We start from the raw sequence: 56,634 nt of genomic DNA on the forward strand, positions 1-56,634 counted from the left end.
ACGGATCAGCCTTTAGAGCGGACGCGCAAATTCGGCGCGCCCGCGCATCAGGTCCTCGATTTGCCGTGCCCTGAAACCAGCGCGCCCGCATCCGGTGCGAGCGTAAAGAGATCGGCGACGCCGATCAGCCCGATCAACCCGACGATCAGGAACGCCACGCTGAAATCCTCCGGGCCGATGCTATGGGCATCGTGCCCATGCAGCCATTCGCCGAAGCGCAGCGCAATGGCGCCGATCGCCACACCGATGCCCATCGTCATCTGGAACAGCGTGCTCGACAGCGCGGAGGCCGCGCTCATCTGCGCCTTGGGCACGTCCGCGAAACTGAGCGTGTTGAGCGCCGTGAACTGCAACGAGCGCGACAATCCGCTTGCGAACAGCACGGCGGCGATCACGAGCTTGGGTGTCGACGGCGCGAGCAGGCTCATCGCGGCGAGCGAGAGCGCGGCGAGCACGCCGTTCACGATCAACACCTGCCGAAAGCCGAAGCGGCGCATGACGGGCGTCGTGACGAGTTTCATCGAGAGGTTGCCCGCGAACACCGCGAGCGTCAGCAGGCCCGATTCGAACGCGTTCATGCCGAAGCCGACCTGGAACATCAGCGGCAGCAGGAACGGCGCGGCGCTGATCGCGATGCGAAACAGCGAACCGCCGCCCATCGCCACGGCGAAGGTCTTCACGCGCAACGCGGCGAGGTCCACGACCGGTTGCGCCGCGCGGCGCAGATGCAGCCACGACGCGATGCCCGCGATTCCCCCCACCAGCACGAGCACGCCGACCGAGGTCCAGTCGGCGTCGCTGCGGCCGCTCAGTTCCATCGCATACAGCAGCGTGGTGCAGGCGATGCCGCACAGCGCGAAGCCGGGCAGGTCGAAGCGGCGCCGCGCGTCCTCACGCGTGTTGTCGAGATAGCGCAGCGTGAGCAGGAGGCCGATCAGCCCGAGCGGCACGTTGAGATAGAAGATCCAGCGCCATGACGAGTACGTGGTGATGAAGCCGCCCAGCGGCGGCCCGATCACCGGCGCGACGAGCCCCGGCCACGTGATGATGGCGATGGCGCGCATCAAGCCTTCCTTGGGTGTTGCGCGCAGCACGGCGAGCCGTCCGACCGGCACCATCATCGCGCCGCCGATGCCCTGCAGCACGCGCGCCGCGGCGAACGCGGGCAGGGTCGAGGTGGTCGCGCACAGGACGGACGCCGCCGTGAACACGGCGATCGCGCTGCCGAACACGGTGCGCAGGCCGAAGCGGTCGGCGGCCCAGCCGGAGATCGGAATGAAGACGGCGAGCGTCAGCAGATACGCCGTGATGCCGAGACTCATGTCGGCGGGATGCACGTTGAAGGAGCGCGCCATCTGCGGCAGCGCCGTGGCGATGATCGTGCCGTCGAGGTTCTCCATGAAGAAGGTCGCAGCGACCAGCATGACGATGAGCGACGCGCTGCGCTGGCGGGCGCGCTCGCTTGCGGACGGCATCGGATCGGGCATTCCTGAACGGGCGGATGGACGGTGGGCGAGGCTGCCATTCTAGCCGCGACAGCAGAGCTTGCGCGCCTATGGTAGTTTTCGCGCTTGCCTGGAAGCCCGCCGCAGCCAAGGCTGGCCACGCGCTGACGAAGCGCTGACGGCATGCAGACATAACGCCAACAAGAGGGATTGGACAATGAAGTTTCGGAAACTGGGTGACTCGGGTATCGATGTGAGTCTGATCGGACTCGGCACCATGACCTGGGGCGAGCAGAACACCGAGCGCGACGCGCACGAACAGATCGACTACGCGCTGGCGCAGGGCGTCAATCTCGTCGATGCCGCCGAAATGTACCCGGTGCCGCCGCGTCCTGAAACACAGGGCCGCACCGAGCAATACATCGGCACGTGGCTCGCGCGGAACCCGTCGAAGCGCGCCGATATCGTGCTCGCCACCAAGATCGCCGGACCCGCGCGCCAGCCGCACAATCCGCGTCACATTCGCGGCGCGGGCAACCAGTTCGACCGCAAGAACCTGAACGAAGCCATCGACAGCAGCCTGAAGCGCCTGCACACCGACTATGTCGACCTGTATCAACTGCACTGGCCCGACCGCAGCACGATGACCTTCGGCCGTTCGGCGTATCCGTACGTCGACGACGAGTACACGGTGCCCATCGAGGAGACCCTCGCCGCGCTCGCCGAACTCGTGAAGGCAGGCAAGATCCGTCATGTCGGCGTGTCGAACGAAACGCCCTGGGGCGTCGCACAGTTCCTGCACGCGGCCGAGAAGGCCGGGCTGCCGAAGATCGTCAGCATTCAGAATCCCTACAGCCTCGTGAATCGCACCTATGAACTGGGGCTGTCGGAGTTCACGCACCGGGATGGCGTCGGGCTGCTCGCGTATTCGCCGCTGGCGTTCGGCTGGCTCTCCGGCAAGTACGAAGGCGGCGCACGTCCGGCCGGCGCGCGCATCACGCTGTATGAGCGCTTCCAGCGCTACAGCAAGCCGCAGTCGGTCGCGGCCATCACGTCCTATGTCGAACTTGCCGCGCGCCACGGCCTCACGCCCACGCAGCTCGCGCTCGCGTTCGTCAATCAGCGGCCTTTCACGACCAGCACACTGATCGGCGCGACGACGATGGAGCAGTTGAAGGAAAACATCGGCAGCGTGGAGATCGAACTGTCGGAAGAAATTCTGGCCGAAATCGACGCGCTGCACGAGCGTCAGCCGAATCCGGCGCCCTGAAGTTTTCCGGATGCGTCGGCCGGACGCGCCGCGGAATTTCCTGTGCGTTCAGGGATTTGCCACGCTTTTTGCGGGCAACGCCGTGAATGTGTCAGCATGGAGGTTCTCGCGGCGGCGGGCCTCGGCGCTTCATCGCCCGGCCTCCAGGAAAACCGCTTGAAGACATTACCCGCTGGAAGTGCCGCACGCCGCAAGGTAACAAGGCAGGACAGGAAGCACTTCGCGCCCGCATCCTGCATCAACAACGCCGTCTGAACGCCCGTAGCGCCGCATCGCCGCGCGCCACGGCGCGTCCTTCGCATCACTCGCGGTGCCGTGCCGGCTGCAAGGCACTACACTTGCTCGATGGTCCTGGTTGCCCGCTGCGGCGCCTCAAGCCACAGCGCGCTCTTCGCAAAGGAGTCGTCGCTCATGTCTCAAGCATCACCTCAAGCAAAAGACCTCGATCGCCTGTCGATCGACACCATCCGCACGCTGTCGATGGACGCCGTGCAGAAGGCCAACTCCGGCCACCCCGGCACGCCGATGGCGCTCGCGCCCGTGGCGTTCCACCTGTGGCAGAACCACCTGCGCTACGATCCCGACGCGCCGCTGTGGCCGAACCGCGACCGCTTCGTGCTCTCGGTCGGCCATGCGTCGATGCTGCTGTACTCGATGCTGCATCTCACCGGCGTCAAGGAAGTCGACGAACACGGCAAGCCGACCGGCAAGGCCGCGGTCTCGATCGACGACATCGAGCACTTCCGTCAGCTCGACAGCAAGACGCCCGGTCACCCGGAGTTCCGCATGACGACCGGCGTCGAGACGACCACCGGTCCGCTCGGGCAGGGTCTCGGCAACAGCGTGGGCATGGCGATGGCCGCGCGCTGGAAGGAAGCCCACTTCAACCAGGGCGGCGACACGCTGTTCGACTATCACGTCTGGACGCTGTGCGGCGACGGCGACATGATGGAAGGCATCTCGCACGAGGCGGCATCGCTGGCGGGGCACCTGAAGCTGTCAAACCTGACGTGGATCTACGACAGCAACACGATCACCATCGAAGGCCACACGGAACTCGCCTACAGCGACGACGTGGCCTCGCGCTTCCATGGCTACAACTGGAACGTGCTCCACGTCGATGACGCCAACGACGGCGCCGCGCTCGAAGCCGCGTTCAAGGAGGCGAAGGCGACCCAGGACAAGCCGACGCTGATCATCGTCAAGAGCATCATCGGCTGGGGCGCGCCGCACAAGCAGAACACGGCGGGCGCCCACGGCGAGGCGCTGGGCGAGGACGAAGTGAAGCTCGCCAAGAAGTTCTATGGCTGGCCCGAGGACAAGCAGTTCTACGTGCCCGACGGCGTGATGCAGCACTTCGCCGAAGGCATGGGCGCGCGCGGCAAGAAGCTGCATGCCGAATGGAAGCAGCGCTTCGACGCCTACGAGAACAGCCATCCCGAACTCGCGAAGGAAGCCCGGCAGATGCTGGATCACACGCTTCCCGAAGGTTGGGAAGACGCGATTCCGAACTTCGACGCAGATCCGAAGGGCCTCGCCACGCGCGACTCGTCGGGCAAGGTGCTGAACGCGATCGCGCAGCGCATTCCCTGGCTGATCGGCGGCGCGGCGGACCTGTCGCCGTCGACGAAGACGAACCTCAAGTTCGAGGGCGCCGGCAGCTTCGAACATGACGACTACTCGGGACGCAACCTGCACTTTGGCATCCGCGAGCACGGCATGGGCTCGGTCTGCAACGGCATGGCGCTGTCCGACATGCGTCCCTACGGTTCCACCTTCCTGATCTTCAGCGACTACATGAAGCCGCCGATCCGACTCTCGGCCATCATGGAAGTGCCGGTCATCTACGTCTTCACACATGACTCGATTGGCGTGGGCGAAGACGGTCCGACCCACCAGCCGATCGAACAGCTCGCGTCGCTGCGCGCGGTGCCGGGGCTCACGCTGCTGCGCCCCGCGGACGCGAACGAAGTGGGCGAGTCGTGGCGCGTCGCGCTGACGCACAACAAGGAACCGTCGTGCCTCGTGCTGACGCGCCAGCCGCTGCCTACGTTCGACCGCTCGAAGTACGGCTCGGCGGAAGGCGTGCGGCGCGGCGCGTATGTGCTCGCCGACGCCGACGGCGGCAAGCAGCCGGAGGTCATCCTGATGGCCAGCGGCAGCGAAGTGTCGCTGTGTGTGGAAGCCTTCGAGAAGCTCACGGCCGAAGGCGTTGCGGCGCGCGTCGTGTCGATGCCCTCGTGGGACCTCTTCGAAAAGCAGGATGAAGCCTACAAGGAGTCGGTGCTGCCGACAGACGTGCATGCGCGCGTGTGCGTCGAGCAGGCGGCGACGCTCGGCTGGGACCGCTATGTCGGCCGGCTCGGGGCGCAGATCGTCATGCATACGTTCGGCGCGTCGGCGCCGTTGAAGGCGCTCAAGACGAAGTTCGGCTTCACGCCGGAAGCGGTGGTCGACGCCGCGAAGAAACAGCTCGAACGTGTGAAATCCAACGGCAAGGAGTAACGGACATGCAGATCGGCATCGTGGGACTGGGGCGCATGGGCGGCAACATCGGGCGCCGCCTGATGCGCGACGGACACCAGTGCGTCGTGTACGACCACAACCCCGAAGTCACCGCCACGCTCGCGGGCGAGGGCGCGACCGGCGCGAAGGATCTCGGCGATCTCGTCGCGAAACTGGAGACGCCGCGCGTCATCTGGCTGATGCTGCCGGCGGGCAAGATCACCGAGGACACGCTCGGCGACCTGCGCAAGATCCTCACGGCGGACGACGTGATCATCGACGGCGGCAACAGCTTCTACAAGGACGACATCCGCCGCGCCGCGCAGTTGCGGGAGCAGGGCCTGCATTACGTCGACGTGGGCACGTCGGGCGGCGTGTGGGGCCTGACGCGCGGCTATTGCATGATGATCGGCGGCGAAGAGGCGATCGTGCGCCGCATCGATCCGATTCTCGCGACGCTCGCGCCCGGACGCGGCGACATCCCGGCGACGCCCGGCCGCGAAGGCCGCGATGCGCGCGTGGAGAACGGCTACATGCATTGCGGGCCGGTCGGTTCGGGGCACTTCGTCAAGATGGTCCACAACGGCATCGAGTACGGCCTGATGCAGGCGTATGCCGAAGGCTTCCACGTGCTCGAACGCAAGGACTCCACCGACCTGCCGGAGAACGAGCGCTATTCACTCGATCTCGCCGATGTCGCCGAGGTGTGGCGGCGCGGCAGCGTGGTGTCGTCGTGGCTGCTGGATCTCACGGCGGGCGCGCTCGCCGGCGACGGCTCGCTCGATCGCTATTCAGCCGAAGTCGCCGACAGCGGCGAAGGACGCTGGACCATCGAGGCGGCGATCGAAGAGGCGGTGCCTGCGCAGGTGTTATCGGCGGCGCTGTACACGCGCTTTCGCTCGCGCGACGCCGAGTCGTTCCCCGAGCGGATGCTGTCGGCCATGCGCTTCGGCTTTGGCGGCCATCACGAGTTTCCGGTGAAATAGCGGCCGTCACGCTGGCTGCTTGAAACAGCGGCGCCGGACCTTCGCGGTCCGGCGCCGTTTTCATTTCATCATGCGCCGCCTGAAAAGCCAGGCGCACAGGAAGAACGGCACCACGGCGTACGCGCACAACGAGAGCACATGCAGTGCCCAGCCATCGAGCGGACGGCCGAGCATGGCAGGACGGATCAGCTCCACCGCATGATAGAGCGGCAGCACCTGGGTGACGTGCTGCGCGAGCGCGGGCAGTTGCGCGATGGGGAAGAACACGCCGGAGAGCAGCAGCATCGGCGTGAGCGCGAGCGTCTGGTAGAACATGAAGAAGTCGTAGCTCGGCGCGAGCGCCGTCACGATCATCGCCGTGCTGGAGAAAGCCAGCCCGGTCAGCACGATGACCGGCACCGCGATCAGCATCGACGGAAAGCTCGCGTAGCCAAGCGCGCCCGCGACGATCATGATCGCGACGCCCGACAGCACCGACTTGCTGGCGGCCCAGACAATCTCGCCCAGCACGATGTCGCCGAGCGTGAGCGGCGTGTGCATGATGGCTTCCCAGGTGCGCTGCACGTGCATGCGCGAGAAGCCGGAGTACATCGCCTCGAAGCTCGACGACATCATCACGCTCGACGCCGCCGTGCCCGCCGCGAGAAACGCGATATACGACACGCCGTCGACATGCCCGACCATCAGGCCGAGACCCAGGCCCAGGCCAAACAGATAGATCATCGGGTCGGCGAGATTGCCGATCATCGAGGCGATCGCGAGCTTCTTCCACACCAGGTAATTGCGCCGCCACACGGACATCCAGTGGGTGGCGTTGGCGGGCAGCGCGCTCGAGAGGGGCGTGAGGTTGTCGGCCTGCGCTTGCGTTTGTTTCCGGCGCGCGGCTTTGGCCTTGGCGCTGGATTGATCGAAGGTATTCATGAGCGTGTGCGGTTCAGTCCACCATCTCGCGGCCCGTGAGGCGCAGGAACACATCTTCCAGATTCGCCGGACGATGCAGATAACGCACGCCGGCGCGGCCGCGGACGAGCGCATGCACGGGTTGCGGGTCATCGACGTAGCAGAACAGCGTCTCGCCGCTGACTTCCATGCGCGCAACGAGCGGTTCCAGTTCGGCGGCGAGGGCTTTCGGGTCCGGCCCGTAGATCTCGATCACGTCCGAGCCGATCACCGACTCGATCAGTTCGCCCGGCCTGCCTTCGGCGATCTTGCGTCCTTCCTCGATCACGCACAGGCGGTTGCACAGACGCTCCGCTTCTTCCATGAAATGCGTGGTCAGCAGGATGGTCTTGCCGCGCGCGAGCAGGGAACGAAGCCGTTCCCAGATCAGATGGCGCGCTTGCGGATCGAGACCGGTGGTCGGTTCGTCCATCACGAGCACGTCGGGGTCGTTGACGAGGGCGCGCGCCAGCGTGAGGCGCCGTTTCATGCCGCCCGACAGCTCGCCGACGCGCGCATCGGCCTTGCTCTCCAGCCGCGCGAATTCGAGCAGCGACGGCACCAGCGCGTCCATGCGCGCTCCCTTCAGGCCGAAGTAACGACCGAACACGACGAGGTTTTCGCGGACGGTGAAATCGGGATCGAGGTTGTCGAACTGCGGCACCACGCCCACGCGTTCGCGAGCGAAGCGGGCGCGCGCCGGAACGGGTTCGCCGACGAGCCGGATCGAGCCGCTGTCCGGCGACGTGATGCCGAGCAGCATCTTGAGTGTCGTGGTCTTGCCTGCGCCGTTGGGACCGAGCAGGCCGAAGCACTCGCCGGGGCGCACATCGAACGAAAGGCCGTCCACCACCGTGCGCGTGCCGTAGTGCTTCCTGACCTCGCTGAACTCGATGGCGGGTGCGCCGGCGCCGGCATCGTCGTGAAGGCCGGCACGCGATGGCTGCTGCAATGTTTGATCAGTCATGCAATCGTGTTGCGAGGAAAAAGCGATGGGAAATCCAGCGGGCTAGTGTAATCCAATGCACCAGCGTGGCGCTCGACGTGCTGTTGCAAGCGGCAAGCCCGTTTCGAATCCGTGCGGAAGCCGCGTGCTTTTTTCGGCCGTAGTGCGCGAGGCCTGCCTGGCAAGGATGTTGCACGGCTGGCACGACGCCAGCTAGCATGCACGGCGCACGCATCCGGTTAGCGTTTTCCACCGTTGTGACGCCCCGGGGGACACACGATCATGAAGATGCGACACCACGGGAAATCGCATTGCCATCACACGCCTCGTTCCGGTCCGGAGCGCAGGCGTCAAGGGCAAGTCTGGCCAGGGAGGTCAAGATGGATAGCTATCGAAAAATCCTGCTGTGCTATGACGGCTCCAGAGAGGGCCGCAAGGCGCTGCGTCAGGGCGCGAATCTCGCGCTCGACCTGAAGGCGGAAACGCACATTCTGGCCGTCGTCGACATGCGCTCGAGCATCGCACAGAGCGCCGGGCTGCTCACCGACATGGCCTGTGGCCGCTTCGAGGATGCCGCGCGCGACATCCTTCAGGAAGGCGTCGACTGGTTGCGCGAACGCGGTTTGCCGGCGCAGGGACACTTCGCGTTCGGCCATCCGATCGACGAGATTGCGGCGCTCGCCGAACAGCTGAACGTGGATCTGGTGGTCGTCGGGCACCGCTGCCGCAATGGACTCGCGCGCTGGTGGATGGGCGCGGGCAACACGCCGCTGCTCGATCGCGTGAAGTGCAGCATTCTGGTCGCAGTGTGTCAGGCGGGTGAGTCGACCGAGGCGGAAGAAGAGGCCGCCATGGCGGCCCGGCCTGTGAAGGCGGAAGCGGGCGCCTGAACGACGCTTCAGCGACGCTTCAGAAACGCCTCAGCCGTCCAGATTCACCGCGACGAGCTTCCATGACACGAGGCCATCGCGATGAAAGATGGCCGAGTAACGGGCGTCGCCGGCGCCGTGCTGATAGGTCACGGCGAAGGTATTCAAGTCGCGATAGCCCGCGGTGGTGGCAGGCGGTTTCGGCGCGGCTTCGGGTGTCGGGGCGGCGCTGCCCGATGCCGGTGCTGCGGATGAAACCGCCGCCTCGTTCGTTCCGGCCGGCGGCGGGCGTTCGCCGGGGGTGCCGCGCGGCGGGATGCCGTTGAGAATGGCCGCGACGCCGTCAGGCGTGGCATAGGTGTCCACCAGCGGACCGACGACCGCCGCGCCGATCATCGCGCCGATGATGGCGAGCGGATTTCCGTTTTTCTGGATATCCACACGCCGCGTGAGCAAGGCGGCGACTTGCTCCTTGAGGCTCGCGCGCAGCGCGGGGTAATCGACGTATTCATTGACCGTCTGCGCGTCGCGCGCATCGGCTGCGCGCTTGAGGCGATTCAACGCGATATAGGGCGATGCATAGATATAGCCCAGCAGTCCGATGACGATCAGGACGACGAGCGCGGTCAGGATGGAGCGGGTAGTGCGGGACATGCGGTGAAAGGGCCTCGCGCGGAACGTGAATCCCGATTGACCGCGCAAGGGCCCGATAAATCCCGCGAACCCGAAATCGGCGTCTGCCGGAACCCGCTTACGCGAGGATCCCGCCCGCCAGCCCGGCGCTTTCCTCCGCGATGCAGCGGTCGATCATGCGCGACACTTCATCGATCTTGCCGACCAGGATCACGCGCGATTGTCCGCGATACACGCGCACCGGCGCGCGTTCGGCTGCTTCCGCATGCACGCCGCTGTTCAGCGAAACCCGCGCAAACGCCGGCTGACGCGACGGCAGTGCGGGCATGTCCGTCTCGAAGAGATCCGGCGTGGTTTCGGCGCGCGGCATGCCGCACGAAATCAGCGTGCGCAGATGACGCAGACGGCCGAATTGGCGGAAGGGCAACAAGCGGGCGAAACGTTCCATGGTGACTCTCCAGACGATAGGGCGCACAGCGGCCCGCCGCGAACGGTGGCCGTCATGCTGGTTTTTTCGGTTGAACGCCCGGGTGAGCGTCGCTGCGGTTGGTGAGTTGATATTCCGCTATTACCAGGACATTTCTTGTCTCAGTGAGACAGGCGAAACATAAAAACTTCCAATCTTTTCTGAGGCTTGGTCTCACCACGCTCACCACCGCGTATGCCGGAATATCAGAACTCGCCGGAGCGAATCAGGCCGACCGCGATGCCTTCGAGCGCGAACTCGCCGCTGCCGGAGCGCACGAAAATGTTCTCGTAGTCCGGATTCTCGGCGATCAGTTCGACGCCATCGCGATGACGCTTCCAGCGCTTCACCGTCACGTCGTCGCCCAGACGCGCGACCACGATTTGCCCGTCCTTCGCTTCGGTGCGCTTTTGCACGGCCAGCAGGTCGCCGTCGAGAATGCCCGCGTCGCGCATGGACAGCCCGCGCACCTTCAGCAGGTAGTCCGGCTTGCTCGAAAACAGCGCAGGGTCGCAGGCGTAGTGCTGCGAGATGTGCTCCTGCGCGAGGATGGGACTACCGGCCGCGACCCGGCCGACCAGCGGCAGCGAAAGCTGCATGATGCTCGCATGCGGCAGCGTGAACTGATGCGGCACGTCTTCCGGCCGCTCGATGCGCGCTGAGTCGCTCAGCAGGCGAATGCCGCGCGACGAGCCCGCCGCGAGTTCGATCACGCCCTTGCGCGCCAGCGCCCGCAAATGCTCCTCGGCCGAATTGGCCGAACTGAAGCCGAGTTCGGCGGCGATCTCGGCGCGCGTGGGCGGGAAGCCCGTACGCTCGATCGCGCGCTGGATCAACTCGAACACCTGCTGCTGCCGCGCGGTGAGTTTGGATGTCTTGTTCACTGGCTCGGACCCCTGGGGCACTGTATGGATGGACAGGTGACTGTATTTTTATACAGTATTCCGCGCTTTTCAAGCTTTACTTTAAGTTCGGTTGTGCAGGCCCGCAGCGAGCGCGTTCGAGCCCCAGCCACCCTTTCTACGTAGAGGAATAAGCTTCTTAGCAGTTTCACGTATAAAAAAGTGACAAACGATTATTTCTAATCATATAGACCCGTCGTTAGACTGATTCCGTCAATTCGATAAGACGGAGAACGGGGAATGCAAAGCTTGAAATGGGGATTGGGTCGGGGCGCGCGACGCCTGCTCGCGGCGGCTGCGCTGACAGCGGCGGGCATCGGCATGGCGGCGTCCGCGAGCGCGGAGACATCGTTCCTGAACGTGTCCTACGATCCGACGCGCGAGCTCTATCAGGACTTCAATCAGGCCTTCGCGAAGAAGTGGAAGGCCGAGACGGGCGAGACCGTCACCTTCAAGCAGTCCCACGGCGGCTCCGGCGGCCAGGCGCGCGCGGTCCTCGACGGCCTGCAGGCCGATGTCGTCACCCTCGCGCTGGCGTACGACATCGACGCCCTCGCGGGCAAGGGCCTCGTCAACGCAGACTGGCAGAAACGCCTGCCGGACAATGCCTCGCCGTACACCTCGACCATCGTGTTCCTGGTGCGCAAGGGCAATCCGAAGCACATCAAGGACTGGGACGACCTGGCGAAGCCGGGCGTGTCCATCGTTACGCCGAATCCCAAGACCTCGGGCGGCGCGCGCTGGAACTACCTGGCCGCGTGGGCGTATGCGCAGCACAAGCCGGGCGGCAACGAGCAGACCGCGAAGGACTTCGTGACGAAGCTCTACAAGAATGCAGGCGTGCTCGATTCCGGCGCGCGCGGCGCAACGACGAGCTTCGTGCAGCGCGGTCAGGGCGACGTGCTGATCGCGTGGGAGAACGAGGCGTTTCTGTCGCTGAAGGAGTTCGGTCCGGAGAAATTCGAGATCGTGGTGCCGTCGGTGAGCATCCTGGCGGAGCCGCCGGTCGCGGTGGTGGACAAGGTCGTCGACAAGCACGGCACCCGCAAGCTCGCCGAGGCGTATCTCAAGTATCTGTATAGCGACGAAGGCCAGCAGATTGCCGCGCGCAATTTCTATCGGCCGCGTTCGAAGACGGTGCCGGCCGAGCTCACGAAGCAGTTTCCGAAGCTGAAGCTTTACACCATCGACGATACGTTCGGCGGCTGGGCCAAGGCGCAGAAGACGCACTTTGCCGACGGCGGCGTGTTCGACTCGATCTATCAGCCGCAGTAAGGACAGGTCCCGGCGACGCGGCGCACTCATGACGCCGCGCGTCGTTCATGCAGTACCCGGCAGCACGCGCCTCCCCCGGCGCAAAAGGAAGACTCAAGGATGACGACCCTCACATTCAGGAAGCCGAGCGCCTTGCCCGGCTTCGGCCTGACCCTCGGCATCACGCTGGCTTATCTGAGCCTCGTGGTGCTGATTCCGCTTGCGGCCACCTTCGCGAAGACCGCGACGCTCGACTGGGCCCAGTTCGTCCGCGCGGTCACGTCGCCGCGCGTGCTGGCCTCGTACCGGCTGACCTTCAGCGCGGCGCTCGGCGGCGCGCTCATCAACGCCGTGTTCGGCTTTCTCGTCGCGTGGGTGCTGGTGCGCTACACGTTCCCGTTCAAGCGCATCGTCGATGCCATCGTCGACCTGCCGTTCGCGCTGCCCACGTCGGTCGCGGGCATCTCGCTCGCCGCGGTCTATGCGAGCAACGGCTGGGTGGGCCAGTATCTCGCGCCGCTCGGCATCAAGGTCGCCTTCAAGCCGCTCGGCGTGCTGGTCGCGCTGACGTTCATCGGCTTGCCGTTCGTCGTGCGCACGGTGCAGCCGGTGCTGGAGGACTTCGAGCGCGAGCAGGAGGAAGCCGCCGCGTGCCTCGGCGCATCGCGCTGGCTGACGTTCCGCCGAGTGGTGCTGCCGTCGCTGTTGCCCGCCTTGCTGACGGGCTTCGCGCTCGCATTCGCACGCGCGCTCGGCGAATACGGCTCGGTGATTTTCATCGCCGGCAACGTGCCGATGAAGTCCGAGATCACGTCCCTCCTCATCATCACCAAGCTCGAACAATACGACTATGCCGGCGCCACCGCGCTCGCCGTCGTGATGCTGTGCGTGTCGTTCCTGATGCTGCTGCTCATCAACACCTTGCAGTGGTTCCTGCAACGGCGCACGAGCAAGACCGGCGCGGCGCCGGCACAGGTCGCGCAGGCGACGGCAGGAGAACCGGCATGAGCAAGGTCCTGCCATTGCAAACCTCGTCGCAGCGCGAGACGCACACGCTCAATCCCGTCACCGAGCCGCGCGCGGTGCGCTGGCTGCTGACGGGCATCGCGCTCGCGTTCCTCGCGTTCTTTCTCGTGGTGCCGCTCGCCGCCGTGTTCGCGCAGGCCTTCGCCAAGGGCCTCGACTATTACTTCGAGTCGCTGAAGGACCCGGATGCGTGGTCCGCGATCAAGCTGACGCTCCTCACCGCCGCGATCGCCGTGCCGCTCAATCTCGGGTTCGGGCTGGCGGCTTCGTGGGCCATCGCGAAGTTCGAGTTTCGCGGCAAGGCGCTGCTGACGACGCTGATCGATCTGCCGTTCTCGGTGTCGCCGGTAATCTCTGGCCTTATCTACGTGCTGATGTTCGGCGCCCAGGGCTGGTTCGGTCCGTGGCTCGCCGCGCACGACGTGCAGATCATCTTCGCGGTGCCGGGCATTGTGCTCGCGACCATCTTCGTGACGTTTCCGTTCGTCGCGCGTGAACTGATCCCGCTGATGCAGGCGCAGGGCAACGACGAAGAAGAAGCAGCGCACGTGCTGGGCGCATCGGGCTGGCAGATCTTCCGCCGCGTGACCCTGCCCAACGTGAAGTGGGGCCTGCTGTACGGCGTGATCCTCTGCAACGCGCGCGCCATGGGCGAATTCGGCGCGGTGTCGGTGGTCTCCGGGCACATTCGCGGCCAGACCGACACCATGCCGCTGCACGTCGAAATCCTCTACAACGAATACAACTTCTCGGCGGCGTTCGCGGTGGCGTCGCTGCTTGCGCTGCTCGCGCTCGTGACGCTCGCGCTCAAGCTCCTCGCGGAGCGGCGCATGACGCAGTCCGTGAGCGAAGCCAAAGCCTCCGCCACCGCACAGAACTGACAGGCCGACATCATCATGAGCATCATCGTTCGCAATCTGCAAAAACGCTTCGGCGATTTCACCGCGCTCGACCAGGTCTCGCTGGACTTTCCCGCCGGCGAACTGGTCGCGCTGCTCGGGCCGTCGGGCTGCGGCAAGACCACGCTGCTGCGGGTCATCGCGGGCCTCGAATTCGCCGATGCAGGGCAGGTCGTCCTGCATGGCGAGGACGTTGCGGAAGTGGGCGCCCGCGAGCGCCAGGTCGGCTTCGTGTTCCAGCATTACGCGCTGTTCCGTCACATGACGGTGTTCGAGAACGTCGCGTTCGGCCTGCGCGTGAAGCCGCGCCGCGAGCGCCCGAGCGAAGCCGTGATCCGCGAGAAGGTGCATGAACTGCTCAAGCTCGTGCAGCTCGACTGGCTCGCGGAACGCTTTCCTTCGGAGCTGTCGGGCGGACAGCGGCAGCGCATTGCATTGGCGCGGGCGCTGGCTGTCGAGCCGAAGGTCCTGCTGCTCGACGAACCGTTCGGCGCGCTCGATGCCAAGGTGCGCAAGGAACTGCGCAGCTGGCTGCGGCGCCTGCACGACGACCTGCATATCTCGACGCTGTTCGTCACGCACGACCAGGAAGAAGCGCTGGAGGTGGCGGACCGCATCGTCGTGATGAATCACGGCCGCGTGGAGCAGGTCGGCAGTCCGCAGGACGTGTACGATCATCCGCAGACTTCGTTCGTCTACGAGTTTCTCGGCGCGGCGAACCGCCTGCAAGGGCAGGTCGATGCCAACGGCTTCACCGCCGACGGCGCCGCGAGCCCGATCGCCGCGCAGGCCCATTTCAGCGGCCGCGCGCTCGCTTACGTCCGGCCGCACGATCTCGCGCTGTATCCGGCGGACGGCGCGCATCGCGACGGCATCACGGTCGGGGTGCGGCGCGTCGTGACGCTCGGCGGTTCGGTGCGTGTGGAGCTGGAAGGCAGCGCGGGCGGCGTGATCGAAGCGGAGCTGGATCGCGAGGCCTGGCGCGCGCTGCGGCTCGAGGTCGGCGACGGCGTGACCGCGGTGCCGCGCTCGCTGCGCGTGTTTCCGGCGCAATGACAAACAGAAATACACAGAAACACACAGAACAAGCGACAAAAAGCATCACGGAGAGACTCCCATGAACTTCCAGCAACTGCGTTTCGTGCGCGAGGCCGTGCGTCAGAACATGAATCTGACGGAAGTGGCCAACGTGCTGTACACGTCGCAATCGGGCGTGTCGAAACAGATCAAGGACCTCGAGGACGAACTCGGCGTCGATATCTTCGTGCGCCGCGGCAAGCGTCTCACCGGACTGACGGAGCCGGGCAAGGAAGTGCATCAGCTGATCGAGCGCATGCTGCTCGACGCCGAAAACCTGCGGCGCGTCGCACGCCAGTTCGCTGATCAGGACAACGGCCATCTGGTCGTCGCGACCACGCATACGCAGGCGCGCTACGCGCTGCCCAAGGTGATTCGCCAGTTCACGGAAGTGTTTCCGAAGGTCCATCTCGCGCTGCGCCAGGGCAGCCCGCAGCAGATCGCGCAGATGATCATCAACGGCGAGGCCGACATCGGCATCTCAACCGAAGCGCTGGACCGCTATCCGGACATCGTCACGTTCCCGTGCTATTCGTGGCATCACACGGTGGTGGTGCCGAAGGATCATCCGCTGGTCGGGCGCGAGAACCTCTCGCTGGAGCACATCGCCGAATATCCGATTGTCACCTATGACACGGACTTCACCGGCCGCTCGCACGTCGACCAGGCGTTCGCGAGCGTCGGCGCGATTCCCGACATCGTGCTCACCGCCATCGACGCCGACGTCATCAAGACCTATGTGGAACTCGGCATGGGCATCGGCATCGTCGCGGCGATGGCCTACGACGCGAAGCGCGATTCGGAACTTGTCGCGCTGGATACGCAGCATCTGTTCGAGGCGAGCACGACGCGCGTCGGCCTGCGCAAGGGCGCGTTCCTGCGCGCCTATGCGTATCGGCTGATCGAGATGTTCGCCCCGCAACTCGACGAAGCGCAGATCGCCGCGCAGCTGCGCGAAGCGGCGTGAGCCACGCGTGATGTCCTTGCCGGCTGATTTACAATCGCCGGCATGAAACCATCCTCTCTCCCTCGCATCGCCGTGCTGGCAACCGGCGGCACCATCGCCGGATCGGCCGGCGATGCCTCGAAAACAGCGGGCTACAAGGCGGGCGTCGTGGGTGTCGACAAGCTGCTCGACGCCGTGCCCGTACTCGGTTCGGTTGCGACCATCCACGCGGAACAGGTTGCGAGCATCGACAGCAAGGACATGAGCGCCGCGCTCTGGACGACGCTGTCGCGCCGCATCGACGCGCTGCTGGCGCAGGACGACATCGACGGCATCGTGGTCACGCACGGCACCGATACGCTCGAAGAAACCGCTTACCTGCTGCATCTGACGGTGAAGCACGCGAAGCCCGTCGTGCTGACGGCGGCGATGCGGCCGTCCACCGCGCTGTCCGCCGATGGTCCGCTCAATCTGCTCAATGCGGTGACGGTGGCGGCATCGCCGGACGCGGCGGGGAAGGGCGTACTGGTGGCGTTCAACAACCAGATCCACTGCGCCCGCGATGTCACCAAGACGAGCACCTATGCCGTCGATGCCTTCCGTTCTCCCGAAACCGGCGTGCTGGGCTTCGTGCAGGACGGACGCGTCGAGTTTCAGCGCACGGCCGTGCGGCCGCATACCGTGGCGAGCGAATTCGCCGTGACGGATCAATGGCCGATGGTGGAGATCGTCGCGAGTTATGCGGACGCGTCGCGCGTGAGCGTCGATGCACTCGTGACGGCCGGCGTGAAGGGGATCGTCGTGGCGGGTACGGGCAACGGCTCGATGCACGCCACGCTGACGCAGGCGCTCGCCGATGCGGTGAAGCGGGGCGTGGCGGTGGTGCGTGCGTCGCGGGTGGGGTCGGGGCATGTGATGCGCAATGGCGCGGCCTCGGATGACGCGTTGGGCACGGTCAGCGCGGGCACGCTGAACCCGTACAAGGCGCGCGTGCTGCTGATGCTGGCGCTGGCCAGAGGCGATAATGACCTGCAACGCGTATTCGATACGTACTAAAAAAAAACGCGAGCTCACTGCTCGCGTTTTTCATGGTGTGCGCCTGAGGCTCAGGCAGCAGGAGGAATGCGCAACACCTGTCCCGGATAGATCTTGTCGGGGCTCTTCAGCATCGGCTTGTTCGCTTCGAAGATCAGGTCGTTCTTCGCGCCGCTGCCGTAATACTTCTCGGCGATCTTCCAGAGATTGTCGCCCGACACGACGGTGTAATACTGCGACTCGGGTTCCGAGTTCGGCACGGTCAGCTGGTCGTCCACCTTGTCGACGTGCTGCACGTTGCCCGCGGCGACCAGAATCTTTTCCTTCGTCGCCTGATCCGGCGCCTGGCCCGACACGGTGACCGTGTGCGACGCGCCGTCGTATTTCACATCGAGGTTATCCGCGTTGAGGCCTTGCGAGCGGATATAGGTGGCGATCGCTTCGCCCGCTTTCTGGTTCAGCGCGGCGACATCCGGCGCCGCGGCGGGCGCCGCAGCCTGTGCGGCCGGCGTGGCTGCGCCGAAGAGTTTCTCGCCTGCTTCCTTGATAAAGCTGAGGATTCCCATTGTCTGGCTCCTTGGTTGAAGTGGTGAGACGGCCTGCGACTTTCACGCAGTTTAGTCGCGCGCACCACCAGATAGTTCTGAGTTTCAACCCAGGAGTTTCAACACAGGAGTTGCAGCCCCGCTCATGACAAGCGGCAGGAATCGATGCATGACAATCCGACGCGGACACCCGACGACACTCCGTCTGACCGACCAAGGCTTACCCGGCGCAACGCCGGGTGCCGCTCTCGGACCCCACTTGCCGCCCTCAGCCCAGGACGGCATTTGTCCCGCGTGCCCATACGCGGGACGCCCCACGGTTCAGGTGCCGCGCGTTACGCGGCGGCTTTGGCTTGCGCCGGCTCGTCGGCCACCTGGAAGTTGGACATGATTTCGAGCGCGCGCACGAGCGCCGAGTGATCCCATGCCTTGCCGCCGTTCGCGGCGCATACGCTGAAGAGTTGCTGCGCGCTGGCCGTGTGGGGCAGGGCGAGGCCCATCTTGCGCGCGCCGTCGAGCGCGAGGTTCAAATCCTTTTGATGCAGTTCGATCCGGAAGCCCGGATTGAAGGTGCGCTTCGTCATGCGCTCGCCGTGCACTTCGAGGATGCGCGACGACGCGAAGCCGCCCATCAGCGCTTTGCGGACGCGCTCCGGATCGGCGCCCGAACGCGCGGCGAACAGCAGCGCTTCGGCGACCGCCTCGATGTTCAGCGCGACGATGATCTGGTTCGCCACCTTGCAGGTCTGGCCCGCGCCGTTGTCGCCGATCAGCGAGATGTTCTTGCCCATCAGCTCGAACAGCGGCTTCGCGATCTCGAAGGACTTTTCCGGGCCGCCGACCATGATGGTGAGCGTGGCTTCGCGGGCGCCGACTTCGCCGCCCGAGACCGGCGCATCGAGATAGTCGCAGCCGAGCGCGTTGATCTTCTTCGCGAATTCCTGCGTGTCGAGCGGCGCGATCGAGCTCATGTCGATCACGAGCTTGCCCTTCGAGAGGCCCTTGGCGACGCCGTCGTCGGCGAACAGCACATTGGCGACATCGGGCGTGTCGGGCACCATCGTGATGACGATCTCGCTGGCCTTCGCGACCGCGGCCGAGTCTTCCACGACCTTGGTCTGCGCGCGGATGTCGTCCGGCACCGGAAACTTGCCGTTCACGACGAGCGCGTGGCCGCCCTTGATGAGATTGCGCGCCATGTGCGCGCCCATGATGCCGAGGCCGATGAAACCGATCGTTGCCATACTGGATGCTCCTCCTTGTGTCCTTGAATGTCCGGATCCGTGGGTTATGCCGCGCTGCCCGCCGTCACGCCGCCGATGCGTTCGAGCCAGCCGAGGCCCGCTTCGGTGCCGTCGAGCGGCTTGTACTCGCAGCCGATCCAGCCTTGATAGCCGATCTCGTCGAGCAGCCGGAACAGGAACGCGTAGTTGATTTCGCCGGTGCCCGGTTCATTGCGGCCGGGGTTGTCGGCGAGCTGGATGTGCGCGATCTGCGGCAGATGCTTCCTGATGGTCGCCGCGAGTTCGCCTTCCATGCGCTGCATGTGATAGATGTCGTACTGCAGGAACAGGTTGTCCGAGCCGACCGCGCGGATCACGTCGAGCCCGTCCTTCGAGCGGTTCAGCGCGAAGCCGGGAATGTCGTACGCATTGCACGGCTCGACCAGCAGGCGGATGTTTTCCTTCTTGAGCGCAGCGGCAGCGAAGCGCAGGTTCTCGATGATGGTCGCGCGCGCCTGTTCCGTCGAAACGCCGGCCGTCGGAATGCCGACGAGGCAGTTCAGTTGCGGCACGTTCAGCGCCTTCGCGTATTCGATGGCGCGCGGCACGCCTTCACGGAATTCCGCCACGCGGTCCGGCAGGCAGGCGATGCCGCGCTCGCCCGCTTCCCAGTTTCCGGCGGGCAGGTTGTGCAGCACGATGCGCAGATCGTGGTCCTTCAGGCGTTGCTGGATATCGCTGATCGAAAACGCGTACGGGAACAGGAACTCGACCGCGCTGAAGCCCGCGTTCGCCGCGGCCGCGAAGCGGTCGAGGAACGGGACTTCGTTGAACAGCATGGTCAGGTTCGCAGCAAATTTCGGCATGGTTCGGTCCTGATGGTCGGTCAGTGATGAAGGCCGCGCGCTCGTTTAACGAACGCGCGGCGGCGAAGCAGGGGAATCAGTCCAGCGGCGTGACGGCAGTCGGCGCATCCGACTTGCTTTCCGCGAGTTGCTCGAACTCGTTGATCGCGTCGATCTCCGTGCCCATCGCGATGTTGGTCACGCGTTCGAGAATCATCTCGACGACGACCGGCACCTGATGTTGCGCGGCCAGCGCCTGCGCCTGCTTCAATGCGGGCGCGATCTCCTCCGGCTTGTGCACGCGCAGCGCCTTGCAGCCGAGCCCTTCGGCCACCGCCACGTGATCGACGCCATAGCCTTCGAGTTCGGGCGCATTGATGTTGTCGAACGCGAGCTGCACGCAGTAGTCCATGTCGAAGCCGCGCTGTGCCTGACGGATCAGCCCGAGATACGAGTTGTTCACGACCACGTGCACGTACGGCAGCTTGAATTGCGCGCCAACGGCGAGCTCTTCGATCATGAACTGGAAGTCGTAGTCGCCCGACAGCGCGACGATCTTGCGTTGCGGATCGGCTGCCCGCACGCCGAGCGCCGCCGGAATGGTCCAGCCGAGCGGGCCGGCCTGGCCGCAGTTGATCCAGTTGCGCGCCTTGAACACATGCAGGAACTGGGCGCCGGCGATCTGCGACAGACCGATCGTCGTGACGAAGCAGGTATCGCGGTCGAAGGCGAGGTTCATTTCCTCGTAGACGCGCTGCGGCTTCATCGGCACATTGTCGAAGTGCGTCTTGCGCTGCATCGTGCGCTTGCGCTGCTGGCAGTCCGCCACCCACGCGCCGCGATCCTTCAGCTTGCCGGCGGCCTTCCACTCCTGCGCGATTTCGACGAACAGTTCCAGCGCCGCCTTCGCGTCCGACACGATGCCGAGATCCGGCCCGAACACGCGGCCGATCTGCGTCGGCTCGATATCGACGTGCACGAACTTGCGGCCCTTCGTGTACACCTCGACGCTGCCCGTATGGCGGTTCGCCCAGCGATTGCCGATGCCGAGCACGAAGTCGGAGGCGAGCATCGTCGCGTTGCCGTAGCGGTGCGAGGTTTGCAGGCCGACCATGCCGGCCATCAGCGGATGGTCGTCGGGGATCGCGCCCCAGGACATCAGCGTGGGGATCACCGGCACGCCGATGGTTTCCGCGAACTTCACGAGCAGGTCCTCAGCCGCCGCGTTGAGCACGCCGCCGCCGGAGACGATCAACGGCTTGTCGGCGTCGTTGAGCATCGTCAGCGCCTTCTCGATCTGCGCGCGGGTTGCCTTCGGCTTGTAGACCGGCAGCGGCTCATACGTATCGATGTCGAATTCGATCTCGGCCATCTGCACGTCGATCGGCAGATCGACCAGCACCGGACCCGGACGGCCCGAGCGCATCAGGTGGAACGCCTGCTGGAACACGCGCGGCACGAGCGCCGGCTCGCGCACGGTGACGGCCCATTTCGTCACGGGCTTGGCGATCGATTCGATATCGACGGCCTGGAAATCTTCCTTGTAGAGCCGCGCGCGCGGCGCCTGGCCGGTGATCGCGAGGATCGGAATGGAGTCGGCCTGGGCGGAATACAGGCCGGTGATCATGTCGGTGCCCGCAGGACCCGACGTGCCGATGCACACACCGATGTTGCCCGGCGCCGCACGGGTATAACCTTCGGCCATGTGCGAGGCGCCCTCGACGTGGCGCGCCAGCACGTGGCTGATGCCGCCCGACTTCTTCATCGCCGAGTAGAACGGGTTGATGGCCGCGCCCGGCACGCCGAACGCGGTATCGATTCCTTCTTTTTCCAGCACGAGGACGGCTGCATCGACGGCTCTCATCTTGGGCATGGTTGTCTCCTTCCTGGGGGCTCTAACTGAATTCGGGGAAATGGCTGTCTGCTTTCATGCAGGGTTCGATGCACTTTAAGTCTGTGAAAAAGGTTTGATAAGATCAGCGCGAGTCGCTTTTTACCAAACAAAAAGTATCGAATGACGACGTGGCGCGACTGAGCGGCGAGTGCCCGTCCGGAGACGACCGATGGACCGTTTCAAGCAGATCGAAACCTTCGTGCGCGTGGCCGAGGCCGGCAGCCTGGCGGCGGCGGCGCTGGAGGAGGGCGTGTCGCCGGTGATTCTCGGGCGGCGCATAGACGCCCTGGAGAAGCGACTCGGCGTGAAGCTGATGTATCGCTCGACCCGTCGACTCGTGGTCAGCGAGGAAGGCGCCGCGTTTCTCGACCGCTGCCGGAATCTGCTGGCGGAATGGGATCAGGCGGAGAACGAACTTGCGGCGGGGCGGCGCGCGGTGGGCGGGCATCTGATCGTGTCCGCGCCGGCGGCGTTCGGGCGGATGCATGTCGCGCCGCACGCGCCGCGCTTCCTCGCCGACAAGCCCGAATTGCAGATGTCGTTCAATCTGACCGACCGCGTCGTGGATCTCGTGCGCGAGGGCTATGACCTGTCGATACGCATCGGCGGGGCCGTCGATCCGAACTTCGTCGCGGTGAAGCTGGCGGGCAACCGGCGCGTCGTGTGCGGGACGCCCGCGTACTTCAGGAAGCACGGCCGGCCGAAAACGCTTGAAGACCTGCCGAACCACAACTGCCTGGCGTTCAATCTGCAGGGCGGCCAGAACCGTGGCTGGTATTTCCGCCGCAACGGCAAGATCGTGACGGTGCGCGTGGCCGGCAATCTCGATTGCAACGACGGAGAACTGCTGCACCGCTGGGCATCGGAAGGGCTGGGGCTGGGCTGGCGATCGACGTGGGAAATCCAGCGGCAACTGGAAGCCGGCGAGCTCGAGACCGTGCTGGACGATTTCGAACTGCCTGACTACGACATCCTTGCGGTCTACCCGCAGCAGCGCTACGTGCCGGCGCGTGTACGCTACTTCATTGATTATCTTAAGGAAATCTTCGCCCAACCGGGTTACTGGAGCCGTCCGCCCAGCTTGCCGGGCAAGCCGGTCCGCTTGCCGGGCGAGCCGGTCCATGCGGCGGCTGCGACGGTCAAGGACCGCTAACTGCCTGAAATCACTGCCGATTTCGGCCTGAAAAAGGCTATGCAGCTTGCGAAAAGCGCCATTCCACGCTATAGTCTCGGGCTTCTCACTTGCCGCACCGGTCCGACGCCCGGGTGGCTTATATCCACAAGGAGTGAATATGCGTCATTACGAAATCGTCTTCATCGTGCATCCCGATCAAAGCGAGCAAGTGCCCGCCATGATCGAGCGCTACAAGAGCACGATCACGTCGCACGGTGGCCAGATCCACCGCATCGAGGACTGGGGCCGCCGTCAACTGGCCTACATGATCGAGAAACTCGCCAAGGCTCACTACGTCTGCATGAACATCGAGTGCGACCAGCCCACGCTGGAAGAGCTGGAACACGCATTCAAATTCAACGACGCCGTTCTGCGTCACCTCATCGTCAAGATGAAGAAGGCCGAAACCGGCCCGTCGCCGATGATGAAGGAAGTGCAGCGCGAAGAAGCCAAGAAGGCGGCCAGCCAGCCGTCCGAAGCGCAGGCTTAAGGCGAATCAGTTCGTCACAGCCACCAAGGTTCAAGTGAATCGGCTGCAACTGACAGCAAGCGTCGTGGAACGCGAACCGGTGCGGTACACGCCCGCCGGCATCCCGATCGCCAGCTGCACGTTGCAACACGCCGCAGAAGTCGTCGAAGCGGGCATCGCCCGGAAAATCGAACTGACACTGCAGGCGGTCGCCGCCGGAGAGGCGAGCGGCAGGCTGGAAAGCTGTCCGATGGGCGTCGAAACACGCTTCATCGGCTTCCTGGCCAAGAAGAGCCGTAACGCACGAACCCTGGTGTTTCACATCACAGAATTGCAGGACATTGGAAAGGACTAATCATGCCCCGCCCGACTGGTAAGAAATTCGACAAGCGTCGTCAGCAACAAAATCCGCTCTTCAAGCGCAAGAAGTTCTGCCGTTTCACGGCAGCCGGTGTCGAACAGATCGACTACAAGGACACGGAAACGCTGAAGGACTTCATCGGCGAAAACGGCAAGATCACGCCGGCTCGTCTGACCGGTACGAAGTCGCACTATCAGCGTCAGCTCGACACGGCCATCAAGCGCGCACGTTTCCTCGCGCTGCTGCCGTACACCGACCTGCACAAGGCCTAATCAGACGACGCAATAGGGAAAGCCAAAAATGCAAATCATTCTCTTGGAAAAGGTCGTCAATCTGGGCAACCTGGGCGACATCGTCAAGGTCAAGGACGGCTACGCACGTAACTTCCTGATCCCCGGCAAGAAGGCACGCCGCGCGACCAAGGACGCCATTGCTGAATTCGAAGTTCGCCGCGCCGAACTCGAAAAGAATGCCGCTGAAAAGCTGGCAGCAGCTCAGGCCCAAGGCGAAAAGCTCAGCGGTTTCACCGTTCAGATCTCGCAAAAGGCCGGCGTCGACGGCCGTCTGTTCGGTTCGGTCACGAACGCGGACATCGCCGAAGCGCTGAAGTCGCAAGGCTTCGCCGAAGTCGAAAAGGCGCAAGTGCGCCTGCCGCAAGGCCCGATCAAGCTGGTCGGCGACCATCCGGTTCAAGTGGCGCTGCACACGGACGTGCTGGTCGACGTCACGGTGTCGGTGCTCGGCGAGCACGCCTAAGTCTGACGCGAGGCGCCACGCCTCGCGAATCGGATCAGAAATGGCAGGAGCTGAATGGCTCCTGCCATTTTTTATTGTCCATGCCCGGCCATTGTCCGATAATTCCACCCCATGAACGCTCCGTCCAAAGACCCGCAACTCGACGCGCTGAAGGTCCCGCCGCATTCGATCGAAGCTGAACAATCGGTCATCGGCGGCCTGCTGCTGGACAATGCCGCGTGGGACCGCATCGCCGACGTGATGACGCAAAGCGATTTCTATCGCTATGACCATCGCATCATCTACGAACACATCGGCAAGCTGATCGCGGCGACGCGTCCCGCGGACGTCATCACCGTCCACGAAGCGCTGACGATGGCCGGCAAGGCCGACGAAGTGGGCGGGCTCGCGTACCTGAATGCGCTGGCGCAGAACACGCCGAGCGCGGCGAATATCCGGCGTTATGCCGAGATCGTGCGGGATCGCGCGGTGTTGCGCCGTCTGGTGTCGGTCGCGGACGAAATCTCCGCCGACGCGTTCAATCCGCAGGGCAAGGAAGTCCGCCAGATTCTCGACGAAGCCGAATCGCGCGTGTTCTCGATCGCCGAAGACGGCGCGCGCGGCACGCAGGGCTTTCTCGAGATCGGACCGCTGCTGACGCAAGTGGTGGAGCGCATCGACACGCTGTACCACACCGCCAATCCCAGCGACGTGACCGGCACGCCCACCGGCTTCGTCGATCTCGACCGCATGACCTCGGGCATGCACGGCGGCGAGCTGATCATCGTGGCGGGACGTCCGTCAATGGGCAAGACGGCGTTCTCGATGAACATCGGCGAATACGTGGCGGTGGAATATGGCCTGCCGGTCGCCGTGTTTTCGATGGAAATGCCCGGCACGCAGCTCACCATGCGTATGCTCGGCTCGGTGGGCCGGCTCGATCAACACCGCATGCGCACGGGCCGCCTCACCGACGAAGACTGGCCGAAGCTCACGCACGCCGTGCAGAAGATGAGCGAGGCGCAATTGTTCATCGACGAAACCGGCGGCCTCAACCCGATGGAACTGCGCTCGCGTGCGCGGCGTCTGTCGCGCCAGTGTGGCAAGCTGGGGCTCATCATCGTCGACTATTTGCAGCTGATGTCGGGCTCGGGCGGCGGCGAAAACCGCGCCACTGAAATCTCGGAAATATCGCGCTCGCTGAAGAGTCTCGCCAAGGAACTCGACGTGCCCGTGATCGCGTTGTCGCAGCTGAACCGCGGTCTGGAACAGCGTCCGAACAAGCGCCCGATCATGTCGGACCTGCGCGAATCTGGCGCAATCGAACAGGATGCGGACGTGATCCTGTTCATCTATCGCGACGAAGTCTATAACCCCGACAGTCCCGACAAGGGCACGGCGGAAATCATCATCGGCAAGCAGCGTAACGGTCCGATTGGACCAGTGCGCCTGACCTTCCACGGCCAGTTCACGAAATTTGACAATTTCGCGGGCTCGCAGACCTTCTACGGCAGCGAGTAAGACCACTGCCTCTCGGCATCGAATTAAAGCGGTCAAGTGCCGTGGCGCAAGCATTCTGCAAGGTGCGGAGCGTACACGAAGACATGACGACTGCTTTGCCGTCCCGGATGCGAGTCACGATTCGCGGCGCATGAGCGCGGGACGTCAGGGTGCGCGCACGGGTACAATATGTCAGTTTGATGTCTGTCTTTAAATTGACCCATTAATCGGGATCGGGATTTTCATGTTCGGTCGTTTCATGCCCACTGAGGGCAAATTCTTCGAAATCTTCAACGCGCATGCCAAGTGCATCGTAGAGGCCAGCCGCGAACTCGAGCTGCTGATCGACAACCTCGACGAAGCCGAGATGCACAAGCAGAAAGTGCAGGCGAACGAGAAGCGCGCCGACAAACTCACGCATGAAACCATCGACCTGCTGCACAAGACCTTCATCACGCCGCTCGACCGCGACGAGATCCACAAGCTGATCACGACGATGGACGACATCCTCGACCTGATGGAGGATGTCGCCACGGCCATTTCGCTGTATGACGTGCGTGCGGTGACCTCGGAGGCGAGCCAGCTCGCGCACATCAGCACGGCAACGTGCGAGCGCGTGCAGCAAGCGGTCGGGCTGCTGTCCGACATGAAGCGCGCGAGCGAAATCCTGAAGATCTGCGAGGAAATCGACCGGCTCGAGTCGGATGCGGACCGCGTGCTGCGCTCGGCGATGTCGAAACTGTTCCGCGAGGAAGACGACGTGAAGACGCTCATCAAGCTGAAGGCGATCTACGAGCTGCTCGAGACGATCACCGACAAGTGCGAAGACGTCGCGAACATCATCGAAGGCATCGTGCTGGAAAACGCCTGACCGGCGGCGCTTTGAACTCCAGTCACAACACCATTCACTGATGCATTCGATTCAACTCGCCATCTGGGCCGTCGCCTTGCTCGTCGTGGTCGCACTCGCGTTCGACTTCATGAACGGCTTCCACGACGCCGCCAATTCCATCGCCACGGTCGTCTCGACCGGCGTGCTCAAGCCGCAGCAAGCGGTCGCCTTCGCGGCGGCGTTCAACGTCATCGCGTATTTCATCTTTCATCTGAAGGTCGCCGCCACGGTCGGGAAGGGCACCATCGACCCCGAGATCGTCGATCACTACGTGATCTTCGGCGCGCTGGTCGGGGCGATCGGCTGGAACATCGTCACCTGGATCTACGGCATTCCGTCGAGTTCGTCGCATGCGCTGATCGGCGGGCTGGTCGGCGCGGCGCTCGCCAAGTCAGGCTGGGGCTCGCTCAACTGGGACGGCCTGCTGAAGACGGTCGCGTTCATCTTCATCTCGCCGCTGCTGGGCTTCGTGCTCGGCTCGTTCTTCATGCTGCTGGTGTCGTGGCTGTATTTCCGCACGCCGCCCTCGAAGGTCGACCGGCGCTTCCGCCGCATGCAGCTGGTTTCGGCGGGCTTGTACTCGCTGGGACACGGCGGCAATGATGCGCAGAAGACCATCGGCATCATCTGGATGCTGCTGATCGCCACCGGCTACGCGTCCGCCACCGCCGATGCGCCGCCGATCTGGGTCATCGGCCTGTGCTATCTCTCGATGGGCTTGGGCACGCTGTTCGGCGGCTGGCGCATCGTGCGGACGATGGGTCAGAAGATCACCAAGCTCAAGCCGGTCGGCGGTTTCTGCGCGGAGACGGGCGGGGCGATCACGCTGTTTCTCGCGTCGTTCCTCGGCATTCCGGTGTCCACCACGCACACGATCACCGGCGCCATTGTCGGCGTGGGCGCGACGCAGAAGTTCAGCGCGGTGCGCTGGGGCGTCGCGGGCAACATCGTGTGGGCGTGGATTCTGACCATTCCGGCCTCCGCTCTGCTTGCCGCAGCGGGCTGGTGGCTCGGACATCGCTTCCTGTAAGTGTCATGAGCGCGTCCGCCCCGCGTGACGGCGAGGCAGAGCCGCTTCAGATGATCGGCGACGACACCCCGTCCATCGGAATCAGCGCGCCCGATACGTAACTCGCCCGGCGGCTCGCCAGGAAGAGCGCGACGTCGGCGATTTCCTCCGGCTTCGCATAGCGGCCGAACGGCACCTTGGCCTGACTGTCGGCGAGCACCTGATCGCGCGTCACACCTTGACGCTTCGCTTCGAGATCGAGCGCTTCCTCGACGCGTTCGGTGAGCGTCGAGCCCGGATTGATCGCATTGATGCGGATGCCGAGCTTTGCATAGTGATGCGCCAGCCCCACGGTATTGAGCATCAGCGCGGCATTGGCGGCGCCGCCCGCGATGTGGATGTCGCTGGCCATCTTCCCGCCCATCCCGATGATGTTGACGATGGCGCCCGGTTCCGCCTGCGGATCGGCGCGCAGGCGTTCGGCCATGCGCTTGAGCACCACTTGCTGCGGATACACGTAGGAGAAGTACTTGGCGTCCATCGCGGCCTTATACGCGGCGGCGTCGAGCGTGTCGGGATCGTAGCGTTTTGCGGCGCCCGCGCTGTTGATCAGGATGTCGATCGGGCCGAGCGCCGCACTCGCTTCCTCGACGACGTCGTCAGCGCTGTGCGCCTCGTGCAGGTCGGCACGCGCCAGATGCACGTGATAGCCGCTGCTCGCGAGCTGCTCGCGGGCGCGGGCGAGATTGGCGGCATCGCGCGAGACGATGGCCACTTTCGCGCCTTCCGCGGCGAACGCCTTGGCGCAGGCGAAACCGATACCCTTGCTGCCGCCCGTGATCAGCACGACCTTGCCCGCCAGTCCCAAGTCCATGGTGTTGCGCTCCGTGGTGAAGTCGATCGGAACACGATAGCAGACGCGCGCGGCGGGCGTCAGTTCGTTCCGGTGGCGAAGCGGGCGATGGGGTCGTCGTTCGGTGCGGGACGTGGCGCGGCAAGCGAGCCAGTCGAAGCGCGCATCACGCGCACGGGTGGATCGGCGGGCGAGGCGTTGTCGTAGGCCTGTTGCCGCGCGGCGCGCGAGCTGGGCGGCGGCGGCTCGAAGGCGTCGGCGGCGGCCTGGATCGGATCCGGCGCGGCGTTGATCGCGGCCGTGGCGGCAGCGGGCGCGATCGCGCCGGCCGCTTGCGATTGCCGCTGCGCCGCGCTCAGCGACGAAGGCGGCGGTTCGAAGGCGTCGGCGCTCGCGGTCACCGGGGCCACTGGAGCCACTGGAGTCACTGGAGTCACTGGAGCCGGCGCGGTCTGGCGCGCGTAGGTCGGCGCAGGCTGCGCGGCTGGCGCGGCGGCTTGAACCGCAGGCGACGCAGCGGGTGCAGCAGGTGCAGGCGATGCCAGGTAAGTCGGGCCATCGAACGGCGTCGGTGCGGCCTTGGGCGCCGCGACGCGGCGTATGCCGTCGAAACGCTTGGCCCAGTACGGGTTGGTGAGGTAATCGAGACGCACCGTGCCGCCCGTCGATGGCGCGTTCACGAAGCGCAGCTTGCCGACATAGATGCCGACGTGCGAATGCGCCCGCCCGGTCGTGTTGAAGAAGATGAGGTCGCCGGCGGCGATTTCGTCCGGTTCGACCGATTCGCCGCGCGAACTCATCTCGCCAGTGGTGCGCGGCAGATCGACGGACGCCGCGCGCCCGACGACATAGCGCACGAGGCCGCTGCAATCGAAGCCTGCGTCGGGCGTGTTGCCGCCCCAGCGATACGGCACGCCGACGAGCGACATCGCCTGAATGGAGATTTCCTCGCGTCCGATGCTGTGATCGACGAACGTCGGGAAGCCGGGCGGCGGCTTGAAGGTGCGGGTGGCGGCGGTGCTGGACGCGGGCTTGCGCGTGGCCTGCTGCGGCGCGGAACCACACGCGGCGAGCAGCACGGACACGAGTAGCGGCAACCAGATTCGACGCATTGCAGAAGGCGAGCGCAGGCTCGCCAGTAAGGGCAGTGTGCCGATACTAGCCCGTCGCACGGGCGTGCGGCAAGCGCTGTTGAAGTTTTACATGAAGATTCGGCTGTAAGTGTTGCCCATGCGGAACGGCGGAATGAGTGGAACCACCATGAAAAACGGCCCGGCGGATCGCTCCGCCGGGCCGTGCATGGCAGCCGTAAAGCCGCTTACAGAATGTCCGACGCGTAATCCGCGAGTCGCGAGCGTTCGCCGCGCGCCAGCGTCACGTGCCCGCTGTGCGTCCAGCCCTTGAAGCGGTCGACGACATACGTGAGCCCCGAACTGCCTTCCGTCAGATAAGGCGTGTCGATCTGCGCGATATTGCCGAGGCACACGATCTTCGTGCCCGGGCCCGCACGCGTGACGAGCGTCTTCATCTGCTTGGGCGTCAGGTTCTGCGCTTCGTCGATGATCACGTACTTGTCGACGAACGTCCGGCCGCGCATGAAGTTCATGCTCTTCACCTTCAGACGCGAGCGGATCAGCTCCTGCGTCGCGGCGCGGCCCCATTCACCGGCGGCGTCGTCGGTCTTCTGGAGCACTTCGAGGTTGTCGTCGAAGGCGCCCATCCACGGCTGCATCTTCTCTTCCTCGGTGCCCGGCAGGAAGCCGATGTCCTCGCCCACCGGCACGGTCGCGCGCGTCACGATGATCTCGTTGTAGCGCTTGTCGTCGAGCACCTGTGCCAAGCCGGCGGCGAGCGCCATCAGCGTCTTGCCGGTACCGGCCTGACCGAGCAGCGTGACGAAGTCGACTTCGGGGTTCATCAGCAGGTTGAGGGCGAAGTTCTGCTCGCGATTGCGCGCGGTGATGCCCCACACATTGTTCTTGTGATGGCCGTAGTCACGCAGCGTCTGCAGCAGCGCCGTCTTGCCGTTGAGTTCGCGCACCACGGCGTGGAACGACGGCTCGCCGTTCTGCGGTTCGAGATAGACGAACTCGTTGACGAGCATCGACGGACACAGCGGACCGGTCACGCGGTAATACGTGGTGCCGGTCTTGGTGTCCTGCCAGCTTTCCATGCCCTTGGCATGCCGCGTCCAGAAGTCCTGCGGCAGCGCGCGCACGCCGGAGTAGAGCAGGTCCTTGTCTTCCAGGACCTGATCGTTGAAGTAGTCTTCGGCGGGCAGCCCGAGCGCGTGCGCCTTGATGCGCATGTTGATGTCTTTCGACACCAGCACGACCTGGCTTTCCGGGCGCTCCTTCTGCAATGCGCGCACGACGCCGAGGATCTGGTTGTCGGCCTTGCCGACCGGCAGGCCCTCAACCGGCTCGATGTCGGTGAGCGTCGTCTGGAAGTAGAGGCGGCCGAGCGCGTCGCGGTTGCCCTGCGCGGCGAGCGGAATGCCTTCCGTCATCTTGCCTGCATGAGCGACGAGCGCGTCCAGCGTGCGGCTCACCTGACGCGCATTGCGCGCCACTTCGGACATGCCCTTCTTGTGGTTGTCGAGCTCTTCGAGCGTCATCATCGGCAGATAGACGTCGTGTTCCTCGAAGCGGAACAGCGAGCTCGGATCGTGCATCAGCACGTTGGTGTCGAGCACGAACAGCTTGCGCAATTCGGCTTCGGCGGCGGCGCCCTTGCGGCGTTTGCCGGACGCGCGCGTGTCCTTCGCGTTCGACGGGGCAACCGCGACAGGCGCATCGGCCTGCTCGACGCGCTCGGAGCGTACTTCGGTTTCGTCCTGCTTCGAGCGGACGGCGGGCGCCGGCTGCAACAGCGCCGCGGTCTGCCGCGATTTGCGGCCGCGTGTGGGAATGGTGCCGGGCGCGGGCGGCGGCACGGCCGCATCCACCTGCGCTTCGGCGGGAACCTGGGTCAGCACTTCGCTGGCGATGGCGCGCAGCGTGTGCGCCGCGTTCGCGGGACGTTCGGCGGTGGCCGTGGCGGCGCCGCCATGGACTTCGTCGTCGCTCGCCGCAGCGGGCTTCTTCGACGATTTCGAAGGCCGGGCTTTGGCCTTGTACTCGTCGGACGGAAGGAGATGGCCGAGCTTGGCCGGGGCGGTAGGCAAAGGCATGGTGTTCCCTCGAAAGGAATCGGGTCGTGTATCGTGCGCCGCCTGTCGCATCCTGCTCGTCCGCCCTCGCAGCGAGACGCGTGCCGCAGTTTGCGCCCGGCGGCGCGCTTCAATGTCGAAAACGCCGGTTCGCCTAGGTGTCGATCTGCTCCTCGGGATTGCGTCAGTGGATCATTGCGCGGTGCGTGGCTCCGCGCGATGCCCAATAAAAAAGCCGCCGTTCCGACTACCGGAACCAGCGGCTGACTTCTCTTTCAGAGCGCCTGCGCCGACCCGCTGCCTCACCGCCCGGATAACCCGGATCCATGCCGACCGCGCCGCAGGGCGCACGACGGCTCGTGCCGGGAAGGAGGAAAGTGAAGGGACAGGCGCTCATTGCGAACCAATATATCGTGCCTCAAATGGCTTGTACAGCCTCCACGATGGCCTCGACGTGCCCAGGCACGCGCACGCCGCGGAACTCCTGCCGCAACACGCCCTGGGCGTCGATCAGGAAGGTCGAGCGCTCGATGCCGCGCACTTCCTTGCCGTACATCTTCTTCATCTTGACGACATCGAACTGTGCGCAGATGGCTTCGTCGCTGTCCGACACCAGCGTGTAGGGCAGTTCCAGCTTGGCCTTGAAGTTGTCGTGCGACTTCACGCTGTCGCGCGAGATGCCGACCACTTCCGCGCCGGCCTTCCGGAACAGCTCGTAGTGGTCGCGGAACTGCAGGCTTTCGGTCGTGCAACCCGGCGTGTTGTCCTTCGGATAGAAAAACAGCACGACCTTCTTGCCGCGCAGGGAGGAGAGGGTGAACTCGCCACCAGTTGCGGGTGCGGTGAAATCGGGAACGGGCTGGTCGACAGCGACTGACACGAAGGCTTCTCCGTTGTTGTGGGTTGTTGGTGAGGGAGACGATCCGCACGCGCGCTGCCCGAACGAGACTCAGGCCCGGATTCAGCCCGGCTGGACGATCAGTTCGCCCGCGCGGCCCGGAATCTCGCCCCACGTGACAGGGTACGTGGGCAGCGTCGCGCGGTCCAGCGCCGCATGATAATCGCCCATCGTGGCGAAGACGTGTCCCTGCGCGCGCCAGCCGGCCAGCAGTTGCCCGAACACGGGCGCGAGCTTCTGGCCTTCGAGCTCCGCGTGCAGCGTGAACACCTGGTCGTGCGGGTTGTTCTCGGTGTGCTTCAGCAGATGCGCGGCGACGTTGCTTTCGTCGACACCCGCCACGCCGAGCACTTCGTCGAGCGTCGGCAGGGTGGTGGGCATCTGCACGTGGTTCAGCGTGCGGCCGTCGAGCACGGGAATGTAGGGCGTGTGGCCGCGGCCGTCGGAGGCGTAGCGCATGCCCCACGCGTCGATCTGCTCGAACGCGTGGCCGTTCATCTGCCAGCCGGCCGCGCCGTGCGTGACGGGCGGCGCGCCGAAGATCTCGATGAAGCGCGCATGGCTCTGCTGCATCTGCGCCACGGTCCAGTCGCGGTCACGCGCGCGCACGTTGTCCTGCCAGTACACGTGGTCCCACGTATGGATGCCGCATTCGAAGCCGGCTTCGTGGATGGCGCGCATCTCCGACACGGCTTCGCGGCCGATGTCCGGTCCCGGCAGCAGCACGCCGTACATCAGCGTCTTGAGCCCGTAGTGTTCCACCACCGAAGTCCGCGACACCTTCTTCAGGAAGCCCGGCCGGAACACGCGGCGCAAGGCCCAGCCGGTATGGTCCGGACCGAGGCTGAACAGGAAAGTGGCGCGCGCGGCGTACTGGTCGAGCAGACGCCCGAGATTGGGCACGCCTTCGCGCGTGCCGCGCAGGGTATCGACGTCGATCTTGAGGACAATGCGTGCCACGCGGCGTCCTCGCGCTTACGCCTGCTCGACGAGCTTGCGGGCTTCGCCCACGTGCCCGCGATACGCTTCGAAGATCTTGCGCAGCGCGTCGTCCATGCTGGCCTGCGGGGCCCAGCCGAGTTCCTGCATCGTGTTGTCGATCTTCGGCACGCGGTTCTGCACGTCCTGATAGCCCTCGCCGTAGTACGCGCCCGACGAGGTCTCGACGAGCTGTACTTTCTTCGCCGTGTCCGCGTACTCGGCATATTCGTTGGCGAGCGCCAGCATCTTGCCCGCCAGCTCGCGCACCGAGAAGTTGTTCTTCGGGTTGCCGATGTTATAGATCTTGCCGCTGGCCACGCCGCCCTTGTTCTCGATGATCTTCATCAGCGCGCCGATGCCGTCGTCGATGTCGGTGAACGCGCGCTTCTGCGCGCCGCCGTCGACGAGGCTGATGTTCTCGCCGCGCACGATATGGCCGAGGAACTGCGTCACCACGCGCGACGACCCTTCCTTCGGCGTGTAGATGGAGTCGAGGCCCGGGCCGATCCAGTTGAACGGACGGAACAGCGTGAAGTTCAGGCCTTCCATGCCGTAGCCCCAGATCACGCGGTCCATCAGCTGCTTGGAGCACGCGTAGATCCAGCGCGGCTTGTTGATCGGGCCGTAGGAGAGCTGCGAGTTCTCCGGGTCGAACTGCTCGTCGGTGCACATGCCGTACACCTCGGACGTCGACGGAAACACCAGGTGCTTGCCGTACTTCACGGCCGATCGCACGATGGGCAGGTTCGCCTCGAAGTCGAGTTCGAACACGCGCAGCGGCTGCTTCACGTAGGTGGCGGGCGTGGCGATGGCGACCAGCGGCAGGATCACGTCGCACTTCTTGACGTGATACTCGACCCATTCCTTGTTGATCGTGATGTCGCCTTCGAAGAAGTGCATCCGTTCGTGATTCGCGAGGTCGCCCAGACGATCGGTTTGCATGTCCATCCCGAAGACTTCCCAGTCGGTGGTCTCGAGGATGCGCTTGGACAGGTGGTGGCCGATGAAGCCGTTGACACCCAGGATCAGAACTTTTTTCATGAATGACGAGAGGATTGAGTGAGGCGGCCGAAAGCGGTGGCGAATTCGGCAGGGCTGATGACGCGCTCGTCGCCCACGGGTTGACCGTCGGCGGACAGCGGCCGATGGCGCAATTCGTGGAGGGCGATGACGCGGCCATCGCCGCACACGCCGAACAGCGCATTATCCGTCACGGCAAGGCCCGGGGGCAAACCGCGCAGCTCACCGAGCCTTTCCGGCGTGACGCCCGGTGCGCCGGTTTCCGGCACGAGCCGCGCCCGCGCGACGATGAAGCGGTCAGCGCCGAGATCCGTGAACGCGCCCGGATAAGGCGGCGCCACGGCGCGAACCAGGTTGTAGACGCGCGTGGCCGGCTGGGTCCAGTCGATGCGTCCGTCTTCCGGCTTGCGCCCGCCGTAGTAGCTGCCGGCGGCGAGATCGTTCGGCAGGCGTGGGGCGTCTCCGGCCAGCAGCGCGGGCAGCACGCGCCAGAGCGTCTGCTCGGCGGCGACCACGGTCTTGTCGAAGACCTGCGCGGCGGTATCGTCGGGCAGGATGGGCACCGGCGTCTGCGCGAGGATCGCGCCGGCGTCGGGCTTCGCGGCCATTTCATGCAGTGTCGCGCCGGATTCGGTCTCTCCGTTGAGCACCGCCCAATTGGTGGGCACGCGGCCGCGGTACTTCGGCAGCAGCGAGCCGTGCATGTTGTACGCGCCGCGACGCGCCAGCGACAGCAGCGCCACCGGCAGCATGTGGCGGTAGTAGAACGAGAAGATGAAGTCAGGTGCGAGGCGTTCGACCGCCTCGTGAAGCTCGGGCGACTTCGGATCCGCCGGCATGAGCGTGGCGATGCCATGCTCCGCCGCCACCTGCGCGACGCTCCCGAACCAGATGTTCTCGCTCGCGCTGTCCTCGTGCGTGACCACCAGCGCGACCTCCACGCCGCGCGCGAGCAGCACCTGCAGGCAACGCACGCCGACGTCGTGATAGGCGAAGACGACTGCGCGCGGCTTCATGCGCCGTCTTCCTCGCGCGTGACCACGGCGACCTGCTGCACGGCGTCCTGCAGCGGCCGGGTGGCGGTGGGCAGGCCGTCGCGTTCCTCGAGGATGGTCTGCACCAGATAGCGGGGCCGCGCGCGCACTTGCTGGTAGATCCGGCCGATGTATTCGCCCAGCAGCCCGAGCGCGAAGATGATCACGCCGAGCATGAAGAAGGTGATGGCGAACAGGGTGAACACACCCTGGACTTCCGCGCCGAACATGAAGCGGCGGATCAGGAGCAGCAGGAACAGGCCCGCGGAACCCACCGAAAGAATCACGCCGATGAACGACAGCCATTGCAGCGGCACCACCGAGAAGCCGGTGACCAGGTCGAAGTTCAGGCGGATGAGGCTGTAGAGCGAATACTTGGATTCGCCGGCGAAGCGCTCCTCGTGGGCCACGTCCACTTCGATGGGGTTCTGCGCGAAGGTGTAGGCGAGGGCCGGAATGAAGGTATTGATTTCGCCGCAGCGGTTGATCGTGTCGATGATATGGCGGCTGTAGGCGCGCAGCATGCAGCCCTGGTCCGTCATGCGGATCTTGGTGATGCGCTCGCGCAGCCGGTTCATTGCGCGCGACGCCTTCTTGCGCCACAGGCTGTCCTGGCGCTGCTGGCGGATCGTGCCGACGTAGTCATAACCCTCGTGCATCTTCGCGACCAGCTTGCCGATTTCCTCGGGCGGGTTCTGCAGGTCGGCGTCGAGCGTGACGACGATCTCGCCGCGCGACTGCTCGAAGCCCGCGAGGATCGCCATGTGCTGGCCGTAGTTGCCGTTCAGCAGGATGACGCGCGTGGTGTCGGGGCGTGCGTGGAACTGCTTCGCCAGCAGCGCGGCCGACTTGTCGCGGCTGCCGTCGTTGATGAAGATCACCTCGTACGACGTGCCGAGCGCGTCGAGCGCCGGATACAGGCGCTGGAACAGGGCGGCGAGGCCGGCTTCCTCGTTGTAGACGGGGATGATCACCGAAAGCTCGGGGGAAGTCGCCGGAAAATCGAAATGACTCATGTTGCGCTGGTTGTCCCTGGGTTGCCCGTTATTCGGATGCATGTCTTGAGCGTTTCTCTAGGCGTGTTCATCGTCCGAACTGCTCGCAGATCGCATCGATGGACTTCACGACATGATCCACGTCGGCGGTCTCCATCAGCGTGAAGAGCGGCAGCGTGAGCGTGGCCGCGCCGAGCTTCTCGGCATGCGGGAACATGCCTTCGTGGAAACCGCGCGCGCGATACAGCGTGAACAGATGCAGCGCCGGATAGTGCACGCCCGTGCCGACGCCGCGTTCCTTCATCTCCTGCATGAACTCGGCGCGCGTGAGCGTGAGCCGCTCCAGAGGCAGCGCGATCTGGAACATGTGCCAGTTGGCGTCGCTGAAGTTGCGCGGCGGCAGGCCCGTGCCGAGGCGCACGGCTGCGCCGCCTTCGAACGCGTCGAAGTACGCGCGCGCCAGCTGGCGGCGTTTTTCCGTGAAGCGGTCGATCTGGCGCAACTGGCCCAGCCCGACGCGCGCCGCGACGTCGGTCAGGTTGTACTTGCCGCCGAGCACGTCGCAGTCCATGCCGTCGAAACCGGTGCGCGTGATGCCTTGCAGGCGGTACTTGCGCGCGAGTTCCGCCTCGTCCTCGTTGTTGAGCACGAGCGCGCCGCCTTCGATCGACGTCAGGTTCTTGTTCGCGTGGAAGCTGAACGAAACCAGGTCGCCGATGGCGCCGATGCGCTTGCCGTTCCAGCTCGACCCGAAGGCCTGCGCCGCGTCCTCGATCACGCGCAGCCCGTGCGCCCGTGCAATCTCATAGAGCCGGTCCATGTCCACCGGCAGCCCCGCCAGATACACCGGCATGATGGCTTTCGTGCGCGGCGTGATGGCGGCTTCGAGCAGGTTCAGGTCGAGATTGCGCGTGACCGGATCGATGTCGACGAACACCGGCGTCGCGCCCACTTCGAGGATCACGTTCGCCGTGGACACCCAGGTCATCGGCGTGGTGATGACTTCGTCGCCCGCGCCGACGCCCGCGATGCGCAGGCCGATTTCCATCGTGCAGGTGCCGGAGTTGAACACCCGCACCGGCCGGCCGCCGCAATACGCCGACAGCTCCGCTTCGAACTGCTGGTTCTGCGGGCCGGTGGTGATCCAGCCCGAACGCAGCACGTCGACCACGCCCTGGATGGTTTCTTCGTCGATGTCGGGCTTCACGAAAGGCAGGAACGGCCGCGAGGTTTGAGTCATGGGCTATGCGTTGTAATTGATGATTGATCCGGACAGGGCCGCCGCGGGTCGGGACGCGAGGCGGGCTGCGCTTCAGCCGCGCGCGAGCACCACCACGCCGACCAGGATGATGCCGATGCCGATGAGCCGCTGCATCGACATCACTTCGCCGAACAGGTACCACGCCGCGAACGCGTTGACGACGTAGCCGAGCGAGAGCATCGGATAGGCGATCGACACGTCCACGCGCGACAGCCCGACGATCCACACGACCACGCTCAGCACGTAACAGCTCAACCCGCCGATGATGGGCAGCTGCGTGGCGATCTTCATCCCGACCGGCACGATATTGGCAGGCGTGAAGTCGAAATGGCCCACCGCGTTCACGCCGGCTTTGAGCAGCAACTGGGCGCATGCGTTCAACGATACGCCGATGATGATGCAAATGAAGGAAATCAGGTTCATCGTGAAAGGTCGGGTGCGGGACAAGGATACCCGGTTCGCCACCAAATGCCGCACGGCCGTGCGCTTCAAATGCGCGGCCGAAAGGCATTCGAAGGCTCAGGGCTGCGGTTTCTCGACGATCACGCGACGCTCGTCGCGCGCGATCACCTGCATGGGCACGTGACGTTTTTCAAGCTCGTCGTAACGGTAGGGCGGCATCAGCGCGAGCGCCGCGTGCTCCGAATCCCAGATTCGGACCCACTCGTCGATGCTCGGCACCCATTTCTGCGGCTCGGCATGCACGCCGAAGGTCAGCTCGTCCGCTTCGCCGACCATGATCATCGTGTGGCCGAGGTAGAAGGGCATCGTGTGATCGAGCTTGGCGATCGAATAGAAGGGCGTGTCGGCGGGCAGTTTCGCCATCGCGGCCTTGACGGCCGGCACGAGCTGCACGCCCGAACTCTGCGTGCCGAAGACATCGTGGCCGCAGCCGGCGATGGTGCCCAGCAGCAGCCACGCGGCCCCCAGTCCGGTGGCGCCCGCCAGGACGCTGCGGCGGTTCAGCCACAGCGCGACCAGCGTCGCGACGAACGCCACGGCAAGCCCGGCCCACACCCACAGCTGGAAGACGCGATAGAGCGCGTTCGGCGTGTTGGCGCTGCCGGCCCGGCCGATGAAGATCGCCCCGAGCGCCGCCGCGACCAGGAACACCGCATAGCCGATCAGATGCATGCGATAGCGCTGCGGCGTCAGCGACGGCAGATAGAGCCCGATCACGAGCGCCAGCGCCGGCGCGACGGGCAGTACGTAGGAGATGAGCTTCGAGTGCGACGCGCTGAAGAACAGGAAAATGAACGCCGACCAGATCAGCAGCAAGGTGACGGGCGCGAAGCCGTTTGGCTGGCGCGGCGTGCGGATGCCGTGCCACACGCTCTGCGCGGCCACCGACAGCCACGGCAGGAAGCCGACCAGCAGCACGGGCACGAAGTAGTAGAACGCGCCCGGGCGATTCTGCTCGGGCGTCAGATATCTCTGAAATTGCTGGACGATGAAGAAGAAGTTGAAGAATTCGGGATTCTTCATCTGCACGAGCACGAACCACGGCGCGGTGATGACCAGGAACACGATCAGTCCGCTGCCGATATAGAGCCGCTTCCACAGCGCCCAGTCGCGTGCGACGAGCGAATAGAGGATCAGCACGGCGCCCGGCAGGATCAGCCCGACCAGGCCTTTCGACAGCACCGCCGCGGCCATGCCGCCCCAGCACAGCCACATCCAGCCGCGCACGGCGCGCGCCGGCAGCCCAGGACGCTGCGCCAGCAGCAGCGCGCACAGCGTGACCTGCATCCAGAACGACAGGGCCATGTCGAGCGTGTTGAAGTGGCCCATCAGGTTCCAGTAGGGGCAGGTCGCGAGCACGACGGCGGCGGCGAAGCCCGTCATCGCGTTGAACACGCGCGTGCCGGTATAGCCGACCAGCAGCACGCCGGCGAAGCCCGTGAGCGCCGTGTAAAGCCGAGCTTGCCATTCGCCGATGCCGAACCACGCGAAGCTCAGCGCGTTTGCCCAGGTTTGCAGGGGCGGTTTCTCGAAATACTTGTAGCCGTTGTAGCGCGGCGTGATCCAGTCGCCGGTCACGAACATCTCGCGCGCCATTTCGGCGTAGCGGCCTTCGTCGCTCGGCACCAGGTGGCGATAGCCCAGCGGCCCGAACCAGACGAGCGCGAGCGCCAGGACCAGGAGGATGAGCGCGAGACGGGTGAGCGGTAGCCGCGAAGGCGTATCGTTCATGAAGTCGACCTGTCCGATGCCGCGATGCGCGGCGCTAGTGGAACGAAAGGGGCGGCAACGCCCGGCGGTTCGGGGTATTCGCGGCGCCGGGCGCGTCTGCGTTGCCGCCGCGACGGTCCGGCGTCCTGCGGTCCGTTGCCATGAATGCCGGGCGGGAGTTTAGCAGTACGCCACGGCGCACCCTGCTGGAGCGTGCTCGCCTGCACCGCAGCCTGCACCGAATTCAGGCGCGCGGCCGGAGTCTGCCAGCCGTTCCTTAACGGTTCCTTAGCGCACTTCTGGCGTTTGCCTCCGGATCGATCAGCGCTCGATCAGCAAGGCCGCCGCCACGCGCCGGCCTTCGGACATGAGGATGTTGTAGGTCCGGCAGGCGGCGCCGAAGTCCATCGTTTCGACGCCGATGCGATGCTGCGCCAGGCTCGCCGTGAGGCGCGGATGCGGAAAGCGCAGGCGCGTGCCGCTGCCGAAGATGACCACCTCGGGCGCGGCGTCGATCAGCGCCTGGAAGTGCTCGGGGGCCAGCGCGTCGAACGACGCAACCGGCCATGCGGTCACCGGCGTTTCGGGCATCACGATCACGCTGCCTTCGTGCCGTTCGAGGTTGATCGCGACGAAACCGTCTCCGTAGCTCGTGATGGTATTGAGTGCGCTGGTGGAATCCTGGTGAAGTTTCAAAACAGTGATCCGGCAGGGAAGGGATGAAGGGCCCGGCAGGTGTTACGCGACGTGCAGGCGTGCGGACGCGCCGGCCAGGTCACTCGCGCCCGCCCGCAGGGCGCGGCGGCGCGACTTTGGTGCATTGCGCAACGGAGCCATAATCAGTAAATTATAACTTTCCGGCTGCCGGGCCCGCTCGCGCCGCCCGTTGCGCTCGCTGCCGCCACAAGCCGCCATCGCGCGCAATCGCCGCCTCCGGCTTAGTCTCCGGTCCGCAACGCTCAAGCCTACCCGGCGCTGCGTCTAGAATATGTCGTCCGGCGCCCGGGCGGCTTGCCCGAAACTCATCAGCCCAGGTTGAAGTCGCTTTCGAAGCCCAGGCTCCCCATCCCGGTCTGCCACGCTCGTCCGCACGCTGTCCGCGCGCGAGGCTGGACGCACGGATGACCGGGCCGGAATCGCGCAACCTTTGGCGTGCAACACCGCGTGTAACACCCGCGTGCAAAACCGGCGAGTACGACGCCCAAGCCGCACCGAACCAGACAACGTCCGTCCACACATCCAGACCAGAGCGCCCGCCGTGAAACCGATTCTGAAATCCAACAAGCTGCAAAACGTCTGCTACGACATTCGCGGACCCGTGCTCGAGCACGCGAAGCGCCTCGAGGAAGAAGGCCACCGCATCATCAAGCTCAATATCGGCAATCTGGCCCCGTTCGGTTTCGAGGCGCCCGATGAAATCATCCAGGACATGATCCGCAACCTGCCGGGTTCGTCGGGTTACTCGGATTCGAAAGGCGTGTTCGCCGCGCGCAAGGCGATCATGCATTACACGCAGCAGAAGGGCGTGGAAGGGGTGGGACTGGACGACATCTACATCGGCAACGGCGCGTCCGAGCTGATCGTCATGGCCATGCAGGCGCTCCTCAACGACGGCGACGAAGTCCTGCTGCCCGCCCCCGACTATCCGCTGTGGACGGCGGCCGTGAGTCTCTCGGCCGGCACGCCGCGCCACTACCTGTGCGACGAAGGCAACGGCTGGATGCCCGACCTCGACGACATCCGCGCGAAGATCACGCCGAACACCAAGGCGCTCGTCGTCATCAACCCGAACAACCCCACCGGCGCGCTGTACTCGGATCAGCTGCTGCTGGACCTGATTGCGATCGCGCGCGAGCACGGCCTCATCATTTTCGCCGACGAGGTCTACGACAAGATCATCTACGACGGCCTCACGCACACGTCGATGGCCGCGCTCTCCGAAGACGTCATCACGGTGACCTTCAACAGCCTGTCGAAGAGCTATCGCTCGTGCGGCTACCGCGCGGGCTGGATGGCCATTTCCGGGCTGATCGAAGAGAACCGCCGCCGCGCGAAGGACTATCTCGAAGGGCTGGGCATTCTGGCGTCGATGCGCCTGTGCCCGAACGTCCCGGGCCAGTATGCGATCCAGACGGCGCTCGGCGGCTACCAGAGCATCAACGACCTGATCCTGCCGGGCGGACGCCTCTACAAGCAGCGCGAGCTCGCCTACGACATGCTCACCGCCATTCCGGGCGTGACCTGCGTGAAACCGCAGGCGGCGCTCTACATGTTCCCGCGCCTCGATCCGAAGATGTACCCGATCCAGGACGACCAGCAGTTCATCACGGATCTCCTGCTGGAGGAGCGCGTGCTGCTGGTGCAGGGCACGGGCTTCAACTGGCCGACGCCGGATCACTTCCGCGTGGTTTTCCTGCCGAATGTCGACGACCTCGCCGACTCCGTGAATCGCATCGCACGATTCCTCGACGGTTATCGCAAACGCCACTCCGCTTAATTTCCCTTTTAAAGAAGCACGCTGCATGGAACCGATCAAAGTAGGACTTTTGGGCTTCGGCACGGTCGGCAGCGGCACCTTCACGGTGCTGCGCCGCAACCAGGAAGAAATCAAACGCCGGGCGGGTCGCGGCATCGAAATCTCGCGCATCGCCGTGCGCACGCCGTCCAAGGCAGAAGCGGCCACGGCGCAGGGCATCCCGGTGACGGACGACTTCAACGCGGTGGTGGACGACCCGTCCATCGCGATCGTCTGCGAAATGATCGGCGGCACGGGCTTCGCGCGCGAACTCGTGCTGCGCGCCATCGCCAACGGCAAGCACGTGGTCACCGCCAACAAGGCGCTGCTCGCGGTGCACGGCACGGAAATCTTCGAAGCCGCGCGCGCCAAGGGCGTCATGGTCGCGTTCGAAGCCGCGGTGGCCGGCGGCATTCCGATCATCAAGGCGCTGCGCGAAGGCCTGACGGCGAACCGCATCGCGTACATCGCCGGCATCATCAACGGCACCACGAACTACATCCTCTCCGAAATGCGCGATCGCGGGCTCGACTTCGCCACCGCGCTCAAGGCCGCGCAGGAACTCGGCTACGCGGAAGCGGACCCGACCTTCGACATCGAAGGCGTCGACGCCGCGCACAAGGTCACGATCATGAGCGCCATCGCGTTCGGCGTGCCGGTGCAGTTCGAGCGGGCCTACGTGGAAGGCATCAGCAAGCTTGCCGCCATCGACATCCGCTATGCCGAAGACCTCGGCTACCGCATCAAGCTGCTGGGCATCGCGCGGCGCACGGAGCAGGGCATCGAGCTGCGCACGCATCCCACGCTGATCCCGGCGAAGCGCCTGCTGGCGAACGTCGAGGGCGCGATGAACGCGGTCGTCGTGCATGGCGACGCGGTCGGCACCACGCTGTACTACGGCAAGGGCGCGGGCGCGGAGCCGACGGCATCGGCGGTGGTCGCGGATCTCGTCGACGTGACGCGCCTGCATACGGCGGATCCGGAGCATCGCGTGCCGCACCTGGCGTTCCAGCCGGACAGCCTGTCGAACACGCCCATCCTGCCGATCGACGACGTGACGAGCGGCTACTACCTGCGCCTGCGCGTCGCCGACGTGACCGGCGTGCTCGCCAACATCACGCGCATCCTCGCGGACAAGGGCATTTCCATCGACGCGCTGTTGCAGAAGGAATCGGAGGAAGTGGACGGCGCCGGCAAGGGCGAGACCGACATCATCCTCATCACGCACGAGACGGTGGAAAAGAACGTGAACGCGGCGATCGCGGAGATCGAGGCGCTGTCCACGGTGGTCTCGAAGGTGACGAAGCTGCGCATGGAAGCGCTCAACTGATCAGGTACGTGACATGAACTACATTTCGACGCGCGGCGCGGGCAGCAACGAGCGCCACACGTTCTCCGACATCCTGCTGGGCGGACTCGCGAAAGACGGCGGGCTGTATCTGCCGGCGGAGTATCCGAAGGTCAGCGCCGACGAACTCGCGCGCTGGCGCACGCTGTCGTACGCGGATCTCGCGTTCGAGGTGCTCTCTAAGTTCAGCGACGACATTCCTGCCGCCGATCTCCGCTCGCTCACGCGCAAGACCTACACCGCCCAGGTGTACAGCAACGTGCGCCACGAGGAAAGCGCGGTGCAGATCACGCCGCTCAGGACGCTCGGCGTCGAGAACGGCACGGCGCTGTCGCTGCTGGAGCTGTCGAACGGTCCGACGCTCGCATTCAAGGACATGGCCATGCAGCTGCTCGGCAACCTGTTCGAGTACGCGCTGGCGAAACACGGCGAGACGCTGAACATCCTGGGCGCCACCTCCGGCGACACCGGCAGCGCCGCCGAATACGCGATGCGCGGCAAGGCCGGCGTGCGCGTGTTCATGCTTTCTCCGCACAAGAAGATGAGCGCGTTCCAGACGGCGCAGATGTTCTCGCTGCAGGATCCCAACATCTTCAACCTCGCGGTGGAAGGCAACTTCGACCATTGCCAGGACATCGTGAAGGCCGTCTCGAACGATCACGCCTACAAGGCGCGCCACAAGATCGGCACGGTCAATTCGATCAACTGGGCGCGCGTCGTCGCGCAGGTCGTGTACTACTTCCGCGGCTATTTCGCGGCGACCACGGACAACAGCCAGCAGGCGTCGTTCACGGTGCCGTCGGGCAATTTCGGCAACGTGTGCGCGGGACACATCGCGCGCATGATGGGTTTGCCGATCGACCAGCTGGTCGTTGCCACGAATGAGAACGACGTGCTCGACGAGTTCTTCCGCACCGGTGTGTATCGCGTGCGCGGCGCGGCGGAGACGTATCACACCACGAGCCCGAGCATGGATATCTCGAAGGCGTCGAACTTCGAGCGTTTCGTGTACGACCTGCTCGGACGCGATCCTGCGCGCGTGCTGCAACTGTTCCACGACGTCGAGGAAAAGGGCGGCTTCGACCTCGCCGCGAGCGGCGACTTCGCGCGCGTGAAGGAATTCGGCTTCGTGTCGGGCAAGAGCGGGCACGACGACCGCGTGAACACCATTCGCGACGTGTTCGAGCGTTATCACACGATGATCGACACCCACACGGCGGATGGCGTGAAGGTCGCGCGCGAAAACCTGAAACCCGGCGTGCCGATGATCGTTCTCGAAACCGCGCAGCCGATCAAGTTCGGCGAAACGATCCGCGAAGCGCTGAATCGCGAGCCGGAGCGCCCGGCGGCGTTCGCGGGACTTGAAAAACTGCCACAAAGGTTCGATATCGTTCCTGCGGATGCAGACGTCGTGAAAGCGTTCATCGCCGAGCGCACCTGACCACAGGAGCGCATCCGCCACGGGCGGAGCGTCGCGGGAACGCACGGGGCGCAGCGGGCATCGCTGCGCCCCGAATCGTTTTGACGCACGCTTTTGCGGCACGCGCGAAGGCCTTCCGGGCCTGAACAAGGCTCAAAGCCCGCCAAAAGCTGCTAAAATCTCAGGTTTTTCGTCGTACTTCATTCGAAAGGACGCGCCGTGCTGTCTACCGCCAACATCACCATGCAATTCGGGCCCAAGCCCCTCTTCGAGAATATCTCGGTCAAGTTCGGCGGAGGGAATCGCTATGGGCTGATCGGGGCGAACGGCTGCGGCAAATCCACCTTCATGAAGATTCTGGGCGGCGATCTCGAGCCCAGTTCCGGCAACGTGATGCTGGAGCCGAACGTCCGCCTGGGCAAGCTGCGCCAGGATCAGTTCGCCTACGAAGACATGCGCGTGCTCGACGTCGTCATGATGGGCCACACCGAGATGTGGGCCGCGATGACCGAGCGCGACGCGATCTATGCCAACCCCGACGCCACCGACGACGACTACATGCGCGCGGCGGACCTGGAAGCCAAGTTCGCGGAATACGACGGCTACACGGCCGAGGCGCGCGCGGGCGAGCTGCTGCTGGGCATCGGCATCAACATAAGCGATCACAACGGCCCGATGAGCAATGTGGCGCCGGGCTGGAAACTGCGTGTGCTGCTGGCGCAGGCGCTGTTCTCGAAGCCCGACGTGCTGCTGCTCGACGAGCCGACCAACAACCTGGACATCAACTCGATCCGTTGGCTGGAAGACGTGCTCAACCAGTACAACTCGACGATGATCATCATCTCCCATGATCGCCACTTCCTGAACCAGGTGTGCACGCACATGGCGGACATGGACTACGGCACGCTGAAGGTCTGGCCGGGCAACTACGACGACTACATGCTGGCCTCCACGCAGGCGCGCGAGCGTCAGCAGGCCGCCAACCAGAAGGCGAAGGAACGCGTGGCGGACTTGCAGGACTTCGTGCGGCGCTTCTCGGCCAACAAGTCGAAGGCGCGTCAGGCCACCAGCCGTCTGAAGATGATCGACAAGATCAAGATCGAGGAATTCAAGCCGTCGTCGCGTCAGAACCCGTTCATCCGCTTCGAGTTCGAAAAGAAGCTGCACAACATCGCGGTAGTGGCGGAAGACCTGACCAAGAAGTACGACCGCACCATCTTCCAGAACTTTTCGTTGTCGGTGCAGCCGGGCGAACGCATCGCGATCATCGGCGAGAACGGCGCGGGCAAGACCACGCTGCTCAAGTCGCTCAAGGGCGTGCTGGACCTCGATCACGGCACGGTGAAATGGGCCGAGAACGCGAATGTCGGCTACATGCCGCAGGACACGTACGAAGAGTTTCCGAAGGACGAAACGCTGACCGAGTGGATCGACCAGTACCGCAAGGAAGGCGACGACGAGCAGATGATGCGCGGCACGCTCGGCCGTCTGCTGTTCAATGCGGACGACATCAAGAAGAACGTGAAGGTGCTGTCGGGCGGCGAGAAGGGCCGCATGATCTGGGGCAAGCTGATGCTCGGCCGCCACAACGTGCTGCTGATGGACGAGCCGACCAATCACATGGACATGGAATCGATCGAGTCGCTGCAGATCGCGCTCGAGAAGTTCGAAGGCACGCTGATCTTCGTGTCGCATGACCGCGAGTTCGTGAGCGGCCTGGCGGACCGGATCATCGAAGTGAAGACCGACGGCACGTTGCGGGACTTCGGCGGGAATTACGAGGACTTCCTGGCGAGCCAGGGGATTCAGTAAGTCCGGCAACTGCGCGTCAAATGCAACGCCCCGTCTCGCAAGAGCGGGCCGTTTTTGCGTCTGCTTCCAGATTTACAGATGGTCGTTGCGGAACCGCATCGCGGTGCCTTCGCGCCGTATGCGTTCCCAGACCACGCGCTTCTCCTCATCGGAGAGAAACACCCAGTTGGACACCTCGACGGCCGTCCGGCCGCAGCCTTTGCAGACATCGTCGAAGAGGGTGGAACACACGCCGATGCACGGGCTGTCGGGCTGATCGTGAAGAATGGAAGACATAAGAACGGGTCATGGCCCGCCGCCGTCCGCAATGCGGCCCGGCGACCAGGCGATCGGAAACAAAAGAAAACTCAGCGCGCGATACTGTAGCCTATCCGCGCGATCCAGTGATGTCGCTGGTTGTAATCGAGGATATCCTCGCCGTAGCCGTTGAAGTAGCTCACGAACAGATACCCGCCCCATGCGCTCCCGATCAGCTTGGCCAGCGGATACGTGAGCTGCGAATCGACGCTGCCGTACCAGTGCTTCGTGCCCTTGCGCAGCGTGGTCGCGAGTTGCAGGCCCTCCGGGCTGCCGTACTTCACGAGAAAGTCCACATAACCGCGATAATCCGCGATGTCCTGATTTCCCGACTTCGACAGGTAATAGTAGAACTTCGGCGAGAGCGTCAGGTGATTGCTGTCGAGGTCGCCGAATTCCCAGGTGGGCCGCACGAAGGCGATGTTGATCGCCCGCGAATCCGCGCCGCTCTTGCCGTTCGATTCATGCCCGATACCCGCCGCCATGCCCATGCGCGTATAGAGCGGACTGTTCCAGCCCGTGTCCTGCACGTAGTAGAACAGCTGCGGCTGGAAGCTGATGTCGCGGAACGGCACCGACTCCGCGGAGAGATTCCAGATGGCCGTCTGCGTGTAACCGAAGTAGAGGTTGTCCAGGAAGCCGCGCGAACGCGGATCGTCCGGCAAATGCAGCCGGTACTTGAAGCTGAACTGGAATTTCGCGAGGTTGTCGCCGTTCTTGCCATCGGCGAAATAGATCGGCTCGAAGCTCGAGAAGCGGCCCGACAGCAGGGTATCCGCGGTCGAGGTCGGCGCCGCCTGCGTGTTGGCCGCGGCCGTTGCGGTCGCGAGTTGCGAGGGCGTGGTCGCCTGCGTTTCGCGATGCTCGGCGGCCGCCACCTGCGTCTGCGACTCGCCGCGGTTGATCGTGACCAGCATCGGCGAGGCGTCGAAGCCCACCGGATCGATCTTCACGGTGCCGCGCGCCGCATCCGGCCACGGCGCTGAAAACCGCACCCGTCGATACTGCCCCGGCGCGAGCCGCAGACGGTCGGGCACCTTGGGATCGCGCGTGAGCGTCAACGGCGCGGGCGGCAGGTCGCCGTTGGTCAAATTCACGGTCAGTTGTTTCGGCACATCGACGGCGAGTGCTTTTGCGTCGTCATCGGTATAAAGCAGCGTCAGTTCGAGCGGCTGGGAAGCCGCCGCTTCGCGCGCGGGTTGCAGCACGGCGACGGTAGCGTGAGCAGCTCCGCTCGCGCACAACGTGGCGAGCAGCAGGGCGTGAGCGGGAGAAAGCCGTCGTGGGCGGTAAGGCATGTCTGGTCAGTGTCCTGTTGCAGGCGAAATCCAGCACGCTGCGGCGTGCTGTGGCGTGGTCCGGCGCGGTCCGACGAAGCGGCAAGAAATGCCGCGCGTCGGGATGAGATAGCGAAAATCATGCCTCGACGCCCCACTTGCACGGAAACAGCCAGATTTAACCCGAAAACACCGCCTGCCAGAGCATCGCGCCGTTCAACGCGACGATCACACCCGCGCAACCCCACGCCAGCGCGAGCGGCAGGCGTGCGACGCGCCAGCGGCCCATCAGCCGCGCATCGGACGCGAAGCTGACGAGCGGAATCACCGCCAGCGGCAGTTGCAGGCTCAGCACGACCTGCGTCGCGACCAGCAGCGTGTTCGAGCCGTGCTGGCCAAAGCACGCCACCGCCACCAGCGCCGGACCGATCGCGAGCGCCCGCGTCGTCAGCGCACGCGCCCAGCGCGCCATTTTGAGGCGCAGAAAGCCTTCCATCACGGCTTGCCCGGCCAGCGTGCCGGTGACGGTCGCATTGAGACCGCAGGCGAGCAGCGCGGCCGCGAACACGACGCCCGCCCATTGACTGCCGACGAGGGGCGCAATCAGCCGGTGGGCATCGGCGAGATCTTCGACTTCGGTGTGGCCGCTCGCATGAAACACGGCCGCGGCCACGATCAGCAGCGACGCATTGACGACGAACGCCAGACCGAGCGACGCGAAGGTATCGATGTTCACGCCACGCAGTGCCTGCCCGATCGACACGTCGTCGCGGCCGCGCGCATGGCCCCTGACGAGCGTGGAATGGAGATACAGGTTGTGCGGCATCACCGTGGCGCCGAGCACGCCGGCGGCGAGCCACAGCATGCCCGCATCGCGCACGAGCTGGGGCGAGGGCGCCACGCCGCGCAGCGCGTCGCTCCATGACGGATGCGCCAGCGCCAGTTCGACCACGAAGCAGACGCTCACGAACAGGATCAGCGCGGTCACGACGCGCTGCAAGGGCCGTCGCCCGCGGCTTTGCAGTGCGAGCATCGCGAACGTGCCGACCGCCGAGAACAGCACGCCCGCCGTGAGCGAGATGCCGAACAGCAGCTGCAACGCCACCGCGCTGCCGACTACTTCGGCTACGTCGCACGCGATGATCGCGATCTCGCACGCCACCCATAGCGCGAAGTTCGTGCGCGGGCCGAAACGTTCACGGCACAGCTGCGCGAGATCGCGGCCCGTGACGACGCCCACGCGCGAGGCCACCCATTGCAGCAGCATGCCCATCAGGCTTGCAACCAGCACGACGAAGAGCAGCGAATAACCGTAGCGCGCGCCGCTGGCGAGGGCTGTCGCCCAGTTGCCCGGATCCATGTAGCCCACGGCGACGAGCGCACCCGCGCCGGCGAACGAATACCAGCGCCCGCCCGAGCGCGGCCCGCGCCGGCGTGGGGCGTCCCGCTCGTCCAGATTCGCCGGGTGCGACTGCGCGTCGGATTGCGCGGCGGACAGTGCGCCAAGCGTGGACGGGTTGGTGTTCATGCGAAGGCGGCCTCGAATAGCGGGCAACGGCGCAGCGATGACGTGCGGTCGTTGCGGGTTCTGGACGCGCCGCATGCACGGCGCTCGTCGCGAGCCGCCTAGGCGGCGCTCGTCGAATTGGCTCGCAACAACTGTTCCGCTGGCTATTCGTGGTCGGATGCCGCAGCCCATTGTTCCGCTTGCCGCCTGAAAGAAACTGAAAGGCGGGCAAGGGAAGGGCATGCCGGCAGCCGACCACAGATAATGACACCCCATCGGCACAAGGCGCCCGCGGTCCCTGTGGCGAGTGTGGTTTTATCAGGTGCCGCAGGGGGCGATTAGGGGCTAAAATGCGCGCTCCCCGCGGGTGCGGTTTGCCTCGTCGAAGCTTGCTGCGCAAGACTTCCGGACCGACGTGCCGCGTGGTTGTAGATTTTGTGCGACAGGCGGCCCGTTAATTTTTGTCGTGCTTGCGTTTAATGGTAGTTTTCGGGGTTTTGAGGGGCGTCGCGCGCCAGGGTCGGGCCTGAAGCGACCGGAACTTCAACCGGTGGCGGAAGCGCGCGGCACGACGTCTTGACAGTCGCAACAACGGAGAATCGAGATGAACGAGAAACTGGCGGGCCGCATGGCCAAGCTGGCGGGCGCGCTGACCTGCGCCGCGATGTTGACTCCGCTCGCTGCAATGGCGAAGGACACACAGCTGAACGTGTACAACTGGTCGGATTACATCGCCAAGGACACGATTCCCAACTTCACCAAGCAAACCGGCGTCAAGGTGAAGTACGACAACTACGACAGCGACGACACCCTCCAGGCCAAGCTGCTCACCGGCAATTCGGGCTACGACATCGTCGTGCCGACCAGCAACTATGCCGGCAAGCAGATTGCCGCCAATATCTTCTCGCCGCTCGACAAATCGAAGCTGCCCAACCTGAAGTATCTCGATCCCGACCTGATGAAGCTGGTCGCGGGCGCGGACCCGGGCAATCAGTACACGGTGCCCTGGGCGTACGGCACGACCGGCCTGGGCTACAACGTCGACAAGGCGAAGAAGCTGCTCGGCGACAACGTCGAACTCAATAACTGGGACATTCTCTTCAAGCCCGAGAACATCTCGAAGCTGAAGGCCTGTGGCGTGTCCGTGCTCGACGCGCCCGACCAGATGTTCGCGGCCGCGCTGCACTACATGGGCAAGGATCCGATGAGCACGAACCCGGCCGACTATCGCGCGGCCCTGGCGATGCTGAAGAAGATCCGCCCGTACATCACGCAGTTCAACTCGTCGGGCTACATCAACGACATGGTGGGCGGCGACATCTGCTTCACCTACGGCTGGTCGGGCGACGTCGTGATCGCCAAGCATCGCGCGGTGGATGCGAAGAAGCCGTTCAAGATCGAGTACTACATTCCGAAGGGCGGCGCGCCGGTGTGGTTCGACGTGATGGCCATTCCGAAGGACGCGAAGAACAAGGAAGCGGCGCACGAGTGGATCAACTACATCGAGACGCCGCAGGTGCACGCCGCGATCACCAACGCGGTCTACTACCCGAGCGCGAACCTCGAAGCGCGCAAGTACGTGGACAAGGACGTCGCCAACGATCCGGCCGTGTACCCGCCGCAGGACGTCATCAAGACGCTGTTCCTGCTGAAGCCGCTGCCGCCGGAAATCCAGCGTCTGCAGACGCGGCTCTGGACCGAGTTCAAGTCCGGCCGATGATTAAGACACGCCGGCCGCGCTCCTGAATCGACGAAGCCCCTGGTCCTCCGGGGGCTTTGTTCGTGCGGAATGCAACTGCGGCAGCGACGGGCAACGATGGCAATGATGGGCAATGACGCGCGCAACGCGGCGCAACTACGCAGGAGTCGGACAGGCAATCATGAGTGAGCAGTCGAGCGCGTCGCAGGCGGCGCCGAATGGATCGGGTGGATCGGGTGGACCGGGCGGAGTCAATGGCCGGCAGGAGCCGCGCGGCACCTTGTCCGGCACGAGTCTCACCGACAACTTCGTGCAGGTCGTCGATGTCGTCAAGAAGTTCGGCGAGACTACGGCCGTGCGGGGGGTCAATCTGTCGGTGAAGAAGGGCGAACTGTTCGCGCTGCTCGGCAGTTCCGGATGCGGCAAGTCCACGCTGTTGCGGATGCTGGCCGGCCTCGAGTCCGTGACCGAAGGCCAGATCCTGATCGACGGCGAAGATCTCGCGCAGATGCCGCCGTATCGGCGGCCGGTCAACATGATGTTCCAGTCGTACGCGCTGTTTCCGCACATGAGCGTGGAGTCGAACGTTGCGTACGGGCTCAAGCAGGAAGGCGTGCGCGGCGCGGAGCTGAAGGATCGTGTCGACACCGCGCTCAGGCTCGTGCAGATGGCGCCGTATGCGAAGCGCAAGCCGCATCAGCTCTCGGGCGGCCAGCAGCAGCGCGTGGCGCTGGCGCGCAGCCTCGTCAAGCGCCCGAAGCTCCTGCTGCTCGACGAGCCGATGTCCGCGCTCGACAAACAGATTCGCCAGCGCACGCAGATCGAGCTGGTGAACATTCTTGATCAGGTCGGCGTGACCTGCATCATGGTGACGCACGATCAGGAAGAGGCCATGACCATGGCCAACCGCCTGGCCGTGATGAGCGAAGGGCAGATCGTGCAGCTCGGCACGCCGCACGAAGTCTATGAATTCCCGAACAGCCGCTTCTCCGCACAGTTCATCGGTTCGACCAACCTGTTCGACGGCAATGTCGTGGAAGACGAACCGGATCACGTGTTCGTCGAATCGACGGACCTGCCGGTGCGCCTCTATGTGAACCACGGCATCACCGGGCCGCTCGGCATGCCCGTGACGATTTCCGTGCGGCCCGAGCGCATTGCGCTGACGCGCAAGCCGCCTGAAGGCGCCTATAACTGGGGCCGCGGCAAGGTGAGCAACATCGCGTACATGGGCGGCTACACGCTGTATCACGTGACGCTGGATTCGGGCAAGGTCGTGGTCGCGAACCTGTCGAGCCTGGCGATCGGCGAAATCGAGTCCCCGACCTTCGACGACGAAGTCTACGTGCGCTGGAGCGCGTCGGCCGGCGTGGTGCTGACGTCATGATGGCCAACCTGTTCCGGCGCATGGGCCTGTCGGGGCGCACGCTGGTGATCGGCGGGCCGTATCTGTGGCTGCTGCTGCTGTTCTTCGTGCCGTTCCTGCTGGTCGTGAAGATCAGTTTCGCCGACAGCCAGCTTGGCATTCCGCCGTACACGGAACTGGTCGCGCTGAAAGACGGCGTGATGAATATCGCGCTCGATTTCTCGCACTACGCGTTCCTGGTGCAGGACAGCCTGTACTTCGCGACCTACATGAATTCGCTGCTGGTCGCGGCGGTCTCGACGCTGCTGTGCCTGCTGATCGGCTATCCGATGGCGTATTACATCGCGCGCTCGAATCCGGCTTCGCGCAACCTGTTGCTGATGGCGGTGATGCTGCCGTTCTGGACGTCGTTCCTGATCCGCGTGTATGCGTGGATCGGCATTCTCAAGAACAACGGCCTGCTCAACAACTTCCTGATGTCGATCGGGCTGATCCATTCGCCGATCGAGCTGTATCACACCAACATCGCGGTCTATATCGGCATGGTGTATTCGTATCTGCCGTTTCTCGTGATGCCGCTGTACGCGCATCTCGTGAAGATGGACCTGACGCTGCTCGAAGCGGCCTACGACCTCGGCGCCAAGCCGTGGAAAGCGTTCGTGCAGATCACGCTGCCGCTGTCGAAGAACGGCATCATCGCGGGCTGCCTGCTCGTGTTCATTCCGGCGGTGGGCGAGTACGTGATTCCCGAACTGCTCGGCGGCGCGGATACCCTGATGATCGGACGGGTCATGTGGAACGAGTTCTTCGATAACGCCGACTGGCCGATGGCCTCCGCCGTCACTTGCGCGATGGTCCTGCTGCTGCTCGTGCCGATGGCGCTGTTCCAGCACTTTCAGGCGAAGCAGCTGGAGGGCAAGCGATGATCAAGACCAGTCGTCCGTTGCAGATCACGTCGCTCGGCATCGGCTTTGCGTTCCTGTATATCCCGATCCTCAGCCTGATCGTCTATTCGTTCAACGAGTCGCAGCTGGTGACCGTATGGACTTCGTTCTCGCTCAAGTGGTACCGCGCGCTCTGGTCCGACGACGAGCTCATCAACGCCGCGTGGCTCTCGTTGCGCATTGCGTTCCTGACCGCGTGCGCGTCGGTGGTGATCGGCACGTGGGCGGGCTTCGTGCTCGCGCGCATGGGCCGCTTCAGGGGCTTCACGCTCTATACCGGCATGATCAACGCGCCGCTCGTGATCCCCGAGGTGATCCAGGGCATTTCGTTGCTGCTGCTGTTCGTCGAGATGGCGAAGCTGATCGGCTGGCCCGCGGGGCGCGGGCTGTTCACGATCTGGGTCGGGCACGTGATGCTGTGCATCTCGTATGTGGCGATCATCGTGGAATCGCGCGTGCGCGAGCTGAATCCGTCGCTGGAGGAGGCCGCGCTCGATCTGGGCGCGACGCCCTTGCGCGTGTTCTTCACGATCACGCTCCCGCTCATCTCGCAGGCGCTGGTGGCGGGATGGCTGCTGTCGTTCACGCTGTCGATCGACGATCTCGTGCTGTCCGCGTTCCTGTCCGGGCCGGGCTCCACGACGCTGCCGCTGGTCGTGTTCTCGCGCGTGCGGCTGGGCCTCAATCCGGAGATGAACGCGCTGGCGACGTTGTTCATCGCGGTGGTGACGGTCGGGGTGATCGCGGCGAATTACTTCATGCAGCGCAGCGAGCGCAGAAGGCTCGCGGGGGTGATGTAGGTATTATTGCGAAGGTTTGATGATGCGCGGCCCCGCGTCGAAAGACGCGGGGCCGCGTGCGTTTCCGACCTTCAGACGGCGGCGAGATGGCGTGCGAAGGTGGCTGGATCGGTATTGGTGCCGCACAGCAGTACGCCGACGCGCTTGCCTTGCAGGCGTTCTCGCAGCGGCCCGAGCAGGGCGGCGGTGGCGGCGGCGCAAGCCGGCTCGACGGCCAGCTTGAGTTCGCCGAACAGTTGCAGCATGCCGTGCCGCAACGCGTTGTCCGACACGGTGACGATCTCGTCGATATGCCGCCGGCACAGCTCGTAGCTGTACTGCTCGGTGTGCGGCGCCATCAATGAATCGGCGATTCCGTGCATCGCGCCCATCTTGATCGTGTGTTTGGCTTCGAAGCTGCGCTTCATCACGTCCGAGCCTTCCGGTTCGACGCCGTACACATGCAGTGACGGATTCGCGAGGCGCATCGCGGTGGAGACGCCCGCCGCGAGTCCGCCGCCGCCGATCGGCAGGATGACCGCATCGAGATCCGGCGCCTGCGAGGCCCATTCGTAGCCGAGCGTGGCCGTGCCGAGCACGGTGCGATAGCCGTTGAACGGATGGATGAACACGCGTCCTTCTTCCGCCTCGACGCGGCGCACGACATCAAACGCTTCCGCGACGTTCTCCGCGAACACGACTTCCGCGCCGTAGCGCCGGCACAGCGCGACGCGCGCGGGGCTTGCGCTGCGGATGATCACGACCTTGGCGCCCACGTCCATGCGTTGCGCGGCGTAGGCGACCGCCACCGCATGATTTCCCGCCGACACGCAGGTGACGCCTGCCGAGCGTTCACTGTCGGTGAGCGCCAGCAGATTGGAGAACGCACCGCGGGCCTTGAAGGTGCCGCTCGCCTGCAACAGCTCCATCTTGAAGGTGACGGGCGTGCCTTCGAGCGTCGGGAAATCGTGACGCTCGAAGGTGGGCGTGCGGGCGACCCAGGGCGTGAGGGCCATGTGCTGCCCGGCGATGTCGTCGAGCGTGGGGATCGGCGTGCCGTCGATCGTGTTGTCGGAATGGTGCGTGTCGGTGGACATGACGCGTAGTGGCTTGGGTTGGATCAGCGTGCTTGCGCTTCGACGGACATGCTGTGGATGAACTTGCCGAGGAACGCTTCGCACTGCGCGAGCTGTTCGAGCGACACATATTCGTTCGCCTTGTGCGCCTGTTCGATGTTGCCGGGCCCGCAGACGATGCTCGGCACACCCGCGTTGGCGAACAGGCCGGCTTCGGTGCCGTAGGCGACCTTGTGTTTTTCCTGGTCCGCGGTGAGGGCGCGCACGAGTTGCGTGATGGCGGCTTGCTCGGTGGCGTCGAGGCCGGGCGCGGAGGCGAGCTTCGTGAATTCGATGGCGGCGTTGCCGTGTTCCTTCAGCATGCGCGGCAGCAGCGTCTCGCGT

53 protein-coding genes (1 of these 53 running past the window's edge) are annotated in these 56,634 nt (G+C 64.7%); 26 read left to right on the plus strand and 27 right to left on the minus strand.

All coding sequences use genetic code 11. From position 1 onward, the window contains the following. Nucleotides 1-47: 47 nt before the first annotated feature. Nucleotides 48-1,475 carry an MFS transporter gene (locus tag QCE64_RS06060; protein WP_309915659.1) on the minus strand — a complete coding sequence of 476 codons (1,428 nt, stop codon included), beginning with the start codon at nt 1,473-1,475 and terminating at the stop codon, nt 48-50. Between the two features lie 187 nt (nt 1,476-1,662). On the opposite strand from QCE64_RS06060, the gene QCE64_RS06065 reads away from it, so the two are divergent. The 3 genes from QCE64_RS06065 to gnd all read left to right on the plus strand — a co-directional run bounded on the left by QCE64_RS06065 (nt 1,663) and on the right by gnd (nt 6,206). Then, nucleotides 1,663-2,715, plus strand: coding sequence for an NADP(H)-dependent aldo-keto reductase (locus QCE64_RS06065; protein ID WP_309915660.1), 1,053 nt, complete (start codon nt 1,663-1,665; stop codon nt 2,713-2,715). Nucleotides 2,716-3,126: 411 nt separating this feature from the next. Next, nucleotides 3,127-5,220, plus strand: a complete 2,094-nt coding sequence (gene tkt, locus QCE64_RS06070; RefSeq protein ID WP_310003078.1) for a transketolase — start codon at nt 3,127-3,129, stop codon at nt 5,218-5,220. 5 nt (nt 5,221-5,225) lie between these two features. Continuing rightward, entirely contained in the window at nt 5,226-6,206 is a 981-nt protein-coding gene (gene gnd / locus QCE64_RS06075) for a phosphogluconate dehydrogenase (NAD(+)-dependent, decarboxylating) (RefSeq protein WP_309915667.1), read from the plus strand. 60 nt (nt 6,207-6,266) lie between these two features. Here gnd and QCE64_RS06080 read toward each other — a convergent pair whose 3' ends face one another. Beyond that, on the minus strand, nt 6,267-7,127 hold the full coding sequence (locus QCE64_RS06080) for an ABC transporter permease (protein WP_310003080.1): 861 nt from the start codon (nt 7,125-7,127) through the stop codon (nt 6,267-6,269). Between the two features lie 13 nt (nt 7,128-7,140). Beyond that, nucleotides 7,141-8,112, minus strand: a complete 972-nt coding sequence (nodI, locus tag QCE64_RS06085; protein ID WP_310003082.1) for a nodulation factor ABC transporter ATP-binding protein NodI — start codon at nt 8,110-8,112, stop codon at nt 7,141-7,143. A gap of 359 nt (nt 8,113-8,471) precedes the next feature. Between nodI and QCE64_RS06090 the strand changes: the two genes are divergently transcribed. Continuing rightward, nucleotides 8,472-8,981, plus strand: a complete 510-nt coding sequence (locus tag QCE64_RS06090; RefSeq protein ID WP_309929932.1) for a universal stress protein — start codon at nt 8,472-8,474, stop codon at nt 8,979-8,981. Nucleotides 8,982-9,011: 30 nt separating this feature from the next. Here QCE64_RS06090 and QCE64_RS06095 read toward each other — a convergent pair whose 3' ends face one another. The 3 genes from QCE64_RS06095 to lexA form a co-directional block, all read right to left on the minus strand. Then, nucleotides 9,012-9,614, minus strand: coding sequence for a DUF2939 domain-containing protein (locus tag QCE64_RS06095; protein ID WP_310003084.1), 603 nt, complete (start codon nt 9,612-9,614; stop codon nt 9,012-9,014). Between the two features lie 97 nt (nt 9,615-9,711). Next, a complete protein-coding gene (locus tag QCE64_RS06100) occupies nt 9,712-10,041 on the minus strand; it encodes a hypothetical protein (protein WP_309915680.1) in 330 nt (109 codons plus the stop codon). 224 nt (nt 10,042-10,265) lie between these two features. Continuing rightward, on the minus strand, nt 10,266-10,943 hold the full coding sequence (gene lexA / locus QCE64_RS06105) for a transcriptional repressor LexA (RefSeq protein ID WP_309808170.1): 678 nt from the start codon (nt 10,941-10,943) through the stop codon (nt 10,266-10,268). A gap of 258 nt (nt 10,944-11,201) precedes the next feature. Between lexA and QCE64_RS06110 the strand changes: the two genes are divergently transcribed. From QCE64_RS06110 to QCE64_RS06135, 6 genes are all read left to right on the plus strand, one after another. Next, nucleotides 11,202-12,236, plus strand: a complete 1,035-nt coding sequence (locus QCE64_RS06110) for a sulfate ABC transporter substrate-binding protein (protein ID WP_309915683.1) — start codon at nt 11,202-11,204, stop codon at nt 12,234-12,236. A 99-nt stretch (nt 12,237-12,335) separates the two neighbouring features. Further along, entirely contained in the window at nt 12,336-13,223 is an 888-nt protein-coding gene (cysT, locus tag QCE64_RS06115) for a sulfate ABC transporter permease subunit CysT (RefSeq protein WP_310003086.1), read from the plus strand. After that, nucleotides 13,220-14,122: a sulfate ABC transporter permease subunit CysW gene (gene cysW / locus QCE64_RS06120; RefSeq protein WP_309929938.1), complete on the plus strand. Its 903-nt coding sequence runs from the start codon at nt 13,220-13,222 to the stop codon at nt 14,120-14,122. The genes cysT and cysW overlap by 4 nt, the downstream gene beginning before the upstream one ends. 15 nt (nt 14,123-14,137) lie before the next feature. Then, nucleotides 14,138-15,196, plus strand: a complete 1,059-nt coding sequence (locus tag QCE64_RS06125) for a sulfate ABC transporter ATP-binding protein (protein ID WP_309915689.1) — start codon at nt 14,138-14,140, stop codon at nt 15,194-15,196. Between the two features lie 61 nt (nt 15,197-15,257). Beyond that, nucleotides 15,258-16,184, plus strand: a complete 927-nt coding sequence (locus tag QCE64_RS06130; protein WP_309808175.1) for a CysB family HTH-type transcriptional regulator — start codon at nt 15,258-15,260, stop codon at nt 16,182-16,184. Between the two features lie 42 nt (nt 16,185-16,226). Then, complete coding sequence (locus QCE64_RS06135) at nt 16,227-17,219, plus strand: asparaginase (RefSeq protein WP_310003088.1); 993 nt, start codon at nt 16,227-16,229, stop codon at nt 17,217-17,219. Nucleotides 17,220-17,269: 50 nt separating this feature from the next. Here the strand turns inward: QCE64_RS06135 and lysM are convergent, their stop codons facing one another. From lysM to gcl, 4 genes are all read right to left on the minus strand, one after another. Continuing rightward, nucleotides 17,270-17,764, minus strand: a complete 495-nt coding sequence (gene lysM / locus QCE64_RS06140) for a peptidoglycan-binding protein LysM (RefSeq protein WP_309808177.1) — start codon at nt 17,762-17,764, stop codon at nt 17,270-17,272. Nucleotides 17,765-18,078: 314 nt separating this feature from the next. Continuing rightward, nucleotides 18,079-18,987: a 2-hydroxy-3-oxopropionate reductase gene (locus QCE64_RS06145; protein ID WP_309915698.1), complete on the minus strand. Its 909-nt coding sequence runs from the start codon at nt 18,985-18,987 to the stop codon at nt 18,079-18,081. Between the two features lie 44 nt (nt 18,988-19,031). After that, nucleotides 19,032-19,832 carry a hydroxypyruvate isomerase gene (hyi, locus tag QCE64_RS06150; RefSeq protein ID WP_309915701.1) on the minus strand — a complete coding sequence of 267 codons (801 nt, stop codon included), beginning with the start codon at nt 19,830-19,832 and terminating at the stop codon, nt 19,032-19,034. Between the two features lie 76 nt (nt 19,833-19,908). Then, complete coding sequence (gene gcl / locus QCE64_RS06155) at nt 19,909-21,684, minus strand: glyoxylate carboligase (protein WP_309915704.1); 1,776 nt, start codon at nt 21,682-21,684, stop codon at nt 19,909-19,911. Nucleotides 21,685-21,874: 190 nt separating this feature from the next. Between gcl and QCE64_RS06160 the strand changes: the two genes are divergently transcribed. The 8 genes from QCE64_RS06160 (at nt 21,875) to QCE64_RS06195 (ending at nt 27,866) form a co-directional block, all read left to right on the plus strand. After that, nucleotides 21,875-22,858 carry a LysR substrate-binding domain-containing protein gene (locus QCE64_RS06160; RefSeq protein WP_310003090.1) on the plus strand — a complete coding sequence of 328 codons (984 nt, stop codon included), beginning with the start codon at nt 21,875-21,877 and terminating at the stop codon, nt 22,856-22,858. Between the two features lie 139 nt (nt 22,859-22,997). Further along, complete coding sequence (rpsF, locus tag QCE64_RS06165) at nt 22,998-23,369, plus strand: 30S ribosomal protein S6 (RefSeq protein ID WP_309808182.1); 372 nt, start codon at nt 22,998-23,000, stop codon at nt 23,367-23,369. Between the two features lie 34 nt (nt 23,370-23,403). Next, complete coding sequence (priB, locus tag QCE64_RS06170) at nt 23,404-23,703, plus strand: primosomal replication protein N (RefSeq protein WP_309915708.1); 300 nt, start codon at nt 23,404-23,406, stop codon at nt 23,701-23,703. Between the two features lie 2 nt (nt 23,704-23,705). Next, nucleotides 23,706-23,981 carry a 30S ribosomal protein S18 gene (gene rpsR / locus QCE64_RS06175; RefSeq protein WP_309808183.1) on the plus strand — a complete coding sequence of 92 codons (276 nt, stop codon included), beginning with the start codon at nt 23,706-23,708 and terminating at the stop codon, nt 23,979-23,981. Nucleotides 23,982-24,009: 28 nt separating this feature from the next. After that, the gene (rplI, locus tag QCE64_RS06180) at nt 24,010-24,465 is read left to right on the plus strand and encodes a 50S ribosomal protein L9 (RefSeq protein ID WP_309808184.1); all 456 of its coding nucleotides are present in this window, start codon (nt 24,010-24,012) and stop codon (nt 24,463-24,465) included. A gap of 111 nt (nt 24,466-24,576) precedes the next feature. Continuing rightward, entirely contained in the window at nt 24,577-25,965 is a 1,389-nt protein-coding gene (locus tag QCE64_RS06185) for a replicative DNA helicase (protein WP_310003092.1), read from the plus strand. Nucleotides 25,966-26,188: 223 nt separating this feature from the next. Next, nucleotides 26,189-26,815: a DUF47 domain-containing protein gene (locus QCE64_RS06190; RefSeq protein WP_309808186.1), complete on the plus strand. Its 627-nt coding sequence runs from the start codon at nt 26,189-26,191 to the stop codon at nt 26,813-26,815. Between the two features lie 40 nt (nt 26,816-26,855). Next, nucleotides 26,856-27,866, plus strand: coding sequence for an anion permease (locus QCE64_RS06195; protein WP_309915714.1), 1,011 nt, complete (start codon nt 26,856-26,858; stop codon nt 27,864-27,866). 46 nt (nt 27,867-27,912) lie between these two features. Here QCE64_RS06195 and QCE64_RS06200 read toward each other — a convergent pair whose 3' ends face one another. The 12 genes from QCE64_RS06200 to QCE64_RS06255 form a co-directional block, all read right to left on the minus strand. Then, nucleotides 27,913-28,719 (minus strand): SDR family oxidoreductase, encoded by an 807-nt coding sequence (locus QCE64_RS06200; protein WP_309808189.1) that lies wholly within the window; start codon nt 28,717-28,719, stop codon nt 27,913-27,915. 59 nt (nt 28,720-28,778) lie between these two features. Next, nucleotides 28,779-29,810, minus strand: coding sequence for an NlpC/P60 family protein (locus tag QCE64_RS06205; protein ID WP_310003094.1), 1,032 nt, complete (start codon nt 29,808-29,810; stop codon nt 28,779-28,781). Nucleotides 29,811-30,016: 206 nt separating this feature from the next. After that, a complete protein-coding gene (locus QCE64_RS06210; protein WP_309915719.1) occupies nt 30,017-31,870 on the minus strand; it encodes a PhoH family protein in 1,854 nt (617 codons plus the stop codon). Nucleotides 31,871-32,267: 397 nt separating this feature from the next. After that, nucleotides 32,268-32,729, minus strand: coding sequence for a peroxiredoxin (locus QCE64_RS06215; RefSeq protein WP_309915722.1), 462 nt, complete (start codon nt 32,727-32,729; stop codon nt 32,268-32,270). A gap of 81 nt (nt 32,730-32,810) precedes the next feature. Next, entirely contained in the window at nt 32,811-33,707 is an 897-nt protein-coding gene (locus QCE64_RS06220; protein WP_309915724.1) for a polysaccharide deacetylase family protein, read from the minus strand. Between the two features lie 15 nt (nt 33,708-33,722). Then, nucleotides 33,723-34,769, minus strand: a complete 1,047-nt coding sequence (locus QCE64_RS06225; protein ID WP_309915726.1) for a bifunctional UDP-4-keto-pentose/UDP-xylose synthase — start codon at nt 34,767-34,769, stop codon at nt 33,723-33,725. Continuing rightward, complete coding sequence (locus tag QCE64_RS06230) at nt 34,766-35,764, minus strand: formyltransferase (RefSeq protein ID WP_310003097.1); 999 nt, start codon at nt 35,762-35,764, stop codon at nt 34,766-34,768. The genes QCE64_RS06225 and QCE64_RS06230 overlap by 4 nt, the downstream gene beginning before the upstream one ends. Further along, nucleotides 35,761-36,798 carry a glycosyltransferase gene (locus tag QCE64_RS06235; protein ID WP_309808196.1) on the minus strand — a complete coding sequence of 346 codons (1,038 nt, stop codon included), beginning with the start codon at nt 36,796-36,798 and terminating at the stop codon, nt 35,761-35,763. Before QCE64_RS06235 ends, QCE64_RS06230 begins: the two co-directional genes overlap by 4 nt. Nucleotides 36,799-36,865: 67 nt before the next feature. Continuing rightward, nucleotides 36,866-38,017, minus strand: a complete 1,152-nt coding sequence (locus tag QCE64_RS06240) for a DegT/DnrJ/EryC1/StrS aminotransferase family protein (RefSeq protein ID WP_309915732.1) — start codon at nt 38,015-38,017, stop codon at nt 36,866-36,868. Between the two features lie 72 nt (nt 38,018-38,089). Further along, the gene (locus QCE64_RS06245) at nt 38,090-38,461 is read right to left on the minus strand and encodes an SMR family transporter (protein WP_404987300.1); all 372 of its coding nucleotides are present in this window, start codon (nt 38,459-38,461) and stop codon (nt 38,090-38,092) included. A gap of 96 nt (nt 38,462-38,557) precedes the next feature. Further along, complete coding sequence (locus QCE64_RS06250) at nt 38,558-40,231, minus strand: glycosyltransferase family 39 protein (RefSeq protein WP_310003099.1); 1,674 nt, start codon at nt 40,229-40,231, stop codon at nt 38,558-38,560. A gap of 300 nt (nt 40,232-40,531) precedes the next feature. Beyond that, complete coding sequence (locus QCE64_RS06255) at nt 40,532-40,906, minus strand: Mth938-like domain-containing protein (protein WP_309915738.1); 375 nt, start codon at nt 40,904-40,906, stop codon at nt 40,532-40,534. 562 nt (nt 40,907-41,468) lie between these two features. Here QCE64_RS06255 and QCE64_RS06260 point away from each other — a divergent pair. The 4 genes from QCE64_RS06260 (at nt 41,469) to QCE64_RS06275 (ending at nt 47,305) form a co-directional block, all read left to right on the plus strand. Continuing rightward, entirely contained in the window at nt 41,469-42,707 is a 1,239-nt protein-coding gene (locus QCE64_RS06260; protein WP_309808201.1) for a pyridoxal phosphate-dependent aminotransferase, read from the plus strand. A gap of 25 nt (nt 42,708-42,732) precedes the next feature. Next, on the plus strand, nt 42,733-44,055 hold the full coding sequence (locus QCE64_RS06265; RefSeq protein WP_310003101.1) for a homoserine dehydrogenase: 1,323 nt from the start codon (nt 42,733-42,735) through the stop codon (nt 44,053-44,055). Nucleotides 44,056-44,068: 13 nt separating this feature from the next. Further along, entirely contained in the window at nt 44,069-45,514 is a 1,446-nt protein-coding gene (gene thrC / locus QCE64_RS06270; RefSeq protein WP_309915743.1) for a threonine synthase, read from the plus strand. A gap of 198 nt (nt 45,515-45,712) precedes the next feature. Beyond that, a complete protein-coding gene (locus QCE64_RS06275; protein ID WP_309915744.1) occupies nt 45,713-47,305 on the plus strand; it encodes an ABC-F family ATPase in 1,593 nt (530 codons plus the stop codon). Nucleotides 47,306-47,377: 72 nt separating this feature from the next. On the opposite strand, the gene QCE64_RS06280 is transcribed toward QCE64_RS06275, so the two are convergent. From QCE64_RS06280 to QCE64_RS06290, 3 genes are all read right to left on the minus strand, one after another. Continuing rightward, nucleotides 47,378-47,581 (minus strand): DUF1289 domain-containing protein, encoded by a 204-nt coding sequence (locus QCE64_RS06280; RefSeq protein ID WP_309808206.1) that lies wholly within the window; start codon nt 47,579-47,581, stop codon nt 47,378-47,380. A 71-nt stretch (nt 47,582-47,652) separates the two neighbouring features. Next, nucleotides 47,653-48,900 carry a phospholipase A gene (locus QCE64_RS06285; RefSeq protein WP_309915747.1) on the minus strand — a complete coding sequence of 416 codons (1,248 nt, stop codon included), beginning with the start codon at nt 48,898-48,900 and terminating at the stop codon, nt 47,653-47,655. A gap of 157 nt (nt 48,901-49,057) precedes the next feature. Beyond that, nucleotides 49,058-50,407: an Nramp family divalent metal transporter gene (locus QCE64_RS06290; protein ID WP_310003104.1), complete on the minus strand. Its 1,350-nt coding sequence runs from the start codon at nt 50,405-50,407 to the stop codon at nt 49,058-49,060. A gap of 583 nt (nt 50,408-50,990) precedes the next feature. On the opposite strand from QCE64_RS06290, the gene QCE64_RS06295 reads away from it, so the two are divergent. The 4 genes from QCE64_RS06295 to QCE64_RS06310 all read left to right on the plus strand — a co-directional run bounded on the left by QCE64_RS06295 (nt 50,991) and on the right by QCE64_RS06310 (nt 55,195). Continuing rightward, on the plus strand, nt 50,991-52,106 hold the full coding sequence (locus tag QCE64_RS06295) for a polyamine ABC transporter substrate-binding protein (protein WP_309808209.1): 1,116 nt from the start codon (nt 50,991-50,993) through the stop codon (nt 52,104-52,106). 160 nt (nt 52,107-52,266) lie between these two features. After that, nucleotides 52,267-53,472 (plus strand): polyamine ABC transporter ATP-binding protein, encoded by a 1,206-nt coding sequence (locus QCE64_RS06300; RefSeq protein WP_309929962.1) that lies wholly within the window; start codon nt 52,267-52,269, stop codon nt 53,470-53,472. Further along, on the plus strand, nt 53,469-54,377 hold the full coding sequence (locus QCE64_RS06305; protein ID WP_309808212.1) for an ABC transporter permease subunit: 909 nt from the start codon (nt 53,469-53,471) through the stop codon (nt 54,375-54,377). Before QCE64_RS06300 ends, QCE64_RS06305 begins: the two co-directional genes overlap by 4 nt. After that, on the plus strand, nt 54,377-55,195 hold the full coding sequence (locus QCE64_RS06310) for an ABC transporter permease subunit (protein WP_309919672.1): 819 nt from the start codon (nt 54,377-54,379) through the stop codon (nt 55,193-55,195). The genes QCE64_RS06305 and QCE64_RS06310 overlap by 1 nt, the downstream gene beginning before the upstream one ends. A gap of 71 nt (nt 55,196-55,266) precedes the next feature. Here QCE64_RS06310 and QCE64_RS06315 read toward each other — a convergent pair whose 3' ends face one another. Together QCE64_RS06315 and argE are read right to left on the minus strand one after the other, a co-directional pair. Continuing rightward, a complete protein-coding gene (locus QCE64_RS06315) occupies nt 55,267-56,271 on the minus strand; it encodes a threonine/serine dehydratase (RefSeq protein ID WP_309915758.1) in 1,005 nt (334 codons plus the stop codon). A gap of 23 nt (nt 56,272-56,294) precedes the next feature. Continuing rightward, nucleotides 56,295-56,634, minus strand: partial view of an acetylornithine deacetylase gene (argE, locus tag QCE64_RS06320; protein ID WP_309915761.1) — the 3' end only. 896 nt of this gene lie beyond the right edge of the window; the window shows 340 of its 1,236 coding nt (coding positions 897-1,236); the start codon falls outside the window, past its right edge; the stop codon is at nt 56,295-56,297.

Origin of the sequence: Caballeronia sp. LZ043 (genome assembly GCF_031451075.1) — a bacterium.
In the GTDB taxonomy this organism is placed as follows: Bacteria; Pseudomonadota; Gammaproteobacteria; order Burkholderiales; family Burkholderiaceae; genus Caballeronia.

What these genes read in the sequence shown, in the direction of transcription:
- QCE64_RS06080 (WP_310003080.1), bottom strand. Translation starts at nt 7,127, where the DNA reads ATGAATACCTTCGATCAATCCAGCGCCAAGGCCAAAGCCGCGCGCCGG.
- QCE64_RS06315 (WP_309915758.1), bottom strand. Translation starts at nt 56,271, where the DNA reads ATGTCCACCGACACGCACCATTCCGACAACACGATCGACGGCACGCCG.
- QCE64_RS06160 (WP_310003090.1), top strand. Translation starts at nt 21,875, where the DNA reads ATGGACCGTTTCAAGCAGATCGAAACCTTCGTGCGCGTGGCCGAGGCC.
- QCE64_RS06210 (WP_309915719.1), bottom strand. Translation starts at nt 31,870, where the DNA reads ATGCCTTTGCCTACCGCCCCGGCCAAGCTCGGCCATCTCCTTCCGTCC.
- thrC (WP_309915743.1), top strand. Translation starts at nt 44,069, where the DNA reads ATGAACTACATTTCGACGCGCGGCGCGGGCAGCAACGAGCGCCACACG.
- QCE64_RS06200 (WP_309808189.1), bottom strand. Translation starts at nt 28,719, where the DNA reads ATGGACTTGGGACTGGCGGGCAAGGTCGTGCTGATCACGGGCGGCAGC.
- QCE64_RS06230 (WP_310003097.1), bottom strand. Translation starts at nt 35,764, where the DNA reads ATGAAGCCGCGCGCAGTCGTCTTCGCCTATCACGACGTCGGCGTGCGT.
- QCE64_RS06125 (WP_309915689.1), top strand. Translation starts at nt 14,138, where the DNA reads ATGAGCATCATCGTTCGCAATCTGCAAAAACGCTTCGGCGATTTCACC.
- QCE64_RS06245 (WP_404987300.1), bottom strand. Translation starts at nt 38,461, where the DNA reads ATGAACCTGATTTCCTTCATTTGCATCATCATCGGCGTATCGTTGAAC.
- hyi (WP_309915701.1), bottom strand. Translation starts at nt 19,832, where the DNA reads ATGCCGAAATTTGCTGCGAACCTGACCATGCTGTTCAACGAAGTCCCG.
- QCE64_RS06065 (WP_309915660.1), top strand. Translation starts at nt 1,663, where the DNA reads ATGAAGTTTCGGAAACTGGGTGACTCGGGTATCGATGTGAGTCTGATC.
- QCE64_RS06095 (WP_310003084.1), bottom strand. Translation starts at nt 9,614, where the DNA reads ATGTCCCGCACTACCCGCTCCATCCTGACCGCGCTCGTCGTCCTGATC.
- rpsR (WP_309808183.1), top strand. Translation starts at nt 23,706, where the DNA reads ATGCCCCGCCCGACTGGTAAGAAATTCGACAAGCGTCGTCAGCAACAA.
- gnd (WP_309915667.1), top strand. Translation starts at nt 5,226, where the DNA reads ATGCAGATCGGCATCGTGGGACTGGGGCGCATGGGCGGCAACATCGGG.
- QCE64_RS06100 (WP_309915680.1), bottom strand. Translation starts at nt 10,041, where the DNA reads ATGGAACGTTTCGCCCGCTTGTTGCCCTTCCGCCAATTCGGCCGTCTG.
- QCE64_RS06305 (WP_309808212.1), top strand. Translation starts at nt 53,469, where the DNA reads ATGATGGCCAACCTGTTCCGGCGCATGGGCCTGTCGGGGCGCACGCTG.
- QCE64_RS06300 (WP_309929962.1), top strand. Translation starts at nt 52,267, where the DNA reads ATGAGTGAGCAGTCGAGCGCGTCGCAGGCGGCGCCGAATGGATCGGGT.
- cysT (WP_310003086.1), top strand. Translation starts at nt 12,336, where the DNA reads ATGACGACCCTCACATTCAGGAAGCCGAGCGCCTTGCCCGGCTTCGGC.
- rpsF (WP_309808182.1), top strand. Translation starts at nt 22,998, where the DNA reads ATGCGTCATTACGAAATCGTCTTCATCGTGCATCCCGATCAAAGCGAG.
- QCE64_RS06205 (WP_310003094.1), bottom strand. Translation starts at nt 29,810, where the DNA reads ATGCGTCGAATCTGGTTGCCGCTACTCGTGTCCGTGCTGCTCGCCGCG.
- QCE64_RS06280 (WP_309808206.1), bottom strand. Translation starts at nt 47,581, where the DNA reads ATGTCTTCCATTCTTCACGATCAGCCCGACAGCCCGTGCATCGGCGTG.
- QCE64_RS06225 (WP_309915726.1), bottom strand. Translation starts at nt 34,769, where the DNA reads ATGAAAAAAGTTCTGATCCTGGGTGTCAACGGCTTCATCGGCCACCAC.
- QCE64_RS06185 (WP_310003092.1), top strand. Translation starts at nt 24,577, where the DNA reads ATGAACGCTCCGTCCAAAGACCCGCAACTCGACGCGCTGAAGGTCCCG.
- QCE64_RS06240 (WP_309915732.1), bottom strand. Translation starts at nt 38,017, where the DNA reads ATGACTCAAACCTCGCGGCCGTTCCTGCCTTTCGTGAAGCCCGACATC.
- cysW (WP_309929938.1), top strand. Translation starts at nt 13,220, where the DNA reads ATGAGCAAGGTCCTGCCATTGCAAACCTCGTCGCAGCGCGAGACGCAC.
- QCE64_RS06195 (WP_309915714.1), top strand. Translation starts at nt 26,856, where the DNA reads ATGCATTCGATTCAACTCGCCATCTGGGCCGTCGCCTTGCTCGTCGTG.
- rplI (WP_309808184.1), top strand. Translation starts at nt 24,010, where the DNA reads ATGCAAATCATTCTCTTGGAAAAGGTCGTCAATCTGGGCAACCTGGGC.
- nodI (WP_310003082.1), bottom strand. Translation starts at nt 8,112, where the DNA reads ATGACTGATCAAACATTGCAGCAGCCATCGCGTGCCGGCCTTCACGAC.
- gcl (WP_309915704.1), bottom strand. Translation starts at nt 21,684, where the DNA reads ATGCCCAAGATGAGAGCCGTCGATGCAGCCGTCCTCGTGCTGGAAAAA.
- tkt (WP_310003078.1), top strand. Translation starts at nt 3,127, where the DNA reads ATGTCTCAAGCATCACCTCAAGCAAAAGACCTCGATCGCCTGTCGATC.
- QCE64_RS06265 (WP_310003101.1), top strand. Translation starts at nt 42,733, where the DNA reads ATGGAACCGATCAAAGTAGGACTTTTGGGCTTCGGCACGGTCGGCAGC.
- QCE64_RS06290 (WP_310003104.1), bottom strand. Translation starts at nt 50,407, where the DNA reads ATGAACACCAACCCGTCCACGCTTGGCGCACTGTCCGCCGCGCAATCC.
- QCE64_RS06250 (WP_310003099.1), bottom strand. Translation starts at nt 40,231, where the DNA reads ATGAACGATACGCCTTCGCGGCTACCGCTCACCCGTCTCGCGCTCATC.
- QCE64_RS06145 (WP_309915698.1), bottom strand. Translation starts at nt 18,987, where the DNA reads ATGGCAACGATCGGTTTCATCGGCCTCGGCATCATGGGCGCGCACATG.
- QCE64_RS06190 (WP_309808186.1), top strand. Translation starts at nt 26,189, where the DNA reads ATGTTCGGTCGTTTCATGCCCACTGAGGGCAAATTCTTCGAAATCTTC.
- QCE64_RS06135 (WP_310003088.1), top strand. Translation starts at nt 16,227, where the DNA reads ATGAAACCATCCTCTCTCCCTCGCATCGCCGTGCTGGCAACCGGCGGC.
- QCE64_RS06110 (WP_309915683.1), top strand. Translation starts at nt 11,202, where the DNA reads ATGCAAAGCTTGAAATGGGGATTGGGTCGGGGCGCGCGACGCCTGCTC.
- QCE64_RS06235 (WP_309808196.1), bottom strand. Translation starts at nt 36,798, where the DNA reads ATGAGTCATTTCGATTTTCCGGCGACTTCCCCCGAGCTTTCGGTGATC.
- QCE64_RS06285 (WP_309915747.1), bottom strand. Translation starts at nt 48,900, where the DNA reads ATGCCTTACCGCCCACGACGGCTTTCTCCCGCTCACGCCCTGCTGCTC.
- QCE64_RS06090 (WP_309929932.1), top strand. Translation starts at nt 8,472, where the DNA reads ATGGATAGCTATCGAAAAATCCTGCTGTGCTATGACGGCTCCAGAGAG.
- QCE64_RS06295 (WP_309808209.1), top strand. Translation starts at nt 50,991, where the DNA reads ATGAACGAGAAACTGGCGGGCCGCATGGCCAAGCTGGCGGGCGCGCTG.
- QCE64_RS06060 (WP_309915659.1), bottom strand. Translation starts at nt 1,475, where the DNA reads ATGCCGTCCGCAAGCGAGCGCGCCCGCCAGCGCAGCGCGTCGCTCATC.
- QCE64_RS06130 (WP_309808175.1), top strand. Translation starts at nt 15,258, where the DNA reads ATGAACTTCCAGCAACTGCGTTTCGTGCGCGAGGCCGTGCGTCAGAAC.
- lysM (WP_309808177.1), bottom strand. Translation starts at nt 17,764, where the DNA reads ATGGGAATCCTCAGCTTTATCAAGGAAGCAGGCGAGAAACTCTTCGGC.